Here is a 57,671-nt window from a genome sequence, read left to right as displayed (position 1 = left end):
CGCGACCCAATTGTTCGATCTTCGTAGCTTTCAGATCAAGACCTAGTTCTTCTGTGATTACTTCACCGCCAGTAAGTGTAGCGATATCTTGCAGCATCGCTTTACGACGATCACCAAAACCTGGAGCTTTAACAGCTACAGCTGTGAATGTACCACGAAGTTTGTTAACAACAAGCGTAGCTAGTGCTTCGCCTTCAACGTCTTCTGCAATGATAACAAGTGGTTTACCACTTTGTACCACTTGCTCAAGAACAGGAAGAACTTCTTGAATGTTACCGATTTTTTTATCTGTGATCAAAATGAAAGGATTGTTCAGAACCGCTTCCATTTTGTCAGTATCTGTGATCATGTATGGAGAAGCATATCCACGGTCAAATTGCATACCTTCAACCACTTCTAGCTCAGTGGAGAAACCTTTGGATTCTTCAACAGTGATAACACCGTCTTTGCCCACTTTTTCCATAGCTTCTGCGATCAGGTTGCCTACTTCTTGATCGTCAGCAGAAATAGAAGCTACTTGAGCAATAGCAGCTTTGCTCTCAACTGGCTTTGCGATAGATTGGATTTCTTGTACAGCAGCACGAACTGCTTTATCCATACCACGACGAATTACCATTGGGTTAGCACCAGCAGTAACGTTTTTCAGGCCTTCGCGAATCATCGCAGCAGCCAAAACTGTTGCAGTAGTAGTACCGTCACCAGCGATATCGTTGGTTTTTGTAGCTACTTCTTTAACTAGTTGAGCACCCATGTTTTCATAAGCGTCTTCCAGTTCGATTTCTTTTGCAATAGTTACACCATCATTTGTGATCAATGGAGCACCGAATTTTTTCTCTAGTACAACGTTGCGACCTTTTGGTCCAAGCGTTACTTTAACTGCGTTTGCAAGTGTATCAACACCGCGTAGCATAGAGCGGCGTGCATCTTCAGAGAACTTAATTTGCTTAGCCATCTTAATACTCAACCTCCAAATTTATAATATGTGTTTGTTAATCGCTATTTCAGGGGTAACTTAGCCGATAATTGCCAAGATGTCAGATTCACGAAGAACTAAATATTCTTTGTTGTCCAGCTTTACTTCTGTGCCAGCGTATTTGGAGAAAATAACTTTATCCCCTTCATTAACTTCCAGGGCGATGCGCTCGCCGTTGTCAGCAACGCGACCAGATCCTACCGCAATAATACGGCCTTCTTGTGGTTTTTCCTTCGCTGTATCAGGTAGTAAGATACCGCTAGCAGTTGTTTCTTCTTTAGAAATTGGTTCGATTACCACACGGTCACCTAATGGCTTCAACACAAAAAACACCCTCCTCAAGTTATAAGCATTGTTTATTGTTCTCGGTTAGCACTCACCTTAAAGGAGTGCTAACACCCAATTCCTATAATAAAGAATCAGAAAAAGCTTTGCAAGTATTTTCACCCATTTTTTCACATAAAAACTGCTATAACTGCTTCGCTATGCTTTCCTAATAGATTTTTGGTACTATTTTTAGTTCTATTTTTCTCTCATTCTTCTATAAATAGAATAGAGTCAATCATTTACTAGATTGCTAGGAGGAAAGCCGAATGAAAAAAAGCAGTTGGTTGGCGGGATTAGTCACAGGAAGCCTACTATTTCTTATACTTCAATCTAGCACTACCACTAACGGAGGGCTAGGTTCCCATCTTACCGCATTTCTTATACCTGTAATCGCGCCTTCCCAATATGTCTCAACCGGAATAAAATCTAACTCAGAAAAGTCCATTGTATCCATATCTACCCCTCATGCCTTGCCAACTTTGCAGGAAACAGCGCAAAACGCCTTTATGAAAACAGTCACGCCCGGACATAGCAGTACTATAATTCCACAGTCATTAAATCAGAAAGATACCACTAGTCCCATTGCTTCAAAACAACCATCCTCCACTGATACAAAAGACGAGCAGCATCCAGCCCTATTCTCTATTACTTTGCACATGAGTGAACAAGACGTATTGGACAAGCTGGGTAAGCCAGATCGCCAAGAACCTAGTCCGCTCGGGTATGTATGGTGGGTCTATCAAAAAAATGCTGATCGCTACGTGCAGGTTGGTTTCCGCGAAGGTATGGTTGTGGATGTGTTTTCTAACGGACCAAAAGCTTCTCTCACACCAGATATTAAAATCGGTACTTCCTATGACACGGTAAAACGAATGCAGGAACCGAAGAAAATCGTCTCCTTTTCCTATGAAGATACTTTTATTGAAGTTACAAACGATTTGGAAGAACGTATTTTACTCATGATGAAAGAGAGCCCTGCTATTCTCTATTTAGATAAACACAATCAACAAAAAATAACAGGAATACGCCTCATCGACAAACTAGTGCTTATTCAAGGCGGGTTCTATGAAACCAAGTGGAGCTACACAGGAAAAGATCCTAACTTCAACCCTCCTCCCCTCTCCGCTTCCGATCAATCTAAGATAAATCTTGCTATGGAACAACAAATTCTCGATCTAACAAATGTCTTTCGTTATCGTTACCAAGTACCCGCTCTGAAATGGAGCGAAGGGGCAGCCACTACGGCGCGCCAGCATAGTTATGATATGCGCACAAACAACTTTTTTGACCATGTTTCTGCTACCACTGGGCAAAATCCTTTTGATCGACTCAAAGAAAATGGTGTAAGGTACCAACGAGCCGGGGAAAATATCGCAGCTGGCTTTCCTGATGCTATTGAAGCTTATCAAAGCTGGCTCAATAGTCTTGGCCATCGCAAAAACGTTCTTGAAAAAGAATTCAAGGAGCTTGGTGTCGGGGTATCGCATGATTTTTACACGCAAAACTTCGTGACTCCCTTACAATAATGGTTGGGTGTTTTTAATCTATGCCTCTACCCTTAGAAATAAGCAACTTTTTGAGATTGGTTACGTCACTTGCAATTTCCATTAAAATGGTCTCGCTCTCTTGATTGTGCATGATGATCCAAGGTTTCCGTTTCCCTTTCATCGGCATAACCACATAAAGATAATGTATGTCTTCATTCAGTTCGTATTTTGGAAGAGTCAACTTCATTGGGGGCGAAATAGGAATTTTCACGATGAAGGATTGATCAAATGCAGGACTCATCTCCTGAACACGTCCGCTAATCGATTGAATAATACGTGCTGCCTCTTCCCGAAATTTTTTTGTATTAGAAAAGCGCGAGATTACTTTCTCCTTTTCGCTATCAAACAGCTCTACTTGTTCTTCTGACTCATTTATGGAAGAATTCTCTCCGTGCATGACCATTGTTCCTGTTGACTTATTAAATGAAAAATCACTGGACTCATATAATTGATAGCCAAATAATATAATTCCTGTACAAACAGCTACAAAAAACCATGTGATACGTGGAGACTTTCGCATCATCTTCACCCTTTCGCATTGTTGCTTGTAGTAGTATGGATATTTTCTCCAACCGCTATGCGAAGACTTGCTGGGGTTCTGTCAAAAAAGACCTCTCTCCATTTGGAAAGAAGTCTCTACCTATCGCCAATCTTATATAAATATCATTAATCGTCACTACTTAGAATACCAAGCAACTGAAGAACATAAAGTAACAGATTAATGATGCTTAAATATAAATTAAGCACAGCCATCGGAACATCTTCCTCGGCTACTCCATTTTTATATCGGGATACATCATACAGGATAAATCCACTAAATATCACAATTCCAGCAGAAGCAATAAACATCTGCATCGTTGTTCCTAGGGGAATAAACAGATTGAGAAGCTGCACCAGGATCAAACCGATTAAACCAGCAAACAAGAACCCACCTAACGAGCTAAAGCTTCTTTTGGTACGTGAAGCATATACGCTCAGACTGACAAAAATCAGGGTGGTAATAGCAAAAGCAGCGTTAACTAGGGCTACCCCATTTTTCATAGCATAGTATTGGAGAATTGGTCCTAGCGTAATCCCGTTGATGAAAACAAAGGCAAACAAAAACGCAAAACCGAGACGTACCCCTTTTCGACGAATAAACATCGTTGCGAGTAACAGCACAATCTCCAAAATCACTAGCGGCATCATGTACTGTGGTGGTATAAACAGGGTACCAAAGGCGCTTCCAATCGTGGCAACTAAGAGAGAAATGGCGAACAATCTCATAATTTTAGGGAAATTGTTATACTCCTCTACCTGGTAACCCGCCTGATGCAAATAGTGCTCATTCATGCTTCCTACCCCTCCATTGACAGCCAAAATATTCTAGTAAATATTATACACACTGGAACATTTTTACACAAATAGCAATTTACGATATATGACTACGCAAATTATATGTTTCAGATAGAAAAAAGAGACCTGTTATTGCCAGATCCCTTTCATCCATATGAGAATATCCTGATGTAGATACGAACTATCATCATATGGCAAGTTTACGTTACACTCTCTCCTGATTGCCCATACTCTCTTTCCCATGCTTCATCCTCTTTTAACTGCTTGCGATAAATCATACGTGATAGTAAAACGCTAATCTCATACAACGCAAACAAAGGAATAATCACAATAATATCGCTGATAAAATCAGGTGGTGTAATCATTACTGCAATGAATGCCAGGATAAAATATGCCACACGTCTCATTTTTGCTAGACGTTGTGGATTAATCACTCGCAGACGGGTCAGAAGAACAACCAGTATCGGCATTTGGAACAGGAACCCAAACGGTATAACCATATTAAATAAAAATGAAAAATATTGCGATAATCCCCACATCACCGGAGTCCCTAGTTCTTCATTAATGGTAACCATGAAGCCGATAATAAACGGAAACACTACAAAGTATCCAAACATTAGTCCAGCAATCAATAACAAGCAAGCTACGGGAATAAAGGCAAGTGTTACTTTCTTTTCATGCAGTTTGAGTCCCGGTACTACGAAAGCCCAGATCTGATACAGAAGTACGGGAGTCGTTACCACTACAGATACCAGAAAAGCAAATTGCATGTAAACAAATAACGCATCAGATGGCGCCAGGGAAACGAGAGAAGTAATAGAAGTTTGGGCGGTCGGCGTTTGTTGTAAATATTTGACCACAGGTCCCGCAAAGTAAAGACCAGCAATCAGACCGACAATAAACACAACGGCCACCACTAGAAGTCTATTGCGTAGCTCTCCGATATGATCCCATATGGTCATCTCTCTTTGTGTACTCATGAAATGCGCCTACCTTCTTACTCTTATTCATCGCAAAATTACGATAATTTCTGTTCGTTTTCGATCTTTTCTCTGATCTCACGCTCTATACGTTCACGCTCTATACGTTCACGAATTTCACGTTCCAATTTGGCACGATCAATGTCTTCCTTTTGTTCCGACACTGCTGCCTGTTCTGTAGAAGCAGGTAGCGCTTGATTTTGTGCTACCCGCTTGTTATCATCGTCATCATCATTTACCAAGCCTGTCGTTGCTTTCTTAAACTCGCGCAAAGTACTTCCCATTGCTCGTCCCAGCTCAGGCAATTTTTTTGGCCCAAACAGAATTACTGCCAGAACGAGCAGTAGAATAAATCCAGCTGCTCCCATTTGCATTTCTTTTCACTCCATTCACATTTTGATTAACATTTACGTAAACCACCATAGCCTAGGCAAGTCATATCTTTCTCCGTAATGCGTTCACCACACAAGATTCGAGGCAAGAACACATCGAAGGAGGTAAATGGCTCATGCATCACTGCTCCAGGAAGGCCAACGATAGGGATAACTCCTTTATAAGCAATCATCAACATAGAGCCAGGTAACATCGGGGTCCCGTAACGGACTACCTCCGCTCCTACTCCAGCAATTGCTCCAGGAGTCTTATCATCGGGATCAACTGACATTCCACCCGTTACACAGATTAGATCTACCTGTTGCTTCAAGAAGTAGTTAATTTCTTGTTGAATCAGCTCTTTGTCATCCGGGGCAAATCGTTGTTCTGTGACAACTGAGCCTAACGCTTCGATTTTGGTGGTGAGAGCAGGACCGAATTTATCAGTAATTCTGCCCTTAAAGACTTCATTTCCTGTTGTGACTATTCCCACTCTTCTAACAGGGATGTCTACAACATCGATAATCGGACCTTCGAAACTGGCAACCAACTGTTCTAATTTCTCTATATGTGCTTCTTCGATGATTAACGGAATAATTCTGGTTCCAGCCACAGATTGACCTTCCTCCACCACCTGATTAGTTAGGATGGTGGAGAAAGCAATCGCTTCTAGTTCATTAATTGCATGAACGGCACTTTCATTTATTTTGCAAAGCCCTTTTTTTCTGGCTTTTAGTGATACCTTTCCTTCATATGGCTCTGTTAGCCATACTCCAGCTCCCGCTACTGCTTTCGCAATACGTTCGCCAGCCTCTTCTTCATGAATGTAACCAGCAGGCATTTCCATGATATAAATGTGATCTTTACCAATAGAAAGGAGTGGGCCAATATCTTCTTCGCGAATCACATGCCCTTTTTTAAATAATCTTCCCTTAAATTCCCCTGGCAATATCTGCGTCATATCATGAGGGAGCATCATTCCTACCGCTTCTTGGACAGGCACAACTTTAAAGTCTGGTTTGTTTACCATCCGATGCCTCCCCAGTCCTCCGTAGCTCCATCTGTCGCCTGCAAAATATGCAAAGCATCTGGTAGCATGTCAGCAACCGCTTCAAAGCAGACTCTTACGCCTTTCGGATTTCCAGGCAGATTAATAATAAGACTGTTTCCTCGTGTACCAGCAACCGCTCTTGTCAACATGGCGCGACGGGATTCTAGTAGACCTGCACGTCTCATTTCCTCAGCTAAGCCAGGAACACGACGGTCAATCACCCACGAGGTTACTTCTGGTGTCACATCTCTAGGACTTAATCCAGTACCACCTGTAGTGATAAGAAGATCACACTTTTCTCTGTCCACTAGTTCGATCATATGTTCTTTTAATTCTTCCATATCATCCGGGACACTGCGGTACACGGTCTCCTCTGTATTTAGATATTTTTTAACAAGATCAAGTACCAATTGCACGCGATCGTCTTCTCTTTCACCTTTAGCGATTGAATCACTTGCAGTAATAATGCCTACCTTCCATTTTGGCATTGTAGTGCCTCCCTTCGTTCTTCACAAATTATACAATACCATTACAACTATAAGATAAAAAGTGATGGCAAATTCGTTTCAAATTCTGACAATTCCATCTTCCGTGACAATAGCATGAAGATGCTTATCATGTGACTCCATTGGTATCTTGTCCAATATTTGTTCGCTAAAACATACTCCAATGCGAAGTGCATGCGGAACCTTCTCAATAAATCTGTCATAATAGCCAGCCCCATACCCTAGCCGACCCATCGCTCTATCAAAAGCAATGCCAGGAACCAGAATAATCTCTATATCAGTCAAAGCCACCTTTTGACTAATGGTAGGATCAGGTTCCATAATGCCATACACCCCGCTTTTCAACTGTTCTCTCCCTTGATAATAATAAGGGATCAATTCCTTCGTGCTGCGAAATGTTAATGGCAGACATAGTTTTTTATCCAATGTAGATGCTTTTTCTATGAACGGCAAGGTATTAATCTCGCTTCCAAAGGAAGAAAAGCACATGATTGTCGTCCTTTGAATGATTTCAGAGTCTGCTAGCAAATGGTGTGCGATGCGTAAGGACTTTTCCTGTCTGATATTTGCCGGAATTGTATCTCGCATTGCCAGGACTTGTTTTCTGATATGCCCCTTCTCTTCCCTATTCACCTTTTCCCTCCGACCTCCCACTTCTAATAGTCTCCCCTTGTTCCTGTCACTATGTTTGGGTACACTTAATGAATCAGAGAACGGATTACTATTCGGGGTGAAATTATGATCTTACTACAAGCAGAACAAATTACGAAATCATATGGTGTGGAAACCATTTTACAGGATATATCTCTACAAGTACAAACAGGTGAGCGCATTGGGCTCGTTGGAATAAATGGAGCAGGTAAATCTACGCTCATGAAAATTATAGCAGGAGAATTGAGCTATGACAGCGGTGTAATACGCAAACCGAAGGAAGTAACTCTCGGTTACCTTGCCCAAAACAGTGGTTTGGAGTCAAATCGCACGATCTGGGAAGAAATGCTCACTGTTTTTGACCATCTGCAAGCAGAAGAAAAAGAACTGCGTAAAATGGAAGCACAGATGGGTGATCCATCCATTTTACAAGATGAAAAGCGTTACCAGCAAATCATGGAAACATATTCCAGAAGATCAGACACATTTCGAGAAAAAGGTGGCTACAGCTACGAAGGAAGCATACGCGGCGTTTTACATGGCCTTCATTTCGCTGATATGGATTATGCAACACCGATTCACACATTGTCAGGTGGTCAAAAAACCCGCCTCGCTTTAGCCAAGCTACTTCTTCAAGCTCCTGATCTTCTCTTATTGGACGAGCCGACCAACTATCTGGATATCGAAACGTTATCATGGCTTGAGGTATATCTACAAAATTACAAGGGTGCTATTTTGGTAGTATCCCATGACCGTTATTTTTTAGATAAACTAGTAAATCTTGTATATGAAATAGAACGGAATCAAATTCAGCGCTATGTAGGTAATTACAGCACCTATCTTGATCTGAAGGCACAGCGTATGGAACAAGAAATGCGTCGTTTTGAAAAACAGGAAGATGAGGTCGCTAAACTGGAGGATTTTATCCAGCGAAATATCGCTCGTGCCTCCACTACCAAACGTGCACAAAGCAGACGTAAAACGTTGGAAAAAATGGATCGTATGGACAGACCAATGGGAAGCAACAAATCAGCCCATTTTTCCTTCGATATTAATAAAATGAGTGGAACGATCGTTTTAAAAGTAAATAATGTAGCAATTGGATATGAAGATGCCACTCTATCCTCACAGCTTACATTTGTACTGGAACGAGAAGAGCGTGTTGCCCTTGTCGGTCCGAACGGAATCGGAAAGTCTACTTTACTAAAAACCATTGTTGGTCAACTGGTAGCAAAGCGTGGCCATATTGAGTTCGGCAGTAACGTAACAATTGGTTACTACGATCAAGAACAACAGCATCTACATCAGAACAAGACCATATTGGCGGAGTTATGGGATGATTACCCACATATGCAGGAAAAAGATGTCCGTACCGTATTAGGGAATTTCCTGTTTAGCGGCGATGATGTTTTAAAACGAATCAGTGATCTTTCTGGTGGCGAAAAAGCTCGTGTCTCTCTGGCGAAATTAATGCTACTAGAAGCTAACTTCCTAATTTTTGACGAGCCGACCAACCATTTGGACATTATCAGTAAAGAAGTATTGGAAAATGCACTATTTGATTATCCCGGCACGATTTTGTTCGTCTCGCATGACCGCTACTTCCTAAATAAAATGGCTACCCGCGTTCTTGAGCTCTCTTTGAACGGGGTAACCAATTATCTGGGTAACTACGATTATTATGTAGAGAAGAAACAGGAACTAATAGAACTGGAACAAGAAAAGCAGGCAAATGCCACTAAGGCAGCGCAGAAGAAAAATGAATCAGCCGCACAAGAGAAAAGTAGCTATGAAATGGACAAGGATGCAAAACGTAAAGAACGCCAACGCTTGCGCCGGATCGAAGAAATCGAGAACACCATTCATAGTCTAGAAGAAAAAATTGCAACGTGGGAAGAAGAATTATGTCTCCCTGAAATTTATACCGACCATGTACAAGCCAAAGTACGCAACGACTCGATCAGTGAGGCAAAAAGTGAAATGGATAACCTGTTCACTGAATGGGAGGCTCTATCAAACGAATAGTTTATCTCTTCTGTCCCATATCATTTCGTTTTACCTACCTTCGCTCTTTTCTGTGGAAGAGAGCGTCGCGTACAAGACCGGAACAACCAGGAATAGAATCGAAGTAGCGGCTGTGACAATTCCGGAATCATTTAGGAATAGCCCTGCCAGCGACCCTGCCATTACACCGCTCAATCCTCTCATGAGTGCTGGATACGATTCGTATAACCGGCGCATATACTGTTCCGGATAAAATGCCAGGATGGCAAGCACGATGAGAGAGAGGAAGAATATCTTACTCCACATGGAGAAACGAATCAGCTTCTGATTCATCGCTAGCTTTCTGGTCAGGATATGCTCTACTTCTAGCCAATTACCCGAAATTATATCATTTGCCACCTGCCCCACATGGGTAGTAGGCAAATGCCCAGTCAAATTAAAAGCAAACAACACTAGAATTCCTACTACCATGCTTCCTCCTAATACGAGGAAGCTTTTTTTATGAAATTGTACTTGTCTATAACGTAAATAAGTTACCAAATAGGCAAAGCAGATAGCTAGAAAACCACCTGCATTAGCTCCAAATCGAGGAGACACCAGGTAATAGAGTATTCCGCAGACACCTAGCAAGGTACACAAGGTAAAAAGCAACTCTCCACCATGATAGGAAAGCAATCCTTGCCTCCCCTGCACACTTTCACCATATCGCTTCTTCCATTCAAACAAGGCGGCTACCAGTAACACGCTTGCCCCAATTAGGACACCTTCATATTCATTGCCCATCCCATAAAATCGCGCTCCAATAACAGGGTCATAACCGAGAAAGGAACGTTGCATTGCCTTGGCTCCAAGAAACCCGTCTACTAATAAGCCTGCTACTGTCACACCGCTGACCAAGAGAAAGTTGGTGATGACAGTAAAGCGACTGCTCCACGCTGCAATCATCCAAGCCAACGTGGCTACCAATCCAAACAGCAAGATGGAAGGTAACGGAAGGTGAAAGAGCGGTTCTACTAAAAACAAAACAGGAAACCATAAAGATGACATAAGAAAAATCCGTCCAAGACGATATATGACTGTTTTTTTGGTTCCTGGTCGTAAACGAGCTACATACCACAAGGCTATGCCTATCATTAGTCCAGCAATCAAATAAATCACATAGCTTGTCATAACTGCAGGACGATTGGCATAGATACGATGAACTCGACCAATCTCATGTAAAAACAGATTGATTCTCGCCTCCCCCTCATGTCCTAGATAGAGAGTGGTTGGCATATCAAACGTTATTCGTTCCCAATCAGGAACTAAATTGGCTGGCTTAGAATAACTTCTCGTGATGACATGACCAATTACATGCTCGGGTAAAGGTAGTTGCAACCATCGCAATACAGTAGGCAGTAGATCAAATCCACTTATGATACCTTCTTGCCTTGTTGTAAGCGAGGAAAGTATGCCTCCCTTTTTATTCGCACCCTCCCACATGAGGAATGGAGTGAGTGGTTTTTTTTCTTTAACAGATGGAGTACTTGCTTCTGGAGACAAGACCATTACGAGCTGATCAGTATTTCTGTTTGCTACTAGCTGTCCGATCATTTTTGCCAAGTCGGATAGGATTTGTTTTTTCATCCATTCAAAATGAGCTGGTGAGGTTTCAGGCATTTGTTTATAAAGTCGTGCCAAATCTCCAAACTGAATGACTAACATGCTGGCATCCTGATTCTTTCTCACCTGTTTTATCATCCAGTCGCTATTCGTTCTGATTCCTTGTGGATAAGTATCAGCCCTCATTAGCACTTGCTTTGGTTCAACTGCCCCCTCTTCGATTACACCATTTGAATCAATTGCCAAAAAGCCTGCATGACGCTGTTTTTTATCTCCAATATCCACATTTCCGTAGAATGCGGTGCTCCCTCCCCCTTTTCTGATGGAATCACCTAGCAATCCAATACGAGCTGTAAAGGGTTGATTCACATTCTGGTATACCAATCGGTAAATACCTGGAAACAGCAACGTATCATCTTCATCTGTTGAAGACATATACGTAGGGAACCCCAGTTGCTTTATTCTTTCACCTGCATACTCTCCATTTTTCATTTTTTCATTGCGTCCATATATGGTTTCGCTTGCATCTGTATAGGTGACCCATCCGCCACTTCCCATTAACAAGTACGCGTTAGCCGCGGTTCTAGGACCTGCTGTACGAAAAGTGGCTCCAGCTATCCCAGCTTCCCCCATATGACCTGCCAACGGCTGCATCTTGATTATTTCTTTAAAGTCAGAAAACGAGAACTGGTCCACAGCAACAATAATTACCTGCTTTTTTGAAGGGTGTTGCAGGGCTGCTTCTACAACACTCTCATTGTAAGAAGTGGCAACAACTAGGATAAGGATATGTAGAATAATCATCAGGATAGTTCTCATCCTGAAACCTCCTGTTTATAACATGGGTAGTAAACAGCAAAATACGTTGTGGATTACTCATTTATACACAGATTTATAAACATGTTCACAAATAAAAAACAGGTTATTTTAGCCTAAAAAAATAACTTATCCACATTATCCACAGGTTAAGTAATAACATTGTGTATAACTTTATTCATACTTGTGGATTTTTTCTTTTTACATTACTTGCCTATTTTTTCCCTAAACTGTTTTTTTATGTGTGACCACAACCTATCCCCTAGCCCCCTTTAAGTAAAAATAACGCTCTCCCAATGAGGAAAGCGTTATTTTTATAGAAACATCTATTCAGTTAGCAGTAACCCAGGCATTCCATTCAAGTCTAGTGATGCAAAAATGCCTTTTTCGTAAAGAATAGTTCCTGCAGCTCCAATCATGGCAGCATTATCCGTACACAGGATAAGCGGTGGAACGATCAGCTTTATCCCTTCTTTTTCGCACCGGATTTCTAAAGCAGTGCGAAGTCCTTTATTGGCGGCTACTCCACCCGCTACCAATACTTGCTTTGCCTTATATTGTTTTGCTGCTCGAATTGTTTTCTCTATTAAAACCTCCACGACAGACTCCTGAAAGCTGGCTGCCAAATCTGCAGGTTTAATCTCTTCACCACGCTGCGTAGCGTTATGCAATGTATTTAAAACTGCTGATTTTAATCCACTGAAACTAAAATCATAAGAATCTGGCTCCAGCCAAGATCTAGGCAGTTTAATCTGTGCTTCTCCTTCATGAGCCAGCCTATCAATATGCGGTCCACCTGGGTATGGCAAGGAAAGCGAACGAGCTACCTTATCATATGCTTCTCCAGCTGCATCATCCCGAGTCTCCCCCAAAATTTCAAAGTGACCGTGTTCCTTCATATACACCAATTCTGTATGACCGCCAGAAACCACGAGACTGATTAATGGAAACTCCATTTCCTCAACCAAACGGTTTGCATAGATATGGCCTGCAATATGGTGAACACCAATTAATGGAATTCCTTTGGCAAATGAGATAGCTTTTGCTGCCGCAACACCTACCAATAACGCACCTACCAATCCTGGACCATACGTAACTGCGATGGCAGAAATATCATCCCAGGTTTTATCCGCTTCTTGTAGAGCTTCTTCAATCGTCAGCGTAATACTCTCCACATGACAGCGAGATGCCACCTCTGGTACAACTCCACCAAAGCGCTTATGAATCTCTGCCTGAGAGGCTATTACGTTGGACAAAATCTTTGTACCATCTTGAATAATTGCTGCCGATGTTTCATCACAGCTTGTCTCAATTCCCAGTATATACACGGGAGCGCCTGATTCTTGTTGCTTCTTATATCTGTTCCGGGCACGCTGTTCGTAGCGTGATGTCTGTTTATTCTTCACGTAAATTCACCCACATAATAATGGCATCTTCATTGTTATCGGAATAGTATCTTTTCCGACGTCCCTGCTCTTCAAACCCTAATTTTTCGTATAAATGGCGAGCCACCGTGTTAGAGGGACGCACTTCCAGCGTCATTTTCTCTCCCCCATGTAACATCGCTAGTCCCATCATTTGCTTCATGATCCTGAGTCCTATCTTTTGGCCTCTCGCATCTGGATGGACACAAATATTCGTAATGTGAACCTCATCAATAATAATCCACATTCCACAGTACCCTACAATCTCTTGATCCAGTAATGCAACCAGATATTTAGCATTAGGATTAATCTTTAGTTCGTTATAGAATGCTTCCTTTGGCCAAGGAGTTGGAAAACAAATACGTTCCAATTCCGCAACCTTCTCCACGTCATCCCAAGTCATATATTTGAACTCAATTGGTCTTGTGATGTTCTCTCCCATACTGATTCTCCCTACTTTTCCTGTTTCGCCAGCCATTTTGCTTCTGCTTCCGCAACTTGCAGATAGTCTGGGACAAGCTCGTGAGCATCTGTACCTTTTCCTTGTTTGAATTCTTGCAGGGCTAGCCAGCCGATCTGAGCAGCCCTTGGATGATAAAGAGTCGGAGCAGGAAAAATCGCCTGATTTCCTAATGTCTCTTGAATTACTGCCTGATGAATATGCAGATCTTCTCCCATAAATAGTAGTGACTCATCACCTACCGCTTCTTTTACCTCCATCAACCAGTCCGTTAGAAGCATGATTCGATCAGGAAGTTCATTCTTTACTGTGACCACTTGCTCTGAACGATACAGCCCTGTATAGACCTGACCGCGTCTTGCATCAAAAAGCGGAACAATTCCACCTGAATAACCAAGAGCATTCATCGCAACTGCCTGCAAACTAGAGAGGCCTACAACCGGAACCTGGAGTGCCCACGCCATACTTTTTGCTGTAGCCACACCAATTCGGACGCCTGTATAAGAACCAGGTCCTTTGGCTACCGCTATTCCATCCAGTTCCTCCGGTTCCACTTTACATTGATTGAGTACCATCGAAATACCATCCATCAGTGTAATGGAATGGTTCTTGTTCTGATTGCTAGTCCATTCTCCTAAAACGCGCGTCTCATCCATCACCGCCACGCTTAATACGAGATTTGAGGTATCAATCGCTAATACGCGCATGTTGTTCAATCTCCTTAGCTACCTGTTCACTACGCACCCCAACTGCTACCAGTCGACAGCTTCTGCCGTCTTCTCCTTGGTGCGATAGATATATTATGATTCTATCTTCAGGAAGTACATCTTCAATGAGTGAAGCCCACTCCACCACACAGACACCTTCGCCATAAAAATATTCATCTAGTCCCAAATCATCCACTTGGTCAGCTACCCGATACACATCCATATGATAAAGAGGGAGTCTCCCTGCATATTCCTTAATAATCGTAAAAGTAGGACTGTTAACCACACGCTTAACACCTAAACCACGTGCTAATCCTTGTGTAAATGTCGTTTTACCTGCGCCTAGATCTCCTTCTAATGCCAATAGATCACCCGGCTTAAGAAATTCGGCCAGCTTTTCAGCGAATTGTTGTGTCTCCTGCTGATTTGCAAACGTAAAAATTTTCTCCATCGCCTCGCTGTCCCTCCTTTCACTTTTACGTGCTACACTTTCATAATAACCGTCCTATTTATCCTATCCATTATAGCCCTCTATAAAAAGGCATGTAAAGGTTCGAAAGAGATCCATTACGGTGAAGGAATCTCCACTATTCGTAATTTTCCCCGACACTTGCCACAAACATAACGAGACGCATCTACTTTTTTCTTTCTGCGATATACCAAACCACAATCGTTACATATTAGTTGATAGCGAAAGGGGAGAGATCGTCTTCTTCTGCTAACCTGCTGACAGTAGCGTGACCCCCCCACTTTTTTCAACAAGTTAATAAAATCTGCATCACGATGAGCATATCCGCGTCCTTGAAGATGGAGATGATAGTGACACAGTTCATGCTTAATAATCCCAACCAGTTCTTGCATACCGTGTTCTTCCACGTGTAAAGGATTAAATTCCAGATCATGTGACCGTAGAAGATAGCGACCGCCTGTTGTCCGAAGTCGGCTGTTAAACCGTGCTTGATGTAAAAAGGGACGGTTAAAATCACGGATAGAAATTTCTTCGACCATTTTTTGCAGCTCTTTATCGTTCACAACCATCCCTCCTTACTCTCTTCGTATTTCTTATTCCCCAAAAATTCTTGAATTCTTCTTGAAGGATACGCTACACTTGTCCTTGAAAGCAAGTCACTTACTAATCTCTGACGGAGGCTAATATGCGCTACCTACTACTTAATCAAAATGAACAGCTTTTTTTTGTAGAATTGCCGGCATCTCACATGTACCAGCTGGTAGCCCTCATGAAACGGCTTTACAAGGAAATTGACAAGTTAACTGCAACCAACTCACCAGTCTTGCCAACTATTCTGGCTGAATGCAGTGAACTGGAGATTTATTCTGACGAGGTTGCCTTGCAAGACGGTTTGACATACATAAATGAGCTTGAAAACAGCTTTTCCCAGGTGGAAGAAAAAGAATACCCACTTATTTCTCTGCTTACTGAAATCCGTGCTTTACAGGCTCAGCTTGAGTCTCTAGAAGAATAAAAGAAATATCGACAGGTACCTCCGCCCACGTTCGTGCATACAATGCAACTAACAACGTACAGGAGGTACTTTTCTCATGCCTCAATGGATGCGTAAACAATTACAGCGTGCTTTCTTTGGAAAAGACATTAAGCAAATTCGCTTGTTAAACAGTTGCTGGTTTCTTTATCTAGAAAAACAAAGCAGCCGTCCAGAAAACTAGGACGACTGCTTTGTTTATTTTCCTGTATCAGAAAGCATAATCTTCGGAGCTTCTTTGAAAAGACATCGATAAAGTTTTTCTTAATGGGCTGTACCTTTCAGGTTGATCACGACTACCCCCGCAATAATCAGGAGAATTCCCATAACAGTTGATACACTCGCAGTTTCTTTCCAAATGACGATTCCAATGATGGCCGTTACCGCAGTACCCACGCCCGACCAAATGGCATAAGCTATTCCCAGAGGGATTTGTTGAAGTGATAGTGATAGTGAATAAAAAGCCACTCCAAAAGCTAAAACCGTTCCAATACTCGGATACAATTTGGTAAACCCATCAGAAGCCTTAAGCATCGATGTCCCAAAAATTTCACTCGCTATTGCAATTGCTAAAAATAAATATGCTTTCAATTTCGCTCCTCCAATTGTAAATTAGCCCATTTTTTCTTTTTATTTATATATACCTACAAGCAACATCTCCACCATTTGATCCAGGGCTCTCTCAAATGATAACTCAAGTCTTCCCGCTATTTGACTATCCATCAGGTGATATAAGGCTCCAATATATACATGAATAAATAGTTCCATGTCAATAGCACGAATATCTCCCTTCGCTATCCCCTCTTTTACCAACAAGCGAATTCGGTCCCAGCCATTGTAATCATATTCGTCGAAAGCTCTCCATTGGTCTGGGTATCTAATTTTCAACTCCTGCAATATGCGTATATCTCGGAAAGCAAATCCACTAGGTATGATTACTAATGCCTTGTGCAGCTTTTGCTTTATGGAAAGAGAACTGTCAAGCATCACTCCCATTTCCGCTTCTCTCATCTCTTCGATGGATTGCACAACTATGTGGCTTATGATTTGTTCCTTTGAATCGAAATACTGATAAATAGTCTTTGTACTTATGCCTAAACCATGCGCGATATCCCTGATGGAAAACTTCAATCCCCGGTGCATCATTTCTTTAATCGCAGCTTGAACAATTCTTTCTTTCATAACACCCATCCATCCCTCTTATCGAAATGATACAAAGCGATGAGCACGATCTATAAACCCCATAGATAGAAATAAAAGATGCTCATGAATACCCAGTAACAGAGACTCTTCCGTCTTCAATATAGAAAACAAAGAAAACATTTTGGTTTCCGTGTTTTCTACGATACAACGAATACGCAATGAAAATCAATGCTCTAAAAGAGAAAAATCCCCATCTTGATCAAAAAAAGATCAAAATAGAGATTTTCTTCTCATTAGAATGTTTAGTTGCTTGGTTCAATCATAGTTAGCCCAACACGTTGACGCTTCTCATCAATTTCTAGTACCCACACATCAACAATATCGCCGACAGCTACTACATCAAGCGGATGTTTTACAAATCCTTTTTTCAGTTGAGAAATATGAATAAGCCCATCGTTTTTTAAGCCGATATCAACAAACGCTCCGAAATCTACTACATTACGAATCGTTCCCTGCAACTTCATTCCTTTTCCAAGGTCGCTTAGTTGTAGCACATCCTGTGACAGGATTGGCTTCGGTAACTCATCGCGCGGATCACGACCTGGACGAAGCAAGCTGTCAATGATGTCTTTTAAGGTAGGTTCGCCAATATCCAGTTCTTTGGACATTTCCGTTATCGAAATACTGGAAAGCTTCTGGTTGCAGGCTTCACTTCCGATATCAACTGGCTCAATTCCAACTCTTTTTAACAGTTTGTGAGATACTTCATATGATTCTGGATGGATTGGAGTTTTATCGAGCGGGTCCTTCCCTTCCATAACTCGTAAAAACCCGATACATTGCTCATATGTTTTGGCACCTAGTCGCGGAACCTTTTTCAGCTGCGTACGACTTGTGAATTTACCTGTTTCTTCACGGAGCTTCACAATATTGGTAGCTACTTGCTTATTCACACCCGACACATATTGTAACAAGGAAGCAGATGCGGTGTTCACATCGACACCCACGTGGTTAACTGCGGAAGAAACCACGAATTCCAAGCTGTCTGCTAGTCTGCTCTGTGAAACATCATGCTGATATTGCCCAACACCAACTGATTTTGGATCAATTTTGACCAGCTCTGCAAGTGGATCTTGCAAACGTCTGGCAATCGAAATAGCACTACGCTCCGCTACATCCAATTCAGGGAATTCCTCTTTTGCCAGAGGGGAGGCCGAATAGACAGAAGCACCCGCTTCGTTCACGATGATATAAAAGACTTCCTGTTTCACTTCTTTTAACACATCAACAATAAATTGCTCCGTTTCCCTTGAAGCTGTACCGTTTCCAATTGCTACTACGTTAACCTGATACTTTTCAATCCACTCTTTCACTTTGACTGCTGCTTCCTTCACCTTGTTAACGGGAGGAGTCGGGTAAATTACGCTGACTTCTAACATTTTTCCTGTTTCATCTACAACAGCCAACTTACAGCCTGTCCGAAATGCAGGGTCAACGCCAAGAACGACTTTGCCCTTGAAAGGTGGTTGCAAGAGAAGGTTGCGCAGGTTCTCTGAAAAGATATGTATAGCTCTTTCTTCTGCTGTCTCTGTCAGTTCAGCCCGTACCTCACGTTCAATGGATGGAGCTATCAGGCGTTTGTAGCTATCTTCTATTGTGCGCACTAAAATATCATGTGCAATGGATCGTTTTGTAATGAATTGTTTCTCCATGTATCGGTATATCTCTTCAATAGGAGACTCCAGTGATACTTTTAAAATACCTTCCTTTTCTCCACGGTTTACAGCAAGAACACGGTGTGGTACCAGTTTTTTTACAGGCTCACTGTAGCTGTAATACATTTGGTATACATTTTTTCCGTCTTCTTCTTGTTCCTTCTGTTCCGTGGTAAGCACCGCTTTTTGGAAAGTGGTATGTCGAATCCATTTACGTAGGTTGGCATCATCGGAGATTTGTTCTGCGATAATATCCATCGCACCTTGAAGCGCTTCTTCCGCTGTTTCCACACCTTTTTCACTATTTATATATAGGCTCGCTTCCTTATTAATATCACCTGATTCAGGCATGCTTACCAAATAAGAGGCGAGTGGCTCCAAGCCTTTTTCCTTAGCAATGGTGGCTCGAGTTCTCCGCTTCTGTTTATAGGGTCGGTACAAGTCTTCTACCTCTTGTAGCTTGGTAGCTTGTTGAATCACCTTGCTTAGCTCGTCTGTCAATTTTCCTTGCTCATCAATCAGACGAATTACTTCTTCTTTTCGATCATGCAGGTTCCGCAAATAACGAACACGTTCCTCAATATCACGAATCTGTATTTCGTCTAGCTGACCAGTCATCTCTTTGCGATAACGGGCAATAAATGGAACAGTATTGCCCTCGTCCAGCAAGGTAATGGTCTGGGTCACTTGTTGTTGCCCTACCCCTAGTTCTTTCGCAACCATGGCAGCCATTTGTTTCATATCCATCAGCTAATCCTCCCATAACTCTGACTAGTCTCAACCATACTATTTAGTATGATATCCCCACTGGCAAGAGTTTACAAGTTCACTATGTTTGGTTGCAATGGCTACCCTCAGTTTATCCAATGCACGACGTAGAATACGGGAAACATGCATTTGAGAGATTCCCAGATAATCTCCCACTTCCTTTTGGTTCATATTTTCATAATAAATCATCGTAATTACTTCTTTTTCTCGCTCATTCAATACACCGTACAATTTCTTTATCAGTAAGGCTTGCTCGACACGTCTGTAGCCCTCTTCCGTATTTCCAATCAAATCAAGTATGGTGACTACATTCCCTTCATGGTCTGCGTCAATTTCCATTTGAACCGATAAGGATCGATAATTTTTACTTATTTCTAGCGCCTCTTTGACATTCTCAGCCTGCTGATTCAAATGTTCAGCCAATTCATCTATTTGTGGTGACCGCCCAAGAGTTACGGTCAGTTCATCTATGGCTTTATACATGCGCGAGGATAGTTCTTTTATACGACGTGGAACATGTATACTCCAGGTTTTATCACGAATATAACGTTTCATCTCACCCAATATGGTAGGGATGGCAAAGCTCTCAAATGTACAACCATATGAATAATCATATCGTTTTAATGCAGATAAAAGTCCGATTAAACCTACCTGGCATAAATCTTCCTTCATTTCTGTTCCATGATGAATTTTCGCAACTAGCCGGTCAACCAATACAATATAATGTTGGACTAATAATTGCCCAAGCTGCTTATCGTGCTGATTTTGAAAATCCCTAATCATGTTAATGATTTCATTTTTTTGTCTCTCTTTTTCCGATAGACAATTATGTGTCATATCGTTCACCTCGACTTGCTGTAGCTCCTAATAAGCCGTCATGTGTAACTAGATGCTATTATCTAAACCTGTATTAGCTAGTTGTAATTGCGTCGGATAATCATAATGGTATAGTCATCATTTATTGGTTGATCTTTTTCCTCTGTGTAGTAGTAGTGAATTTTTTCCACTAATTCCTGCATGGAGATGTTATCATTTTCAGATAAATACTTCCTGATTTTTTGTTCGATGACCTGTTGTGCTAATTCACGGCGTTCCACTACTCCATCTGTTACCAAGACAATGGCATCCCCTTTTTCTAAGGTCACAGAACAAAGTGAATAAGTGGAATTCTTTAGCACCCCAATAGCAGCACCTCTTCCCGATAACTCATACATTTCCTTTTCTTTATACCGATAAATATAACCTGGTTCATGTCCAGCATTAGCATATGAGAAGGTATGAAGCTTTCTGTCATAGATTCCATGCAACATGGTGATAAATACGCAACTAGGCAATTTTATTTCTGCTTGTTTATTAATTCTACTCAGCATTTCGGTGGGACAAATAAGTTCTTCCCCTCTAATCGCATAATGGAGCATAGGAGAATAAAGGGCAGCTGTAATACCAGAACCCATAATATCGGCAATACTAATGCTAAAACGGTCTTCATCGATCTCACTAAAGAAATAATAGTCCCCGCATAACTTTTTTAAAGGAGCCTGTTTTACACCAATATCAATATTTTCATAACTTGGAATTACGGGTAACATATCTTGTTGCAATTGTACAGCTTTATAGATATCTACCTGTATTGCCTTATAATCACATAATACTTCCTCATACTTTTGTAATAATTGTCTGTAGTTGCTTAACATAACTTGAAAGGAATACTGCATTGGGCCAAGAAGAGGCGGATAAGATTCAAGGTTTCGCATATGAATATCATCCATAGCGAAAAAATCCTCTTCACCGATTGTACTCTGAGTCGAGTTCATCGGGGGTGTTTCTGCTTCGTAATTGAGTACGTGAGAAGATAATTGAGTTACATGGCTTTGAAGGGGACTTTGGTCAGTTTGTCTTATCCATTTTCCTGTCATATGGCGCTCCTTTCTCCTTTACGATACAACTATATTCAAAAAAATAACTTTCACTCTTTAATTATAGAAAAATAAAGATGTCACGATTATTTATAGAAGTAACAAATTGTGAACATCTCGTATTAAGTGATTTTTCTCTTGTGTAAAGACTCTCATTTCCCCATAAAAAAAGCTTCGCTCATTAGAAGAGCAAAGCTTTTTCACATCTTATTGTTTTATACCCGGTTAATAAAAGTTTATATTCATCCCGTTGGAACCATTTGTTGTAAGCGCAGGTATTCATCTTCCATTTCCTTTAATAACACTTCTCCTAAATCGGTAAATTTACCATGTGTTTGGAGTACTTGTATCGCTTCCTCTATTTGTAGTAAAACCTCTGCTTTTCGCAGTCTTACTTCTTCACTTTGAATGTGAATTTCTAATCTCTCATACCATTGTGCCACTCGGATAAAAACATAAAGCCCATGCACAATACCTTTTATCGGTCGAAGATCCATACGCCATGGAGAATAGTACCTTTCCTCTTCCTCATTTAAATAAATATCATCTATTTCAAAAAGTTGGTCTAGCCTGCTATGGCTAGCTTCGTGAATAAAATTTTCTACCGTCCAAAATAGATCAGGAGCACGATGACTCAAGAAAATGCCACCTAGGAAATAAGAAGTAGTCATCCCACCTAGAGCTGTAGTTTTCAGTGGGACTAGCAACCTTATGTGACCAATTATCTCTGTATACATACTTGCCCAATACTCTTTAACTAAATCAAGCGCTTTCTCGTAGTACCATACATCTGATAACGTAATCGGGGTAAGTGGTGGGAAATCATCCTCCTTAACAGTAAGAGAATGACCTTTAATAATTTGATATAACTCATTATCAATGTGATACCGAACAATTGGGTCATCACAATCTAACTCGATTTTATTATCGGCTATTGAAATTTTTCTTTTTAATATAGGAGAATTTATGCTCTTCGTTGTGTCTAATAGATCTTCCATTGATATTGAAATGACCTCTATGCCTACCCTCAAATGGAAAGATTCATTTTCTATCCCCAGCTCTATCGATCGATTCTGATACCCTTCCCCTAAAGAAATGTAGATTGGATGACCAGGGAAACGAAGTTCTCCTCGATCATCCAGATCTATAATGATCGATTCTGGATAAAATCCCGTTTTAATAAGTGAAATGTACAAAAATCTGCCCACTTGTCTGCTTTCTTTTTCTAACACATCTAGATCTTTAGTCTGAATCGCTTTCATTAACCTGTTGTTAATCCAATAGAAAAAAATCGGATGAACGGTTTCCTTCCATACTTTCTCAACTATATCCGTCTCACTTAGCCAGGACAATCGCTCCCATTCATCAGGAACCAGCTCACGAGCTTTCTTGATGCATTGGATGAAAATATCCTGGCATTTTTTTTGGTAATAGTTATATACAAAGTCATTGCTCATGTTAGATGTTTGTGTGTACCGAAACATTTCAACCCTCTCCTCTACGCTACATATTGCTTTTCTTCATTTTTTCGAATGGAAGGATTTACCCACATCAAACCAATGAGTAAAATTCCAAACACTGCGATTGCTAAAAATATATCTCTGACGCTATATAATGCAACGAGAGATCCTGTAGCAAGAATTGCTAATGGGCGGAAGGATTCGAGTAATACACGCATCATGCTTGATGCTCTACCCAATACCTCAAGCGGAACTTTTATCATAAAGAGCGTTTGCAGCGTGACATTAGCAATAGAGCTACCTATCCCTGCTACGAATGCACAGCCTATCATTAACCAATACTGAGTCACGATGGATAATAGTCCAAAAGGTATCATGATTAATAGTAGACCTGTCACTAACGCCAAAAATAATTTCCATTTAGACATAAGTCCCACTAGTAATGAACCTAATAGAATGCCCAAGACAAGAGCAATCTCAATAGATGCCAACTGAGATATGTGTGATACATATAATGGAAACAAGATAGAAGTTGGTGCCAATATAAAATTTACTAACATCATATAGATGAGAATGTCACGTAAAATGGGTTCCCCTAAAATGGCACGAAAACCACCAGTTAATCCTTGCTTAATCTTCTGATAGTTCATTTTACCTTCATAGTTTTGGTTCAATTCTTCTCGCTTGATTAACCAGATAAAATATAACGAGATAAAGAAAGATATCCCATTAAACAAAAATACATAGGATAGATCAAAAGAAAGGAGCAATGCTCCAATTGCAGGACCAGCAATACCTACTACTGTCTGCATTCCTTGAGAAATACTTTGAGCCTGACGAATCAGTTCTTCAGGTACAATCGTTCGAACCGTAACAGCACGAGCAGGAGTGAAGTAAGCGCTAAAAGAAGATAAAATGATAGCACCAACAATTAACATCCAAGGTTGTAACCATCCCGCTAGTAATAGTCCAGCAATGGCTAATAAAATAATGCCTCGTCCAACATCAGCTATCATCATGATACGACGCTTATTTCCCATATCTACTACTACGCCTGCAAAAATACCCAATAGAATCAATGGAATGATCTCAGCCGCTAACAAAATAGACATTTGAATGGAACTATTGGTGAGTAATTTCATCAACCAGATTAAACCAATTGCATAAACGCCGTCTCCCAGATTGGATATTAACTGAGCTGCTATAAGATTACGATAGTCTCGTATAGCGAATAATCTTTTAAAGTTTGATGGTACTTTTTCTTCAGGTTTCTCCAATGCCGACATGTCTTCCATAAATACCTCCCTTCTTATATTTGGGGTCCTGGGAACAACGATAATGCCATTGTGTACCATTCACTTTCCTCGTGATCTACATCCTTTATTTCTTGATCAAATTCTTCTTCCAAAGCTTTAAGTCGCTCTAAGTAGTTTTTAATTTTAGATGGATGGATTTTTACATGTACCATTCCAAGATGAACTGACTTATCCTGACTAAATCCTTTAATGAGATTCTCTTTCATTAAATCTAAAATATACAGAATAGTCTTCATCTTTTCGGTATGACTTTCATTTCCACTTGAATGCAATTGAAATGTTTCCGTGTTTGCTGCATAAAATTTCTCAATACTGTTTCCGTTCACTTTCTCCATATGTAAACTAATTAGATTTTCTTTGAGTAAGTGATCTATTACATAATTAATTTTAGCTCGTGATTGGCCCAGTCTTACTGAGAGTTCACTTGCAGAATGCGGAGCCTCCAGCAAACAGAGAAACACTTCAATTCCACGATCTTGAAGCAAATTTTCCTTGGCAGTACTTGAATTGTCTCGTAACGGATTCTCGACGTTGTTCGATTGATTTATCATCTCCATGTTCCTCCCTATAGTAAAATAGACAATTCATCCGAGCTTGCTCCCAATGCTGATAAGGCCATTCTGTCGTCAATAAACATACTTTTTGCCAGATTTTTGATATCATCGCAACTAACCGTGCGTATCTCGTACAATTCCAGATCAATGAAAAAATCCTTATGTAAAAGAGAATAGCGACCGGTTATTTGCAAGTGTTTACTTGTGTTACCGAATAATTGCAACATGTTCGTAACACGTGCAGCTTTTACTCTTTGTAATTCCTCTTCACTTACTCCATTTGCTTTAATATCTTCTAAAATACTGATGATACAGCGGTACACCTCATCCATTTTGTTCTTTTGGCAATTAACATTTATAGCAATATAGCCACTTAAAGAGTAGCTCTGGGCATAAGAAAATACCGTATAGGCCAACTCCCGTTTTTCTCGCAACTCAGTGAACAATCTCGATTTTAACCCGTTACCAAGAATATCTGATAATAAGTACATAGCATGTCGTTCCCTGGAATGGAATGAAGCTCCTACAAAAGAAACCGTAAAATCAACTCGATCCGATTTTCCAATTCCTACTATGCTCGGTTCGATTTCAACAAACACATCTCGATTATAATCAAGGTAATTTGTAAAGCGTTTAGATGCTTTGATGATTAAATCCATTACTTGATCAGTTTCCACATTACCTTGAATGATCAAGTGCGTATTTTTCGGAGTGTAAAATTTTGTAAATCTTTCTTGGATTTGATTCTCTGTAAATGATGCGATATTATTTCGATTTCCAATTACAAAGAGCCCTAACGAACGGTTCCCCCATAGAGCTTGTTCAACTAATTCTTCTTTCACACGTCCTGAAGAAAAATAAGTGTCTGCCTCTTGCATTATTATGGCTCGCTCATGCTCTACAACTTCTCTATTCACATTACACTCGGTAATAATACTACATAGTGTATCTATCATCTCCGGTAAGCATTGCTCTTGGGCTGAGAGTGTACATCTAGTCATTTCCTTTCCTGTAAATGCTTCGTACAATGCACCCTTATCCATTAGCTGTCCTAATTTTTTTCTCGTATCCTCATAAAGATTATTGTAATTGAATGATAAATGCTCAATAAAATGAGAAATTCCATTTATGGAACTATCCTCGTCTTTTACTCCATGATTAATAAAAAGCCCAATGTTTAATGTCCGAGCAGTAGTATTGGGGCTAATCGTCACCTGAAGGCAATTCTCTAGTACTATTTTTGTAATTGATTCAAGATACATGTCACTCACCCCACATTAAGAAATGGAATATCGTCCTCTCCCCATTAATATAGAAGAGAGGACATTTTTCATGATGTAAAGAAAAAGTTAAACTTTATGTTAGATAGAAACCGAAACACTTACCGTAACTCCTTGTTCACCTACAGCAGCTTCTTCAGAACTATTTACTAGTGCTTCTCTTACTTGCTCACTTACAATAACAACTTCACCATTTTCATTTACATGGAATGCATCTGGAGACAGGATAAGCTTTTTTTTCTCAGACATGTTCAATCCTCCTTTTTTTATAAAACCAGTAATACACTCGTCAATCCTAAGTAGTTTGTCACCCCCCTTCTAATAACTATCAGTTTTTCTAGATGAGAACTTCTTTTTTAGCTGAATTTTCCGATAATAATAACAGACGCTCTAGTCCATTCTTACTCGGCATATAGTTCCCGAGTGGTATTGCTAGGCTCACATAAACGTCCGCTTCTGTAACCATCCATTGCCGCTGCACAAAGGAATCTAACATCGCACGAACTTCTTCTTCCGTAATGGAAATGCCCTGATCCTTAATATTTCCCCATATCGATTTAAAGGAACGTAAGCGATCACACTCTTGATAAATATGTTTTTCTATACCTTGTAAAGTAGTTACATTTTGATTGCCGGCAATTGGTCGTAAGTCCACCATCACAAGGTGCTCTCCCGTTACGGTATAGAAGAATTCACTTTCATCATGTGATTGTTGCCATGAACGTAATCCCTGAATCAATTCTTGTACATATGAATTAGGTTCTTGGCCACTTACATAGTCAAAATCAAAGTGATAGGCCATTTTCATTAGTGCTTCACGAGATTGGTCTTGATAGATGAGGGGGTAGCATGCCATGGGTCGAATATTAGTCATGCCATGTTTCTCTGTGTTATTAAAGTAGGGGCTGAAACGATCTAAACGAATAGGGCCATATGCTCCAGGAGGATCAAGATGGTAGAGAGCAGGAAATATTTTGAAAATATGTTGGTATTCAGATTCCTGTTCACCAGGAAACCCGTAAAGGAAATTCCATAGTGGTTTTACACCAAATTCTTTTGTCCACTTTAATAGTTGAATGTTTTGTAACATGCTGACTCCTTTATTCATTAATCGGAGCACTGAGGTTATCATACTTTCAATACCTGGTTGAATATAATGAAACCCTGCTTCTTTAAAAAGATTGACCTGTTCTTTTGTTAAATTAGCTTTGGTCTCGTAAAACATATCTAAATCTATCTTTTTCTCACTAATCATCGGTAAAAAACTTTTAAAATACTGCATATCAATGATGTTATCAACCGCTGAAGCCTTATTCGTATACTTGCTGTATCGTTCATAGAGACTAAGCAACTCATCTAATGCTCGCTCAGCTGTTTTACTTCGAAAAGTCATGTTTGAACCGTTTAAGCCACAAAAAAGACAATGTTGTTTTGCTCCCCACCAACAACCACGTGATGACTCAAATAAGAATCTAGGTGGTACAGTCTGCTGAAGTAATTCATATTTTTCCATTTGTTCAAAATATTCATCGTAATTGGGGTATGGCAAGTCATCCATCTTATGGACTGAATCGGAGTATTCAACAACTGATGTAATTCCTCGTTTTCGTCGCTTAGTCTGGGTTACAATGCCTTTTATATCACAATCATCCCAATTTCCTGTCAGCCTCAACTTTTCCATAAAATCAACAAACGAATAGTCGCCTTCTCCAGAACAAACAGCATCAATAAAAGGGAATTCATCTAAAATGCCTTGCCCCATCTCGCCTTCCGCATTTGCGCCACCAATTATGATCCGTAAGTGAGGCCAACGCTCTTTCATTCTCTTAGCTAGACTTAAAGAGGCTACATTTTGCTCAAATACAGAGGTAAATCCAATGATATCGTATGAAGCCCAATCGAATTCATTCAATACCCTTTCAAGAAACGGTTCAACATGTGAGCGTATCTCTTTTATGGTTTCAAATAGAGATTCTTTCTCTTCCATTGATTTCTTTTTCCAATAATTATCAAAGAAGTATGTCTGAAACTCAGAGATATTATTTTTTTTATAAAGTGATTCAGAGAAAATCCATTCTCCACAAAGTGAATTAATGGGAATAATTGAACTCTCTGTGATATAATCGTAGGTTTCTGGGCTAATCATAGAGGAAAAAATTAAGTTGAGGTAATACGTATTACAGGAAAAATCGCGATTTTTGAGAGCGGCTTGCAAGAGGGAAATTCCAATTGAGGGTCGATATAAAGAACCAAATGGCATGTTAAGCAGAGCAATTTTCAATCATTACCACCTTCGTTCGTGTTATTATTTTACAATAATTATATAATATCCCAAAATATAAATCACCTATTTTTTAAAAAAATAATTTTTTTTTTAACCTTTATTGATAGTCAAGAGATATATATACAACTAATCAAAAAATAATTCCATTCCTGTTTATATTTTTTTTTGTTACTAATAGTAACATTGACACCATCATATTTTACTGCTCACATATCTCATTTATACCGTCGCCACACAAAAAACCGAGATCTCTAAACCAACTAATAGCTGGCTTAGAGATCTCGGTTAAAGTTGAACGAAACAGGATACTACTTCTTCAACCTAGTTATAAATTAAAAATCTATTAATCCGAGACTAATCTGAATTGCTTCATCAACACGGTCCATCATCTCATCATTTAGATGTGTGATCTTGTCTGTTAGTCTTTGCTTATCAATGGTCCTTATTTGTTCCAATAGGATAACGGAATCCCGATCAAATCCATATGTTATCGCATCGATCTCAACATGGGTAGGCAATTTCGCCTTTTGTATCTGAGCAGTGATCGCAGCGACGATAACCGTCGGACTAAAGCGATTTCCAATATCGTTTTGAATAACTAATACCGGTCTGACTCCACCTTGTTCCGAGCCAACTACAGGGGAAAGGTCCGCGAAAAATACATCGCCACGTTTGACATTCACGCTCTACACCCCGCTAACTAAGCGGTCTACAGTATGATCAGCTTCCTCTTCTGCATTAAATGCTTCTGATGCCATATTAAGATTGATCTTGGCCATTTCCATGTAACCACGTTGCATGGTTTCACGTATAAAGCGTTTTTTGCGTTCTTTCAGATAAAGACTCATTGCTTGTCGTACCAATTCGCTTCTGTTGGAATTCTCTTTCTGAACGACACCATCGACCTCTTGCAGCAAATGTTGCGGCAAACTAATCATGATCCGTTTCGTTTCTCTTTTAGACAAGACAATCCACCTCCAGCCATGACCGTAACCTATTTCCTAATTCGTTACTATAATTCCATACGTATCAGTACCATTATGTCGAACCGTATTTAAAAATATACCTATTTTCATTTCTTTTGCCGGATCTTACCTTATAAAAAACATTTCTTACATCTTATTCGATCTATTCTGCTAAATTCCTGCCTTTTTTCTACTTTCCTGTAAGAAGTTATTGGCAATTCCGTGACAAATTCCGACATACTGACCATTTCGTACGTACACACGTGGAATTCGATAGTTAAGCATGCAGGAAATTTCGTAGTTTATTGTCCCGAGCAGGGTAGCGATCTCATCTAAGGAAATCTCTTCCTGACCTTGTCGGCCATATAAAACAACCTCATCCCCTACATTCGCCGTTCCTTCTGGAATGCTCAGCATGATTTGATCCATGCATACTCTGCCAACAATAGGCACACGTTTACCAGACCAAATAGCTGAACCACGATTGGAAAGCTGGCGGGAAAAACCGTCACCATATCCAATGGGCACAGTTGCAATCTGCTCATTGCTATCTGCATAATACGTAGCACCATAGCTGATGCTTGCCTTTTGCGGTAACGTTTTTATATGGGCAATTCTCGACTTCAAACTAAGGGCAGGAGTTAGAGTAACGCGTCCTTGCTGTTTTACATAAAGTGAAGGATATAATCCGTATAAGCCTATGCCTAAACGGATCAGATCATAACCCCATTCTGGAAATAGAATGGCGGCAGCTGTATTGTTGCAGTGGACAAGAGGCAACATATTACCTGCTTCTTTTAACACGGTTAATAATTGCTGAAAGCGTACGTGCTGCTCAGTGACATGGGTGGTGTCTTCTTCATCAGCACAGGCGAAATGTGTGAAAATTCCTGCCCATTCGATACCGGCCGAGGAATTAATTCGCTCAACCAGTTTCAACACTTCTTCTTCTTCCCGCACGCCAATTCTTCCCATGCCTGTATCCACTTTCACATGCAGAGCCAAATGACCGCCTTCTGCCTGCAGCAAGCGCGCTGCTTCCTCTACCCAATCTACGTGATAAACCGTAAGTTCGATGTTTTCGTGAATCGCGTTTGTAATAGCTTCAATTGGAGTATATCCCAGTACTAGAATTGGAGCTGTGATCCCTGCTCGTCTCAGGACAAGCGCTTCATCTAAAGCCGCTACGGCAAGACGTGATGCACCGTTTGACAATGCTTCTTTTGCTATAGTAGTAGATCCGTGTCCATATCCGTCAGCCTTAACTACAGCCATGATCTGAGTATGAGAAGGAATGTGTCGACGTAATGCTTGAACATTGGAAGCAATTGCATCCAAGTCAATCTCTATCCAGGTATCACGAGCAAATGGCTTCATAAACCTACCGCCTCTTGTTCTTCTTTTGAATAAGTTGAATTTGTTGATTTAATTCTGTAAGGAATTTGCGATTAATCATTAAAGAAGCGCGTTTTCCATTTAACCTGTACAGATGGCGTCCTTCCAAGATAGGCTCTACCTGTGTTAAATGAAAGGCTGTTTCTACACCTCTTATCGTAATGATTAAATGTGTTTTCGTTAAGGTATAGTGGGGATTAAGCACCGCTTTATAGATAATCGGAGTGAGCCCCAATAATACAACTGCACTTCCTACTGCTACTACCTTAAACAACGCTGAATTACGATCTTCAAAGAGAAGTGAAAGTAAAATAATTGCAACGATAAATACAATTGTTTCTAAAATACGCATTCTAGGATTCTTGCGTAGAAACAAGTCGGAATATGTTGCTTTATCGCTTACTATAACTTCCCCGTATTGTGTCTTCATCTAAGCTGGGTCACCTCTTCCGTCCATATAACTCGTAACGTATCTTACCCTTTTTTTAGTATTCCTGTCAATAAAGTGGGTGATAAAATTCAGAAAAATTTGTCTATTGTTGTCATTTTCCTTCTTCATATTTATCTATTTTATCCTACTATTAGAGAAGCTGAAAACGATGTATTCGCTGAAAGAATTGCTAGGTTTCTCTTCCTTCTCCCGATGAACAACACCCTATATGAAGTCCATTAGAAAAAGCTATTTCTTCATTAGAAGATGTATCAGGAAATTCCTCTACATTTGTTTTACATTCTGATGCAGGAAAAAAGACGAAGCATTGCTTCGTCTTTTCCTTACTTATTTTCCGCCTACTCCATACGTAGATTGTGCGACCTTGATCATTTCTTCTTCAGGCAGGTCACCAGCTAATTTAAACTCTACGCCATCTAACTCCCATTTGAGGACTCGCTTATTATCGGCTGTATGTGAGATGGCTCCGATTGTAAACATGAGATCTACTGGTTCAGATTCTTCCATCCACACAGAAGTAGCTGATGGCCTGTTTTCAATTAAGGAGTAATTAAAATTACCTTGGTATTTTAGAACTACTGCTCTTTCCTCTTTATAAGTAACTGGCCCCACACTTTCTAATTTTACTCCTGCTGGAAGATAAGTAGGTTCAATCGTACCAAAATCACTTGTGAGATCCTCCGTGCCAGGTTGACTCATCGCTGGAACAGCTTGTATGCCACTCGTCATATTTTTGTCTTTATTAAAATCATCTTTTGTAAATTCTGGATTAAACACGAATTCAGTAAATTGAATATCTACCAGTTTATTCGAGTTATTATCCATAATCTCTGCTTTCTTTGGTATAAGCTCATCCGTTAGCCAAATTTTTTGTTTGCTGAAGGAACGATTTCCACTATAGTTGGCTTTTACTTCGAACATATACTCCTTGTCATCCATTTTCACCTTGCGAGTTGTGTCATCAATGATACTGTGAACTAACGTCTCATATAAATAGAGAGGTCCATTATTTTCCGGCCAACCACTTTGGAAGCGGAAGCTTTTTTTCAAATGGGGCGTTAGAACAAATACTCCTTCATCATTGCGTAAAATAATCTGTGTAATATTACGTTGTTTTGAAGTAAGTGCTACCCGATAGTTGGTGGGCTTTGAAAACCACACCTCCACATCATATTGCTGCGGTGTTGTTCCAGTCTGCAATGTCAGAATAGCGTTCGTCTTGTACCCTGTTATCTTTTCCAGTTTCCCTCCCAAATCATTAACTACATCTTCTGGTGTCTTCGTTCCGAAGCATCCAGTTACAACCAATGCGAGCAACAGCACCATCACCAAACCAAATGCCCTACGCTTCATTTTTTCAACTCCCCTTGTCTAATTTCGACAAAGGAGGGTCTGACTGTCTATTTCCTAGGAAATTTGTCAGAGGTGAACAAGCTCCAAGACAACTTGTCAATACTTGTTGAAAAGCCTTTATCTTCAACAAGTATTTCTCAACTTATGTTGAGATAGTTAGCTGTCTTTCTTGCTTGCTCCAGCTTGGTGCTCATTGCTCATCTGCCATGATTCCTTTTGCTTACAGGTCATTAGTAGATCTGTAAAGCTAACAGTTTTTTCCCTCCTGCTCTATGCGTTATATATCTATGTGCATTCTCGTCCCAATATGCAGACAAGTTGGAGTTGTCTTATTCAATTATTGAAACTCAAAATTAAGAGCCTTCACCATAATGGTGAAGGCCCACTGTTAACCTGTTATTCCGTAGCGTTATTTTGTTGAGAAGCGCGAGAAGCAGAAGCTTGGTTTTGGTTGCGTACTTGAGCTACGTTTGTCTCACTTGCAAACTCAGTCGCTGTGTTTTGTTGTTGAGAAGCGCGAGAAGCAGAAGCCTGGTTTTGTTTGCGTACTTGAGTTGCGTTTGTCTCACTTGCAAACTCAGTCGCTGTGTTTTGTTGTTGAGAAGCGCGAGAAGCAGAAGCCTGGTTTTGTTTGCGTACTTGAGTTGCGTTTGTCTCACTTGCAAACTCAGTCGCTGTGTTTTGTTGTTGAGAAGCGCGAGAAGCAGAAGCCTGGTTTTGTTTGCGTACTTGAGTTGCGTTTGTCTCACTTGCAAACTCAGTCGCTGTGTTTTGTTGTTGAGCAGCTCTTGCAGCTCTATTCGCAGCAGCATTTGTACCTTGTGTCTTGTTGTTTTCCATGTTGTCTCACCTCCTCAATTCACAATAATAATGTGTGCTTGAGAGATGAGATGTATCCTAACCTTTTTTTGGTATGATCATCCATAAAATGACAATATTAACTACTAAGACTCACTCTTTGTTGCTTGTCGACTAACGGTTTCAAATCTGGTAAATGCTCTAGAATAGATGGGATGAGCTTATTCGAGTCTGTGTTAAGGGAATAAAAAACCCATGCTCCGCGTCGTTCTTCCTTTACTAAGCCTTGGCTCTTCATCTTAGCTAAATGCTGAGAAACGGAAGGCTGAGATGCCTGCAGTATCTCCACTAGATCCCGTACACATAATGCTTGCACTTGTAATAGAGCTAAGATCGTTAACCTGGTCTTGTCTCCCATTATCTTAAAGAAATCCGCATATAACATTATTTGAACTATTTCTGTGGAATCCATTATCTCCCCACCTTTTATGAATCTTAATTAAATTCAGTATACTATATGCTCGCTATGGTGGGAATCTATGAATTTGCACGGATAGAGTACTGAACACTGTTCTTCCCTTGATACAGACAAAACTTACCTGCACCTAAAAAAAAGAACGACTTATTAGCCGCTCTTTTATCCAAACCGTCCTGAAATATAGTCCTGAAGCCGTTTATCTTGAGGATTTTCAAAGATCTCTGTTGTATCGTTGTATTCAATATTCTCTCCTTGTAGGAAGAAGGCAGTTCGATCAGAAATACGTGCTGCTTGCTGCATATTGTGGGTAACCATTACCAGAGTGTAATTTTCCTTCAACTCGGCTAAAAGTTCCTCAATTTTAGCAGTGGCAATCGGGTCCAATGCAGAAGTTGGTTCATCCAGCAAAATAACTTCCGGCTCAACAGCAAGTGCTCGAGCAATACATAATCGTTGTTGCTGTCCACCTGACAAGCCTGTAGCAGGCTTGTTTAGAACATCCTTTACTTCATCCCACAAAGCTGCTTTTTTTAGACTGGAAACAACAATTTCCTCCAAAGTAGCTCGATCTGTAACCCCATGAAGTTTTGGACCATAGGTAATGTTTTCATAAATGCTTTTTGGAAACGGGGTAGGCTTTTGAAAAACCATTCCAACACGTTTCCGTAATTGTTCTATATCCCACGAAGGATCGTATATATTTTTATCACTTATTTTAATACTACCTTTAATCTTTATTTGGGGAATCATATCGTTCATTCGGTTAAGTGTGCGTAAAAATGTTGACTTTCCGCATCCTGATGGACCAATCAATGCAGTAATTGTTTTTTCCTGCATATGCATGTTTATATCTTTGATCGCATGGGTAAGGCCATAATATACATGAAGTTGCTCCACAGTAATCATGCTAGAGCTTCAACTCCTCTCATCGCTTCTAGAGCAACTTTACCTCATACACATGAAGATGATGTATGGATAATGTAAAGTTTTCTTTAAGTCATACTTTATTGCATTACATTTCTGGCTACTGATCGCAGGCGGACGTAACTCAATAGATTTGCACTTTATCTTATACGTGATTACAACATAAAAGCGGTGAGCTTTAAGCCCACCGCTTTCTAATACCTGTCAGGTTTCTTACTAAGATTCACGAGTTATGGGATTGGTAAAAGATACATGTCCCATGAGAGACTCTGTCGGTTTCCCATCTACAAGAATATTAATCTCTTTTACTTCCGAGAATTGGAACATTGTTTGTTTGAGAGCATCAATGGCAAATGCTTCGCCACTTGAACCAAGATTGTACTGGTTCGTGCTCTTACAATCGATAGTCAATGTACCATTGTTAAATGTAATAGAGTGATATTGAAAATTTTTCCAAAGCGGAAAATTGGTTTCCTTCTTTGGTTTTTCTAATAACTCCATTGCTTTTGCATATTTGTCTTCATCTTTTTTTGGCTTTACAATCTCTTGTTGCTCTTCAATCAGCTGGGTTAGATCGCCATCGGCATAATAAACCTTCAATGGTAATGTAACTTCTTTATCAGTGACTGGCTGCTCGGTTTGTGCACCATTATTAGACGGTACCTCCACTCCCGGTGGTACCTCTGGCGTAGTTGTTTCTGGCGCATTACCACGTCCACATGCCACTGCGAAAATGGTTAAGAGTGCGCACATGAGAATCGCTACACGTTTCATGGCGAATCTGCCTCCCTTTACTAATAGGTCTGATAGTATTCGACGATAGCATCAGCAAGTGCTTTGGCTACTTTATCCTGAAATTGCGGCGACATTAACTTTGAATTTTCATAGGAGTTGCTGAGGAAGCCTGTCTCTGTCAAGACCGCCGGCATCTTGGTATTCTTAATGACGTAAAATCCGCTTTGTTTTACTTTGCGATCCGGGAAGCCTGTTGCATTCACCAAATGCTTATGAACAACTTTGGCAAGATCTGAACTATTTTGATTATAATAGTATGTTTCAGTACCCTGAGTTGTTGGACTAAAAGAGTTGGCATGGATAGAGATGAACATATCAGCTCCAGCATTGTTTGCAATCTCAACTCGTTTTTGCAAGGATGGATATACATCGGTAGTTCGAGTAGCAATTACCTCAAAGTCTTTGTGCTTTTTCAGGTAGTCTATCAAGTAATTCGACACAGCAAGAGTGAAGTCCTTTTCATAATTTCCTTGTGTCCCTATTGCACCGACGTCCGATCCCCCGTGACCAGCATCAACCACGATAGTGAACTTCCCTTTTGCTGGCTTTTCTTTCACTTTCAGCGTGAAGCCTTCATTTGTGTTTACGATATCATAATCACCTGCACGGCTCAATTCTACAACAACTCGAACAACATGCGGATTAGATTGATATTGACTGTACCGGACTGTACGAATAAGTGGTTCCTTACTCTCACCTGTTTCATTCCATAAATCATACGTGTAATCGTCTGTCATAGGTACCTTCACTTCTTTTATATCCCCGGTAGACAGTCCTTCACGCAAAGAAGACGATAATTCTGTTGATGGTAAATCCAAAACAATTCGATACGGGTCTTGTAAAACACTTGCTTTAGGAACGACGGGAGAAGAAGTTGCTACATGAATATCTGTTTTTTCCACATATACATCCTGTAATTTGTTAACCTTCTGGATAATAACTTGGTTACGGTCCTTGTCCCATTTGACAACATCCAACTTAAGACTTGACTCTATATCCTCCAGAGAAACAACAGGTGTGTTAGAATCGATATTCTTTTTGAACGTAGCTTTATTCCAAATATCTTCCTGTTTTACTCCAAGCTTGTCCGCAACTGCCTTAACGGGAAGTAACACTTTGTCATCCCAGCGATATAATTGCTCACTTGCAGGCAATGCTTCTCCATTAACCACAGCCACAATCGGCTCATTAGCCAGAACAGTACGAGTGTCGTTATCCCAACCAATATTTGTACCTAAAGCCTCACCAACAAACCGTAATGGTAGCAACATACGGTTATTTACCAACTCGGGAACAGCATCCAGGTTGTGCAATTTACCGTCTATGTAGGCTTTTTTACTTTTTGTTTGCAAAACAATTGTTCTGCCATCCTTGGTAATGGTCGCTTTCCTTTCTTTTTGATTCCAATCGACATCTGCTCCTAAACCTTCAGCGACAACACGAACTGGTACAAGCGTCCGACCATTAGACATACTTGGTGGCACTTCTGTTTGAACTACCTTACCTTCAATCCGTAGATTGATGTCATTGGCAACAGCCGCTTGCGCCACGGCATCTGTACCCTGTGGTCCCAACCATAAAAAACTTCCTAGGGCAAGTACGCCTAACACAAACTTTTTCAACTTTTTTCCTCCCTTTACCTAGCTGTTCATCTTATAGACGTGACTTGTCGAAAAAAAGTTTATAGGATTTTAGTCCTACTTAACCATTTTTTTGGCAACAATTTCATTTTACCAAAATAAAATGACAAAATAAGCCTTTATAGGATTATTTTACTTTTCTGAATTAACAAGAAAAAGCTGATTGTCTCCTTACATAAGAATTACAATCAGCTTCTTCCTTGTTTTCTTTTATTTTTTTTTCGACTGCGTTGCTTTTCCATCTGCTTCTTTTGTCATACCACCAATTAGTTGCTGCATCATTCCTGTTACAGCTGGATTGGATAACAATTGCATCGTATCCTTCAAATTTATGTTTTTCATCTGTGGCATTACAGACGTAAGCTGGGGCATCATGGAACCAAGCTGGGGTAGTAGTGGTAGCATTTGTTCCAAATTAATTGCTGGCTTAGGCTTTGGAGCTTCTTCGACTATGATTGTGGGTTCCGGACGACGTCTTCTAGGGAAAAGAAGCCTGGTTATTGGATTTTGAAATTGTGGCTCAGATTGTTGGTGGGAAGCAGCGCGAAGGCGACTAAGCATGCTTTTTAGTTCCATGATTTCCTGACGAATTTGCGCCATCTCCTTTTGGACATAGGCTTGCTGATCTTGCTGCATCGTCGTAATCATTCGTCCCAATTCTTGAGATTCGGTTGGACTGCGCCTTTTTGGAGCAAGTTTTCTGGTTATGGGAAGTCCCTCCCTACTTTTTCAGATTTCTACGAATTGTATCCAGATCGTTTTTATCAAACCCTTTACGTTTTAATTGATCTAACATGCCACCAATGTCTTTTTGCTTCATTACCTTTTTTACCTGGGCCACGTAATTATCTAGGTCCTTTCTTGTCATTTCTTTGCCTGTTTTCCTTGCTAGATCTTTAATAACATCTCGAATACCTTCATCCGATTTCAACTTCTCCTTATTAACGCCTTGGGCTAGCCTCAACAATTTTGCTAAGTCCATGGTCAGCCTCCCTCCAATTGATCGTTCCCTTTACTCTATGTCCGAGATGACGGAGGGGTTTGGTCATATGTCCTATATGTAACGAAAAAAAAGGCTGACATGTGCGATGTCAGCCTGTTACAGTCAAAATCTTATTCCATTACAGCCCATTTGAAGTCAATGTTACCAAGTGGGTCTACAATTACATTTTTCAGGTTTTTATCTTGTAACCACAAGTTAGAGTCAAAATAGATTGGTACGATTGGCATTTCATCAACCAAAATTCTTTCTGCCTCAGTCATGTACTCACTACGTTTTGCCAGATCTGTTTCAGCAGACGCTTTGTCTAACAGTTCTTTGTACTTAGCATTTTCCCATTTGGTATCGTTGTTACCACCAGTTTTGTCTTTATAAATATCAAGGAAGCTGATTGGATCGTTATAGTCTGCGTTCCAACCCATACGTCCTACTTGGTAATTACCACTGTGCATATCTTCAACATATACTTTCCACTCTTTATTAACCAATGTTACATTAGCACCAAGAACTTTTTTCCATTGGTCTTGAATGGTTTCTGCAATTTTTTTATGTTTTTCAGCTGTATTGAAAGATAGTTCGATTGGAGGTAGTTTCGTTAATCCCTCTTCTTTCATACCTTCTTCCAACAATTTTTTCGCTGTTTCAGCATCGTAGTCTTTAAATAGTCCGCCTTTATTTAACTCCATTGTTGGAGGCAATACACTCATAGCTGGGATTTGTCCAGATTGAGTAATGTTATCTACAATTGTTTGACGATCGATTGCATAGGCAAACGCTTTACGAATTTTTGCATTGTTAAATGGTGCTTTTTCTGTATTGAACTTGTACCAGTAGATACCCGCTTTTGCTTGCGTATTCGCTTCACCTGAATCCATCTTAGGTTTAATCGCATCAGTAGGAATCATACTTGTTGGTTGACCAGCCCAATTAAGTTCGCCTTGTTCAAACATAGACAACTCAGTGCTCTCATCGTCGATCATGTTCATGTTGATCTTGTTTACTTTTACATTTTCTGCATCCCAGTAGTTTTCATTTTTCTCAAGGATGATACTACTTTTATGTTTCCATTCAGTCATTTTGAATGGTCCGTTACCTACATGTGTTGCTGCTTCATTAGCCCATTCCTTATTAGAGGAAACTAATTTTTCATTAACAGGGAATAGTGTGTAGAAAGCTGTTAACTCAAGGAAGAATGGAGTTGGATTTTCCAAAGTTACTTCTAAAGTATGCTCGTCTAGTGCTTTAACACCTACATCTTCTACTTTAGCTTGTCCTTTGTTATAAGCTTCTGCATTTTTCAAATAATATAATTGATAGGCATAACTTGCACCCAATTTAGGTGTCAAAACACGTTTCCATGCATATTCGAAATCTTTAGCCGTTACTGGTTCACCATTAGACCATTTGCTCTCACGTAGAGTGAAGGTATAAGTTTTTCCATCTTCAGACATTTTATAATCTTTTGCTACAGAATTGGCTAGCTTGCCATCTAAGCCTGGACGCATTAAGCCATCAAATGTAGCACGTAGAATTGTAGAAGAAGCACTGTCGTCTGCTAATCCCGGGTCAGCAGTTGGTGGTTCTGATTTTAAGTTGATGCTAATTTCTTGTGCTAGTTCTCCTGAACCTGCGCTGTCACCAGATCCTCCGCCACAACCTGCTAGTACAGTTCCTGATACCAGCACAGTGCTTAGGACTACAAATAAACTCTTGTTCATTTTCATTGATGTGCCCCCCAAAGTTTACATATAATGAATATATAGCATTTAATATACCCTGTTTATAATGGGAATGTGCACATTTATAACAAAAATTAATTATCTTTTATTTATTTACTTTTAATAATGATTTATAAAGCCTTTATCACATTACCATATATTAAAAAAAAGAAGCGCAACATGTGCGCTTCTTTTTAGATCCGAGCTTATTATTTTGTAATGTCTGCCCATTTCCAGTCGATATTACCAAGAGAGTCAAGTATAACTCCAGTAAATTTAGGGTTTTGTACCCAAGTGTCAGTGCTGTAATAGATAGGAGCTAGAGGCATTTCATCCATGAAGATTTCTTCTGCTTTTTTCAACATATCAGCACGTTTTGCAATGTCTGTTTCTTTGTTAGCATCATTAACAAGCTGTTTGTACTCTGCGTTTTCCCAGTTTGTATCGTTGTTTCCGCCTTTTTTATCTTTGAACATTTCGATGTAGTTGATTGGATCGTTAAAGTCTGCATTCCATCCCATACGTCCTACTTGGTAGTTACCTTCATGCAGTTTGTCTAGGTATACTTTCCACTCAGCGTTTTCAAGTTTAACATCTACACCTAGATTTTTCTTCCATTGGTCTTGAATTGCTTCAGCAATTTTCTTGTGAGACTCAGCAGTATTGAAAGATAGAGTTACTGGAGGAAGTTTACTCCAGCCCATTTCTTTCATACCTTCTTCTAGCAATTTCTTAGCAGTTTCAGCATCGCCATCTTTGAAGAATCCTTCTTTCTTGTATGCCATGGATGGAGGAAGCATACCCAATGCAGGAAGCTGACCAGCTTGTGTTACATTATCAACGACCTCTTGACGATTGATTGCATAAGCAAAAGCTTTACGGATTTTTGCATTGTTAAATGGTTCTTTATCTGTATTAAATTTGTACCAATAGATGGATGCTTTCGGATTTACTTTTAGTTCATTAGAATCTTTTAGTGGTTTAATCGCATCTAGTGGTATCATACCGGTCGGGTGACCTGCCCAATCCAATTCACCATTTTGGAACATTGCTAGTTCAGAGTTCTCATCTTCTACCATTGCGAACTCAAGTTTATCCAGTTTTACTGTATCTTTATCCCAATAGTGTTCGTTCTTTTCAAGAACTAGTTTGCTCTTATGTTGCCACTCAGTCATTTTGAAAGGACCGTTACTTACGATTGTTGCTGCTTCATTAGCCCAGGTTTTGTTAGACTCAACCAATTTTTTGTTAACTGGGAAATACGTATAGAAAGAAGTTAGCTCCAAGAAGAATGGAGTAGGGTTTTCCAGCTCAACTACAAGAGTTTTGTCATCAGTAGCTTTGATACCTACTTGATCAGCTGGTACTTCACCTTTGTTATATTTTTCACCGTTTTTGATATAGTACAATTGGTATGCATAGTTAGAAGCTAATTCTTTGCTCAAAGCACGCTTCCATGCGAATTCGAAGTCATGAGCAGTTACAGGTTCACCATTGCTCCACTTGGAATCTCTCAAAGTAAATGTGTATGTTTTTTTATCATCTGATATTTTAATATCTTGAGCAACGGAGTTTTGTGGTTTAGCTTCTGCGTCAGTACGAGTCAAACCATCATAGGTTGCACGAATTACTGCACCGGAAGTGGCATCCTCTGCTAGACCTGGGTCAGCTGTTGGAGGTTCAGAGTGAAGATTTATCTTCACTACTTTAGGATCTCCTTTTGGAGCTTCTGCTGCTTTACCAGGCTCAGTTGGAGCTGGAGCCGTACTATTTCCACCGCAACCTGCTAGAGCTGCACCAAGAACCAATACAGAACTCATTAGAACAAATATATTCTTTTTCATGTGAATCCCCCTTAATCTTTCTGATATACATAACTATAACTGTTTTTGTAAAATTATAAAATAATTTTCTTTCACATTTAATTATTTTTTATTAATTATCAAGATAAATAAATAAAAATAAACACACAGTTATAAAAAAATAGGCTGTCGAGGAAATCGACAGCCTATCCGTCCTAATTTTATTAATTCATTTGACCTACAAACAGGAAATCACCTTTATATTTCTCTTCAATAAACTTCTGAACTTCTGGTGAAGTAATTGCTTTTGCCAGTTTTTGAATTGCTTCGCTATCCTTGTTATCTGGACGAGCAACTAATACGTTAACATATGGATTATCTTTTCCTTCTTCTAGGAAAATCGCATCTTTGGTTGGATTCAAGCCAGCCTGTACGGCAAAGTTAGAATTAATTAACGCTAAATCTACAGCATTGTCATCGATAGAACGAGGCAGCATCGCTGGCTCCAACTCTACTAGTTCAATCTTTTTCTCAACAATATCAGCAACTGAACCGTTCATGCCTACGCCATCTTTCAATTTCAGAAGACCAGCTTTTTCTAGCAGTGCTAGAACACGACCATGTTCTGTCTGTGCACTAGTAATAGCAACTTTTGCATTTGCTGGCAAAGAATTCAAATCTTTATATGCCTTAGATTTGTTAGAGTAAATACCCATTGGTTCAATGTGTACGCCAGCTACTTCAACTAGATCAAGCCCTTTTTCCTTTTTGGTATTCTCTAACCAAGGAGTGTGTTGGAAAAAGTTAGCATCGATTTGTTTTTCTGCCAACTGCGTATTTGGAAGAACAAAATCTTGGAACAAGACGACTTCCATCTCTACATTTTCTTTTGCCAGAATCGGTTTTACTACTTCATTTAGAATTTCTGCATGTGGAACTGCTGTAGCTCCAACTTTAATTTTGTTTGAACCGCCCTCTTGTGGTGAACCAGCATTTTCACCAGTTCCGCTACCGCATGCTGTAAGACCAACTGCAAGCAACCCTACTAGTAGTGCAGAAACAATCTTTTTCATTTTTGGCTTCCCCCTCTATTTTTCTTTCCAACTTATATCAACGATGATCTAACTTACGCGCAATTACGTCTCCAATCATCTGAATGACCTGAACCATAACGATAAGCAACACAGTCGTAACAATCATAATATCTGTTTTAAACCCATTAAAACCGTAATTATAAGCCATCGCACCTAATCCACCTGCTCCGACAACCCCTGCCATCGCACTGAATCCAACTAGACTGATTGCAGTAACGGTAACACCAGATATGATTCCAGGTAATGATTCCGGCAGCAAAATCTTATAGATGATCTGCCAGGTGGTCGCACCCATTGATTGAGATGCCTCAATTACACCCTTATCTACTTCTCGAATAGAGGTTTCAACCAGACGTGCCACAAATGGTGCCGCCCCCACAACAAGACTGAGTATCGCTGCATTCGGTCCAATGGATGTATTAATCAAGACACGCGTTACTGGAATAAGGATGATAATAAGTACAATGTATGGAATAGAGCGGAAAATATTAACAATTATACTAAGCACTTGATACAAAGCTGGCATTGGTTTTAGGTGACCTTTACTCGTGATAACCAACAAAACCCCTAACGGAATTCCAACCAAAGCAGACAGCACCAGTGAAAGGGATACCATGTATCCTGTTTCCCAAATCGCTTTTACAATATAATCCCAGAACGTTACAACATTGGGCAGATAGGTATTTATAAATTCCATAATCAGTTACTACCTCCTTCTGCACCACGAACTACATTAACAATGACACCGTTCTTTTTCAGATAGGCAACTGCTTTTGCCTCAGCGTCCACATCACCTTGAATCTGTACATATAGTGTGCCGAATGCCACTTCTTTCAATCGCTTAATCTGTCCCTGTAGTATATTAACCTGTACACCCAGATCTGTAATCATTCTGCTAATCACCGTTTGACCGGCTGATCCCCCAAGGAATGTACAACGAAGAACGGCTCCTTCTCCTAAACCGCTCAAAAATTCGTCAGATATTTGTTCTGTACCCGATACTTGGTTCAAGAACTCCTTCGTCGTCGTTGTTTTCGGATGAGAGAATACTTCAACTACTTCGCCCGCTTCAATCACACGACCGCTCTCCATAACTGCTACCTTGTCACAGATTTTCTCTATGACATGCATCTCATGGGTTATCAGAACAATGGTAAGTCCCAACTTCGAATTAATATCCTTTAATAGGTCCAGAATGGAGTCCGTCGTCTTTGGATCGAGAGCTGATGTCGCCTCGTCACAAAGCAATACATCAGGATTATTGGCAAGGGCACGCGCAATCCCAATACGCTGCTTTTGACCGCCTGATAATTGGGACGGATACATATCGGCCTTATCAGTTAGACCAACCAGATCTAACAGTTGATTGACCCGTTCCTTATGTTCAGATTTTGGAACACCAGCTATTTCTAGAGGTAAGGCTACATTTTCTAAGACGGTGCGAGACCACAGTAAATTAAAATGTTGAAAGACCATTCCAATCTTACGTCTAGCTTTTCGCAAATCCCGTGCTGTTAATTTGTGCAAATGGGTATCGCCAACAAGCACTTCTCCTGATGTTGGAGTTTCCAACAAGTTAATCATGCGCACCAATGTAGATTTACCTGCACCGCTATATCCAATAATTCCGTAAATATCACCTTTTTGAATGTCTAAATCTACCCCGTTCAGGGCAGTAAAGGTCCCAAATCGATTTTTAAACTCTTTCACGATATTCGTTAATTTAATCATGTGAGTAAAACCGCCCCCTTTGCCATTTATATAAAATGTCAGAATTCCTACAAAATTACTAGGTATTAAATAATCAACTTTAAGAATAAGGGAAGTAGCTAGTCTCTGTCAACGGAAAAATGAGAGAAAAGATGGCTTGTTGCAGCCATCTTTTCCACATGTTATGACGATTACGATACTCGTTGATTGCCTACATCGTTATAAGACGTGCTGTTAGTAGTATTAGCATCATTCTGGTCCTTCTCATTCGGCTTATCTTCTAGATGTTCACGCACATACCGCTGCACGGCTTCTACATCTGGAACCAGGGATGCCCCTATACCACCAGGCAAATTCTTTTCCTGGAACATGTTCATCGGCGGTAACTGATGCCCTTCACCATTTGCTTGTAATGAAATCCCCAGAGAACCCAATTTAATCATATCCATGGATGACATATTGGTTTGAATGTATGGTTGAATGCTGTCTAAAATCTTTGGAATTTGAAAGATGGTTGTCGTTGATTTCAACTCACTCGCAACAGCACCAATTAGCTTTCGCTGCCGTTCAGTACGTGTATAGTCTGACATTACATCATAACGGAAGCGAACATATTGCAGAGCTTTCTCCCCATCTAGCTGCTGCACGCCTTTTTTCAGGTCGATGCTATATTTCCCATTCGCCACTGGATCGTAGTATTTCATGTTTTTCTCAACATCAATCTCCACTCCGCCTATGGCGTCAATCAGTTTTTTAAATCCTTCAAAATCAGTTATTACATAATAATGAACAGGTTGTCCAATATATTCACTGACTGTCTTCATTGCCAGCTCTGGTCCGCCTAACGCTAAGGCATTGTTAATCTTTTGTTTACCGTGTTCCGGAATCTTAACATACGTATCTCTCATTACCGAAAACAAATCATACGTTTTATTTTCAGGATTAATACTAACCATCATCATGCTGTCAGAACGAGGTGTTTCCTCTGGTGCTACATCTCGCTGATCAATCCCCATCAGCAATATGTTAACTCTCTCGGTACCAGTCCAGACAGGTGGTGGCTCTTTTGCTTTTGCTGTGCCATTGTTAGTTGTAAATTTAGGCTTTTGTATTTCTGTCATAAAACCAGAAATTTTGAATGCATAGTAAGCAGCCATTACAACTAAAAGTAGTAGAACCACGTAAATGACACGTTTTAATCGAATATTCAAGCAGACTTCACCATCCTTGTCAATACCTGTCAAAATTTGTAGTGTGTTTCTCCCTGTATCAGTATACATGATTTACATGAAATGCAAGTAGCGATTCTTTTCCATTAGGAGTTACCTTACTTACTTCGTTAGTATACACGAAAAGGAGTCGACCAACCCGAATGGCCAACTCCTTACTTACCGTCTTATCCATACAGCTACGGGGTGTTAACACGGGACGCTTGTTCTTTTGGGACCATAATCTTGTAGATGTTTACCCATGACTCCCCATCACGAATCATTCTGTTTTTGACCCAATAATGAATGTTTTGTTCATCTAAATGCTTGCACCATTGATGAAATTCACCTTCGTCACTTGTTCTAAGCAGTTGAATCCAACACCGCTTTTCTAGCAAATAAACCAGGAAAGAACAAGCCAGAGCCATTAAAAGATACAAAATATCCATGGCATCCCCTCCTGTCATATCCTATGCAAAAGAGGATTGAAGAGAGCCCCTTACTTTAAAGATAAAGCTGACTTTGGTTGTTTGGACCTAAGAACTCCTCCCATTCCTGCCACAAAGGTAGGAATACCTGCTGCTACAAAGATTAACGCCCAGTCGCGTAATGAAAGAGCCGTTGTCTTGAAAATTGGTTGCATAACATCCCAATAGATTACTCCAAGCATAAGGAGTAGCGAGGATAAAACAGCCCACACCAAAAATTTGTTCTCAAATGGGTTACGATGAAACACCGAGTACTCACTTCTGCAATCAAACACATGGATAAGCTGGGCTAATACCAAGGTGGCAAAAGCGACGGTTTGAGCATGAGTCAGGTCATTGGGGTTTTCCTCATAGGCAATGAGAAAAGCACCTAGGGTCATAAGACCAATCAAGAATCCTCTGCTAATTATTTTCCACCCTAGACCTCTGCCAAAGATGTTTTCGTTTCTCTTGCGAGGTTTCTGCTGCATTGTATCTCCTTCAGCAGAATCAACTCCCAAGGCCATAGCTGGCAAGCCATCTGTCACCAGATTTACCCACAAAATTTGAATAGGCAATAACGGAAGAGGAAGCCCCATCAGCATCGCAAAAAACATAACCAAGATTTCCCCCACGTTTGATGCTAGAAGATAACGAATGAATTTGCGAATGTTATCATAAATGTTTCGCCCTTCTTCTACAGCAGAAACGATGGTTGTAAAGTTATCATCTCGAAGTACCAGTGAAGCCGCTTCCTTGGTAACATCCGTGCCTGTGATTCCCATAGCAATCCCGATATCTGATGCCTTGATGGCAGGAGCATCGTTTACACCATCTCCTGTCATCGCCACGATATGTCCGTTTTCCTGTAATGCTTTTATTATTTTCAATTTATGTTCTGGAGAAACGCGCGCATAGACGGAAACCTTTTCCACAGCGCGAGTAAGCTCACTATCACTCATTTCATTGATAGTTGCTCCCTCTAGTACCTGATTATTTGCTCCATAAATCAGCCCGACTTGTCTGCCAATTGCTTCTGCGGTAATTTTATGGTCTCCTGTAATCATGATGGTCTTGATTCCTGCCTGACGACACATCTGAATCGCGGGTTTGACCTGAGCTCTCGGTGGATCAATCATTCCCACCATTCCGACGAAAATCAGATCTTTTTCCAGTCCATCCGAATTACTCTCCCGTTTATAGGCAGACAAGGGCTTATATGCGAATCCAAGTACACGAAGTGCCTTGGCAGCCATTCCTTCTGTTTCTTCTGCCACTTTTTTACGATAAGCATTCGTAAGAGGTACGATCTCTCCATTCCAATAGATGTGGCTAGCCCGTTTTAATAAAGCTTCTACTGCCCCTTTTGTTAAAAGCTTAGCTTCACCAGCAGTGCTCTCTTCAACAACCGACATCATTTTCCGATCGGAATCAAATGGTAGCTCATCAATCCTACTTCCTGTTTCTTCAATCGTTTCTACTTCTTTACGAGCTTTGTATGCCATCGTCAGAAGTGCACCTTCTGTGGGATCACCAATCACTTGCCAGCTACTTAGCTGGGTAGCTACCTTCAGCTTAGAATTACTATTTTGCTTGTGACCAATTAACTTCGCATTGTTGCACCGTTCTGCAATCTCACAGATGTGTTGCAGTCCTTTGTCCAGGTTAGCCTTAACTGGTCTTCCTTGAGCCTTGATTTCGCCTTGTGGGTCATAACCATTTCCAGTAACCTGAAAAGTTTTACCACTGTGCCACATCTCTGTTACTGTCATCTTATTTTCCGTAAGAGTTCCAGTTTTATCTGAGCAAATAACGGATGCACAACCCAATGTTTCTACAGAAGGAAGCTTGCGTACAATAGCATTTCGCCTAATCATCCGTTGTACACCAAGAGCCAGTGCAATCGTAACAATTGCTGGCAAACCTTCCGGAATAGCTGCTACAGCCAGACTAACACCAGCCAGAAACATGGTCATAATTTCTTGTCCATGCCAAATTCCTGCCAAAATAACAACAAAAGTTAGAACTAATGCAATCCAAACAAGCGATTTGCCCATTTGTTCCAATTTGTGTTGGAGCGGAGTTGTCACGGAAGGCGCTTCATTGATAAGGTGGGCTATCTTTCCAATCTCTGTTTTCATACCTGTCTCGATTACAAGTCCTCTACCAGTCCCACCTGTAATCATAGTTCCCATGAATGCTAAATTTTTCTGGTCGCCCAGTGGAATAGATTGCTTAGCTTGTAATGGTTTGTCAGTCTTCGTTACTGGTAACGATTCGCCTGTTAATGCAGATTCTTCCACTTCCAGCCGATTTGTAATGACAAGGCGAAGGTCGGCTGGTACACGATCACCCGCTTCCAGAAGAACGAGATCACCAGGTACCAGTACAGCCGCCGGAACCATGTCCATTTTTCCTTCACGGATGATTCTTGCCATAGGGGAAGCCATCTGTTTTAAGGCTTGTAGCGATTTCTCTGCTCGTGCTTCCTGAATAAAGCCAAGCACTCCATTTATAAAGATAATCGCGATAATGGTGATAGCATCCAGATATTCGCCGAGAAAAAAAGAAAGGATAGTGGCAATTACCAAAATACCCACCATAAAATCCTTGAACTGATTCATAAAAACCACATATAGCGGTATTTTTTTCGCTTCCGCAAGCTGATTGAGTCCATATTCCATTTTTCTTGCAGCCGCTTCATCCTGCGACAATCCCTCTTTCAGATCGCTGCTCATTACTTGTGTCAATTCCGTCAGTGATACTTGGTACCATGGTTTGCTCGGCTTCACTCCGATCCTCCTCCAATGCTCATCATCAACTTAGTACCATGTTTATGCAGACGAGCCATTCGGTATGAGGAGAATATATATCTGATGTTTTATACTTTTTAAACTTTTTTGTTTACAAAGTATAAACAATGGTATATTCTTACGACACGAACTTATTTTAGGAGGTGCACCCATGACTTGGTTTTCTCGTTATCCTAAGGAAGCATATGCCTTTATTGCTGCCAACATGGTGAATTCTATAGGGGGCGCCATGATGTGGCCACTTACTACCCTATATGTCAAACTTGTAATGGGACATAGTTATGCTGATGCCGGATTGGTTCTGCTTTTGCAATCATTAGCCGGAATAATCGGTCAATTTTGTAGTGGATTTCTTTATTTTCGATTAGGGGTCAGACGATTATTAGTCCTTGTTTTACTCGTCGATGCTCTCATCCTTCTTGGCATTATTTTAATAAAAATTTGGTGGGTGTACGTTCTCCTCATGTTTTTGTTTGGATTCGCAAATGCTTTATTCTTTCCAGCCATTCAATCATTTATCGGCTTCCGTTGGCGTGAGCAAAGCAGAGAACTATTTAATGTCATTTATGTGAGTAACAATGTGGGTATGGCAATCGGGAGCAGCCTAGGTGGATTGTTAGCAGCCATATCTTTCAACCTTTCATACGGTATTACCTTTATCACGACGCTATTTTTCGCTTTCTTTCTTTCCTGGTTCTTACGTCGAGTAGGCGAGCAGCAATCCTTCGATGAATTGACAGTGGATGCCAGATCGTCCCTTTCTCGAAAAGAAACCTTCTCTTTATTGAAAAACATTCGATTGTATCTGTTTCTAGGACTCGGCTCTATGATGTTATGGTTAGGGCTATCCGTCTGGAGTATGGGGATTGCCCCTTATCTAAATGATCAAGGGATGAGTCCTGCGGCTTACAGTCTCCTCTGGACACTGAATGGGATTATTATCTTAGTCGGTCAGCCCGTTACCTATTTGATAAAAAAGTATCTAGCGCCATCCCTCACCTCGCAAATGATTGCGAGCGGGCTGTTTTATTCCATTGCCATGCTACTTATGCTCCTGTGGCACAACTATACGCTGATCGTCATATCTATGGCAATTGCTACTTTTGGAGAAATGTTAAAAGCTCCTGCTGTTCCCTCCTTCATTACGGAAAATGCTCGAGAGAATGCTCCGTTCTATTTAGGCATTGTTGGCTCCATTGCCAGCGTGGGTCGTCTATTAGGCCCCTTAATTATGGGTAATACATATGATCATGGCGGAATTGAACCAGTTCAGCTCATTGGAGTAATAGGTGCTGTCATAGCCACCCTACTGCTTACCGTCCATGCCAGCCTGCAGCGCAGATCAGATGATAATTTTAGAAGTCAGCAAGCCTCTTCTAGTCTGTAAAAGAATAAACGGATGTTTGTCATAGTAATGCTCGCACGTAAAAAGATAAGCTCCTGCCCAGCATATCAGGACAGAGAGCCTATCTTTTCATCGTTTATTTGCCCATCTTAAATAAGCCAATTCCAATTAACAAAAGGGGTGGCAAATAAGATAATCGCTGTATCCACCCTACTGATGCAAAGCGACTCCCTAAGGTAATCCCTACCCAAAGAGTCAGTATACTAGCTAACGCAACTGCACAAGAGGTTAGTAATGGATTAAAACCTAGTAACGTAAGACTGATACCTGAACCAAAAGCATCCAAGGATAATGCCAATCCGAGTACAACTGCTTCCAGTCCAACAATATGACCTGATTTGTCTGCATCTGCACGCTGCGGGTCACGCAAGATGTGTATGATTAACCCAAACAGGTGTATTGTCCATTGAAAAGCTTCTTTTTTTCCACTCCCCTGTTTATCTACCCCTTTATTCAGTTCAAACTGTTCTTTACGTTGACCTACCATTTTCCAGATCGTAAGCCCACCAATGATAATAAGGACAGCAGCTCCGATTTTCGAACTATAATTCGGTGGAACCCATGCTTGTAACCAGCTTCCTATGCTCATGGAGAAAAAAATCACGAGAAACGAACAGCCCCCGATTACCAAAAATGAAAAGAACGGTAATTTCATTCTGCGTAATCCGTAGGAAAGCCCAACTCCAAAGCCATCCAGACTGATGGCTAGTGAAACAAGCAACAGCGGTATCCAGCTCATTATCTCTTTTCACCTCCGCTCCCCCCATCATATGACTAGGGTGAGGGAAGAGGTTCCTTGTTGTGATTCTAAATTGCTGAGCTGTACATACCTTACAAGATTGTCTTCTACCTACTGTCGTGGAGAAAACCAGCTTCTCTTTTCACTCTTCGCTAGGGTCTACGCCCTGCAAGGAGTTGAACTGTCCGCTCCACACTATTCACCCTAGGAAGCTAAAAACGAAGTATTCACTGTAAGACTTGCTTTCTTCTGCATTTCTACAATTGTAGATATGCATTTCCTACTTACAATGACAAAACCCCCTCGCCAACAACGTGGCAAGGGGGCTTTGAACTACTTATTTGCAGTTTTGATCGTAAGCATCTGTCAACAATTTCGCAATTGCTTCCAAGTCGCTACCTTCGATTTGATAACGTTCAACCATTGATACCAGCTTGCCATCTTTTAAAAGTGCATAAGATGGAGAGGATGGTGGATAGCCTTCGAAATACTCACGAGCTTTTACAGTTGCTTCTTTATCCTGGCCCGCAAACACGGTATAGATATTGTCTGGTTTCACCTCATGACGCAATGAGTAAATTGCTGCCGGACGAGCAAGACCTGCTGCACAGCCACATACAGAGTTAACTACAACCAAAGCTGTACCTTTCATGTTATCAAAGGTTTCGGTAACCTCTTCTGGTGTACGTAATTCCTGAAAACCGACGCTGGTTAATTCATTGCGCATCGGTTGAATAACCTGATTCATATATGCTTCATATGACATCATACTGTTCAACTCTCCTTTAAAACCATTTCTTCTATTATACCTATTCTCCTTGGCAGAGAATACCTTTTCAAATACTTGTAGTGCATGTAAGTGCAGGAAAAATGTGCTACACTTCCATGACGATTGTTAAAATCATTGGATTTCGGCCTGTTTTTTCAAAAATAAATGGCTTTAACACCTGATTAATCTGCGATTTCAATTCAGACCACTCACGTACTTTCCGGTCAAGTGTTTCCAACAATTTTTGTTTTACCAGGACTGTCGCCTCCTGAATCAGCGACTCTGAACCACGTACATAGACAAATCCACGGCTTACGATGTCAGGACCTGTTAACAGTTTAAACTGTTTCATGTCGATGCTAACTACGACGACCATTAATCCGTCTTCTGCCAAATGCTTACGATCACGCAGCACAATATTCCCTACATCACCAATTCCACTTCCGTCAATTAGTACAACGCCAGCCTGTACTTTTTCCGTTACACGAGCACCCTCTCGCGTACAGGAAATAACTTCACCATTATCTACAATAAAAATATTCTCCGGCTCTACTCCTACCTGCTCAGCCAGCAAGCCATGACGCTTCAGCATCCGATATTCTCCGTGTATAGGGATAAAGTTTTTTGGCTGAATAAAGCTAAGCATGAGACGTAATTCCTCACTGCTGCCATGTCCGGAAGCATGAATGTCAAATACAGAGCTTTGTACCACATTTGCCCCCGCCCGATACAACTTATCTATAATGCGACTCACATTAACAGCATTACCTGGTATAGGTGAAGCAGAAATAATGACAGTGTCTTCCGGATATATTTGCACAGATCGATGCGATCCGGAGGCAATTCTGGTCAATGCAGCCATCGGTTCCCCTTGACTACCTGTACAGATAATAAGGACTTGATTATCTGTATAATTATCAATCGTTTTGATATCAATCAGTACACCTTCAGGAACCTGAATATAACCCAATTCCTGACCGATTAAAAAAGCTTTTTCCATACTTCTTCCAATTACTGCTATTTTACGATTGTCTATTACCGCTGCATCAACCACCTGTTGCAAACGATGCACATTAGAGGCAAAGGTAGCTAGTATGATTCTTCCCTTTGCTTTCCCTACTACTTCTGCGATGCTCTCCCCTACAGTTCGTTCTGACATGGTGAAGCCAGGACGCTCACTGTTTGTACTGTCGGATAGCAAAGCAAGTACACCTTTTTGACCTAATTCTGCTATTTTTGCAAAATCCGTTGGGTGACCTACTGGTGTTAAATCAAATTTGAAATCACCTGTATGAACAACGGTTCCTTCCGGTGTCTCAATTGCAATTCCGAATGAATCAGGTATGCTGTGGTTCGTACGGAAGAATGAGACAGACATATGATCAAATGAAAGAACACTTTCATCCGAGATTGGTTCCATTTTTACATCGTTGTGCATGCGATGTTCTTCCAATTTTGCCTTAACAAGGCCGAGAGTCAAACGTCCACCATAAATGGTTGTTTTGATTTGTTTCATGACATACGGGATGGCACCTATATGATCCTCATGCCCATGGGTTAACACCATTGCTTTGATTTTATTCTGATTCTCAACGAGGTAGGATACATCAGGAATAACCAAATCTATTCCGAACATTTCAGTCTCCGGGAATTTGACACCGCAATCAATGATGATAATTTCATCTTCGTATTCCACACAGTACATGTTCTTGCCGATTTCTCCAAGACCACCCAGTCCATATATTTTTACTTCACTCAAAAGAATACCTCCTATTCAATCCGCTATAATCCGCTCCATCTCTCTCACGCTATATCTTAACATAATTTTCATGTAGATTGTTGGTTTGTCTGGCTGTTTCACAATTGCTAGTCACTATTCCCTCTAACAAGTAAGTATGCTCATTTTTTATATATAGCAGACATCAACTGATTAAACCAATCAAATAAGCTTTCTTCATCTATTTGATGTATATGAGCTTAATCGAATTGAGGCAAAGGTCGAACCCGAGAATGTCAACTCAAAGATGGTTCTAAATAAGCTCTCCTTTATTCACGAGGGACTGCTACGAGAACACCAAAAATCCAAAGGAAAGTATGTTGATTCACACATATTTTCGTTACTGAAAAAAGAGTATCTTGAAAAGGAATAAAAGATTTCTATTCAGATAGGGCATATAGAAAGTATCCTGAATAATTAATATGATCCCCTTTAAGTAACCAGGAAGAGAAGTACCTTCCTGTTACTTAAAGGGGAATTTTTTATGGGGAGAAGAGATTAAAATGAGAAAGGGCGACCCCAATAGGTCGCCATAAAACATGTTAGCTTTATTAGTTTTCCGTAAGCGTAATCTTTCCAGTAGATGCTTTTCCTTTGAAATCATACAAATCTTCATCTTCATCGGTATCAGTAATGGTACCTGTAATGTCTGCATCTTCAAAGGTAGAATCTTTCCATACCATCTTACAAATTTTTGTTATAAAATCTTCGAGGTCATCCTCATCTAGATCATCGTAAAGGTCTCCGTCCTCGTCTCTATCGAACTCAATCGTGATCTCGATATCATCTTCATCACCGTATAAGGTAATATCCCAGTCAATATCTTCCCAGTCTCCATATTTTTTCTGGATATCATATTCAAGATCGTCTAAATCGTCGCTATTGCTATTCTTTTTGCTTTTTTTATCCAATTCATCTTGAGCATCCCGTAATTCTCTTTCCAAATCAGCAATTTTAGCGTCTTTGGTAGCTATTTGAGATTTCAATGAAGAGAAGGTTGGGTCATCACGATCTGTTACAGATACGGTGTAAGTTGCTTGATCCCAATCAACATTTTTGTTGAACACATCTGCCATCATACGAATTGGAATGTAAGTTGTACCATTCACAATAAATGGTTCGGTAGGGGTTGAAATCTCATAGCCATTATGCTTTACCTTCACATTATTGTACGTAGCTTGCACATTTTTTTTCATAACCGCTGCATCAGTTGTCGCAGGTAGTGCTCCAATTAATAGGGCAGAGGATAATACTAGAATTGCCTTCTTTTTAAACATCAGGACCCCTCCAAGTTATCGTTCTTTCTAATGCTGAATTTTTGTCTTTTTACCAAAGCAAGAAGTCTGTCTTAAGAACAGAAAAACGCTGGAAATCCTTTCCTGTTCTCGCAATTTAGAATTTCAACTCCTTGGCTAACCTCTGTCATTTTACAAAAGAAAGAAGTCATGTAGATGTCAAAAAGAAATGTTTTTTAGGAAATGTATGCCAATTACCTATTTCGGATCGAAGCGATCATTTATTTGTATGTGAATTTGGGCTACCCTCTTTATTTAATCAATTACCGCGTTAATTTGTTATAATATTAGTAATCATACAGTAAGGGACGGATAAAAAATGCTCTCTTCAAATAATGAAAAACAAATATCTTACGAATTCATATGTATAGAAGATTTAGTCCCGCAAGACCATTTACTTCAAAAAATCAATCACTATATTGATTTCTCTTTTATAACAGAAAAAGTTCGTCCTTTTTATTGCGAGACCAACAGTCGTCCTTCTATTGACCCGATTGTGCTTTTTAAAATGATGTTTATCGGGTATCTATTTGGTATTCGTTCAGAGAGACAATTAGAAAAAGAAATTCAAACAAACATTGCCTATCGCTGGTTTCTTGGATTGAACTTAAGTGAAAGGGTACCTGATCATACAACAATTAGTTGGAATCGACGAACTCGATTTGCTAACACCACGGTTTTTCAGGACATCTTCGATGAAATCGTTTTGCTGGCGATTAAACATCGGATGGTAGGGGGGTGTGTGTTGATGACTGACTCCACTCACTTGAAAGCCAATGCAAACAAAAAGAAGTACATAAAACAGATGGTTAAAGTAAGCACGAGAGCATATGAAGAAGAACTGAATCAAGCTATTCAAGAAGAGCGTAGAGCCAAAGGGAAAAAAGCTCTGAAACCTAAAAAGGATGTGGTAGAAGAAAAAGAAATCAAGAAAAGTACAACTGATCCAGAAAGTGGTTACATGTATCGTGAAAATAAGCCGGAAGGATTTTTTTACCTCGATCATCGAACAACTGATCTAAAATATAACATCATCACCGATGTACATGTTACACCCGGTAATGTTCATGACTCTAGTCCATATGTGGCTCGTTTAGATCGTCAAATCGAACGATTTAAGTTTAATGTGGAAGCAGTGGCTTTAGATTCGGGTTATTTGACAGCACCGATTTGTAAGTCTTTGCATGATCGGAAGATATTTGGAGTCATTGCTCATCGTAGATTTGCTCCCGTGAAAGGATTGTTTGCAAAATGGAAGTTCGACTATATTGAGGATACAGATGTGTATATTTGTCCAAATAAACAAATTTTACAATATAGTACAACAGATCGTGATGGGTACCGTCATTACAAATCTAATCCAGAAGTCTGTAAGACCTGTCCGTATTTATCTCAGTGTACGAGATCTAAGAAAAAACAAAAAGTCATTACACGGCATATATGGGAAAAATACAAGGAATAGGTTCGAAAGAACCGACTCAGCCCATCGGGAAAACTTCTTTATAAAAAACGTAGTCAAACTATAGAGCGAAGCTTCGCGGATTCAAAAGAACTCCAAGGGCTTCGCTACTGCCGTATGAGGGGGCTTCGAAATGTACAGGAACAAGCCCTAATGACTGCAGCCTGCCAAAACCTCAAGATGGTTGGGGGAAGTCTTTTGATATGTATAATGGTTTTATTTTGACCTTCGATCAAGAAAATAATAAAAAAGAGTGCAAAGAAACACTAGGTTTCTCTACACTCTGGGAGAACAAAGTTCTCTCCTTCTTATTCAACTAATGGAGCAGTATAGTTGAACTAATTATAATTTAGCAAAATATCGGGGAGACTAACCAAAAGTTATTGTAAGAGGTGTATTAAGAGACAATTTATTTTGGCTATATTCCTTATCTCTTTTTTTACTATGTATCCCACTCAAGCAAATGCAATTACTATGCCTTGTAGTATGGTTTTGGAACCAGTTGATAAAAATATGAAAAATGCAAAAGGAACAGCGTTAATTTATAAAGTACAACTAAATCCACCGAACTTCGCCCGTACAAATGTAAGTATTCTTGCTGTCCGCCTTCCAGAACCATCTACCTATGGAAATTACGATAGTTATGAAGGCTATGCATTCATACAAGATGAAATAAGTTGGCGTTTTAGGCTTTATCTACTCCAGAAGAGTATAGTCCAACTTGGGCTGGAAGAATTGATTTAATCACAGCAAAAATGGAAAATGTAAACGTGCAGGTTAGACTCTCTAATTCGAAAAATGGAAAATTAGGACCGAGTATTTTAACAAACAATATAAAGTACTGTAAGTAGCTTGTTAATCTACGGGTGCGTTAATTGAATAACTGGAGTTAGTATAGTTTCATGGACACATCTTGGTTAAGT

The 57,671-nt window shown here is 40.2% G+C and carries 55 protein-coding genes and 2 pseudogenes (1 of these 57 running past the window's edge); 7 read left to right on the top strand and 50 right to left on the bottom strand.

Features of this window, described 5'->3' with window-relative positions:
* Window positions 1–952, bottom strand: the 5' portion of a protein-coding gene (gene groL, locus LM917_RS22460; protein ID WP_232699944.1) for a chaperonin GroEL. 683 nt of this gene lie to the left of the window's left edge; only the first 952 of its 1,635 coding nucleotides appear in the window; the start codon lies at window positions 950–952; its stop codon lies beyond the left edge, outside the window.
* A 60-nt stretch (window positions 953–1,012) separates the two neighbouring features.
* A complete protein-coding gene (gene groES, locus LM917_RS22455; RefSeq protein ID WP_232699943.1) occupies window positions 1,013–1,297 on the bottom strand; it encodes a co-chaperone GroES in 285 nt (94 codons plus the stop codon).
* Between the two features lie 269 nt (window positions 1,298–1,566).
* Between groES and LM917_RS22450 the strand changes: the two genes are divergently transcribed.
* Window positions 1,567–2,826, top strand: coding sequence for a CAP domain-containing protein (locus tag LM917_RS22450; protein WP_232699942.1), 1,260 nt, complete (start codon window positions 1,567–1,569; stop codon window positions 2,824–2,826).
* Between the two features lie 13 nt (window positions 2,827–2,839).
* Here the strand turns inward: LM917_RS22450 and LM917_RS22445 are convergent, their stop codons facing one another.
* The 7 genes from LM917_RS22445 to LM917_RS22415 all read right to left on the bottom strand — a co-directional run bounded on the left by LM917_RS22445 (window position 2,840) and on the right by LM917_RS22415 (window position 7,724).
* Complete coding sequence (locus tag LM917_RS22445; RefSeq protein ID WP_232699941.1) at window positions 2,840–3,370, bottom strand: hypothetical protein; 531 nt, start codon at window positions 3,368–3,370, stop codon at window positions 2,840–2,842.
* A 143-nt stretch (window positions 3,371–3,513) separates the two neighbouring features.
* Window positions 3,514–4,179: a Bax inhibitor-1/YccA family protein gene (locus tag LM917_RS22440; RefSeq protein WP_232699940.1), complete on the bottom strand. Its 666-nt coding sequence runs from the start codon at window positions 4,177–4,179 to the stop codon at window positions 3,514–3,516.
* 203 nt (window positions 4,180–4,382) lie between these two features.
* The gene (gene tatC / locus LM917_RS22435; RefSeq protein ID WP_232699939.1) at window positions 4,383–5,162 is read right to left on the bottom strand and encodes a twin-arginine translocase subunit TatC; all 780 of its coding nucleotides are present in this window, start codon (window positions 5,160–5,162) and stop codon (window positions 4,383–4,385) included.
* A gap of 38 nt (window positions 5,163–5,200) precedes the next feature.
* Window positions 5,201–5,536, bottom strand: a complete 336-nt coding sequence (locus LM917_RS22430; protein ID WP_232699938.1) for a twin-arginine translocase TatA/TatE family subunit — start codon at window positions 5,534–5,536, stop codon at window positions 5,201–5,203.
* 26 nt (window positions 5,537–5,562) lie between these two features.
* A complete protein-coding gene (locus tag LM917_RS22425; protein ID WP_232699937.1) occupies window positions 5,563–6,564 on the bottom strand; it encodes a molybdopterin-binding protein in 1,002 nt (333 codons plus the stop codon).
* The gene (locus LM917_RS22420) at window positions 6,558–7,073 is read right to left on the bottom strand and encodes a MogA/MoaB family molybdenum cofactor biosynthesis protein (RefSeq protein WP_232699936.1); all 516 of its coding nucleotides are present in this window, start codon (window positions 7,071–7,073) and stop codon (window positions 6,558–6,560) included. The genes LM917_RS22425 and LM917_RS22420 overlap by 7 nt, the downstream gene beginning before the upstream one ends.
* A 78-nt stretch (window positions 7,074–7,151) precedes the next feature.
* Entirely contained in the window at window positions 7,152–7,724 is a 573-nt protein-coding gene (locus tag LM917_RS22415; protein WP_232699935.1) for a 5-formyltetrahydrofolate cyclo-ligase, read from the bottom strand.
* Window positions 7,725–7,829: 105 nt separating this feature from the next.
* Here LM917_RS22415 and LM917_RS22410 point away from each other — a divergent pair, with 105 nt between their 5' ends.
* Window positions 7,830–9,767, top strand: coding sequence for an ABC transporter ATP-binding protein (locus tag LM917_RS22410; RefSeq protein WP_232699934.1), 1,938 nt, complete (start codon window positions 7,830–7,832; stop codon window positions 9,765–9,767).
* A gap of 30 nt (window positions 9,768–9,797) precedes the next feature.
* Here the strand turns inward: LM917_RS22410 and LM917_RS22405 are convergent, their stop codons facing one another.
* The 6 genes from LM917_RS22405 to LM917_RS22380 form a co-directional block, all read right to left on the bottom strand.
* A complete protein-coding gene (locus LM917_RS22405; RefSeq protein ID WP_232699933.1) occupies window positions 9,798–12,167 on the bottom strand; it encodes a hypothetical protein in 2,370 nt (789 codons plus the stop codon).
* A gap of 323 nt (window positions 12,168–12,490) precedes the next feature.
* On the bottom strand, window positions 12,491–13,570 hold the full coding sequence (tsaD, locus tag LM917_RS22400) for a tRNA (adenosine(37)-N6)-threonylcarbamoyltransferase complex transferase subunit TsaD (RefSeq protein WP_232699932.1): 1,080 nt from the start codon (window positions 13,568–13,570) through the stop codon (window positions 12,491–12,493).
* Window positions 13,560–14,030, bottom strand: coding sequence for a ribosomal protein S18-alanine N-acetyltransferase (gene rimI / locus LM917_RS22395; protein ID WP_232699931.1), 471 nt, complete (start codon window positions 14,028–14,030; stop codon window positions 13,560–13,562). Before rimI ends, tsaD begins: the two co-directional genes overlap by 11 nt.
* Window positions 14,031–14,041: 11 nt before the next feature.
* Window positions 14,042–14,755 (bottom strand): tRNA (adenosine(37)-N6)-threonylcarbamoyltransferase complex dimerization subunit type 1 TsaB, encoded by a 714-nt coding sequence (tsaB, locus tag LM917_RS22390; RefSeq protein ID WP_232699930.1) that lies wholly within the window; start codon window positions 14,753–14,755, stop codon window positions 14,042–14,044.
* On the bottom strand, window positions 14,736–15,206 hold the full coding sequence (tsaE, locus tag LM917_RS22385) for a tRNA (adenosine(37)-N6)-threonylcarbamoyltransferase complex ATPase subunit type 1 TsaE (protein WP_232699929.1): 471 nt from the start codon (window positions 15,204–15,206) through the stop codon (window positions 14,736–14,738). The genes tsaB and tsaE overlap by 20 nt, the downstream gene beginning before the upstream one ends.
* 116 nt (window positions 15,207–15,322) lie before the next feature.
* Window positions 15,323–15,787, bottom strand: a complete 465-nt coding sequence (locus LM917_RS22380; RefSeq protein ID WP_232699928.1) for a SprT family protein — start codon at window positions 15,785–15,787, stop codon at window positions 15,323–15,325.
* Window positions 15,788–15,909: 122 nt separating this feature from the next.
* Between LM917_RS22380 and LM917_RS22375 the strand changes: the two genes are divergently transcribed.
* On the top strand, window positions 15,910–16,239 hold the full coding sequence (locus tag LM917_RS22375; protein ID WP_232699927.1) for a hydrolase/acyltransferase: 330 nt from the start codon (window positions 15,910–15,912) through the stop codon (window positions 16,237–16,239).
* 76 nt (window positions 16,240–16,315) lie between these two features.
* Entirely contained in the window at window positions 16,316–16,441 is a 126-nt protein-coding gene (gene cmpA / locus LM917_RS22370) for a cortex morphogenetic protein CmpA (protein WP_232699926.1), read from the top strand.
* 80 nt (window positions 16,442–16,521) lie between these two features.
* On the opposite strand, the gene LM917_RS22365 is transcribed toward cmpA, so the two are convergent.
* The 31 genes from LM917_RS22365 to LM917_RS22215 form a co-directional block, all read right to left on the bottom strand.
* Complete coding sequence (locus LM917_RS22365) at window positions 16,522–16,848, bottom strand: DMT family transporter (protein ID WP_255668520.1); 327 nt, start codon at window positions 16,846–16,848, stop codon at window positions 16,522–16,524.
* Between the two features lie 39 nt (window positions 16,849–16,887).
* A complete protein-coding gene (locus LM917_RS22360) occupies window positions 16,888–17,439 on the bottom strand; it encodes a TetR/AcrR family transcriptional regulator (protein ID WP_232699925.1) in 552 nt (183 codons plus the stop codon).
* Between the two features lie 263 nt (window positions 17,440–17,702).
* On the bottom strand, window positions 17,703–19,862 hold the full coding sequence (locus LM917_RS22355) for a Tex family protein (protein ID WP_232699924.1): 2,160 nt from the start codon (window positions 19,860–19,862) through the stop codon (window positions 17,703–17,705).
* Between the two features lie 39 nt (window positions 19,863–19,901).
* Window positions 19,902–20,720 carry a SigB/SigF/SigG family RNA polymerase sigma factor gene (locus tag LM917_RS22350; protein ID WP_232699923.1) on the bottom strand — a complete coding sequence of 273 codons (819 nt, stop codon included), beginning with the start codon at window positions 20,718–20,720 and terminating at the stop codon, window positions 19,902–19,904.
* A 77-nt stretch (window positions 20,721–20,797) separates the two neighbouring features.
* On the bottom strand, window positions 20,798–21,799 hold the full coding sequence (locus LM917_RS22345) for a PP2C family protein-serine/threonine phosphatase (protein ID WP_232699922.1): 1,002 nt from the start codon (window positions 21,797–21,799) through the stop codon (window positions 20,798–20,800).
* Window positions 21,800–22,041: 242 nt separating this feature from the next.
* On the bottom strand, window positions 22,042–23,283 hold the full coding sequence (locus LM917_RS22340) for an aKG-HExxH-type peptide beta-hydroxylase (protein ID WP_232699921.1): 1,242 nt from the start codon (window positions 23,281–23,283) through the stop codon (window positions 22,042–22,044).
* Window positions 23,284–23,297: 14 nt separating this feature from the next.
* The gene (locus LM917_RS22335; protein WP_232699920.1) at window positions 23,298–24,554 is read right to left on the bottom strand and encodes an MFS transporter; all 1,257 of its coding nucleotides are present in this window, start codon (window positions 24,552–24,554) and stop codon (window positions 23,298–23,300) included.
* A 14-nt stretch (window positions 24,555–24,568) separates the two neighbouring features.
* A complete protein-coding gene (locus LM917_RS22330) occupies window positions 24,569–25,126 on the bottom strand; it encodes a hypothetical protein (protein ID WP_232699919.1) in 558 nt (185 codons plus the stop codon).
* 14 nt (window positions 25,127–25,140) lie between these two features.
* The gene (locus LM917_RS22325) at window positions 25,141–26,391 is read right to left on the bottom strand and encodes a M16 family metallopeptidase (RefSeq protein ID WP_232699918.1); all 1,251 of its coding nucleotides are present in this window, start codon (window positions 26,389–26,391) and stop codon (window positions 25,141–25,143) included.
* A 99-nt stretch (window positions 26,392–26,490) separates the two neighbouring features.
* Entirely contained in the window at window positions 26,491–26,658 is a 168-nt protein-coding gene (locus LM917_RS22320; RefSeq protein WP_232699917.1) for a hypothetical protein, read from the bottom strand.
* 88 nt (window positions 26,659–26,746) lie between these two features.
* Window positions 26,747–28,690, bottom strand: coding sequence for a RiPP maturation radical SAM C-methyltransferase (locus LM917_RS22315; RefSeq protein WP_232699916.1), 1,944 nt, complete (start codon window positions 28,688–28,690; stop codon window positions 26,747–26,749).
* A 335-nt stretch (window positions 28,691–29,025) separates the two neighbouring features.
* Window positions 29,026–29,376, bottom strand: coding sequence for a type II toxin-antitoxin system PemK/MazF family toxin (locus LM917_RS22310; RefSeq protein ID WP_232699915.1), 351 nt, complete (start codon window positions 29,374–29,376; stop codon window positions 29,026–29,028).
* A 3-nt stretch (window positions 29,377–29,379) separates the two neighbouring features.
* Window positions 29,380–29,631 (bottom strand): CopG family ribbon-helix-helix protein, encoded by a 252-nt coding sequence (locus LM917_RS22305; protein ID WP_232699948.1) that lies wholly within the window; start codon window positions 29,629–29,631, stop codon window positions 29,380–29,382.
* Window positions 29,632–29,829: 198 nt separating this feature from the next.
* Entirely contained in the window at window positions 29,830–31,035 is a 1,206-nt protein-coding gene (alr, locus tag LM917_RS22300) for an alanine racemase (protein WP_232699914.1), read from the bottom strand.
* Between the two features lie 4 nt (window positions 31,036–31,039).
* Window positions 31,040–31,483: a hypothetical protein gene (locus LM917_RS22295; protein ID WP_232699913.1), complete on the bottom strand. Its 444-nt coding sequence runs from the start codon at window positions 31,481–31,483 to the stop codon at window positions 31,040–31,042.
* Between the two features lie 348 nt (window positions 31,484–31,831).
* Window positions 31,832–32,857 (bottom strand): outer membrane lipoprotein-sorting protein, encoded by a 1,026-nt coding sequence (locus LM917_RS22290; RefSeq protein ID WP_232699912.1) that lies wholly within the window; start codon window positions 32,855–32,857, stop codon window positions 31,832–31,834.
* A gap of 396 nt (window positions 32,858–33,253) precedes the next feature.
* Window positions 33,254–33,697, bottom strand: coding sequence for a gamma-type small acid-soluble spore protein (locus tag LM917_RS22285; RefSeq protein ID WP_255668519.1), 444 nt, complete (start codon window positions 33,695–33,697; stop codon window positions 33,254–33,256).
* A gap of 97 nt (window positions 33,698–33,794) precedes the next feature.
* Window positions 33,795–34,127, bottom strand: coding sequence for an ArsR/SmtB family transcription factor (locus LM917_RS22280; protein WP_232699911.1), 333 nt, complete (start codon window positions 34,125–34,127; stop codon window positions 33,795–33,797).
* 165 nt (window positions 34,128–34,292) lie between these two features.
* Window positions 34,293–35,039, bottom strand: coding sequence for a phosphate ABC transporter ATP-binding protein PstB (gene pstB / locus LM917_RS22275; protein WP_232699910.1), 747 nt, complete (start codon window positions 35,037–35,039; stop codon window positions 34,293–34,295).
* 234 nt (window positions 35,040–35,273) lie between these two features.
* Entirely contained in the window at window positions 35,274–35,831 is a 558-nt protein-coding gene (locus LM917_RS22270) for a GerMN domain-containing protein (RefSeq protein WP_232699909.1), read from the bottom strand.
* A gap of 20 nt (window positions 35,832–35,851) precedes the next feature.
* On the bottom strand, window positions 35,852–37,474 hold the full coding sequence (locus tag LM917_RS22265) for an N-acetylmuramoyl-L-alanine amidase family protein (protein ID WP_232699908.1): 1,623 nt from the start codon (window positions 37,472–37,474) through the stop codon (window positions 35,852–35,854).
* Between the two features lie 228 nt (window positions 37,475–37,702).
* Window positions 37,703–38,140: a hypothetical protein gene (locus LM917_RS22260; protein ID WP_232699907.1), complete on the bottom strand. Its 438-nt coding sequence runs from the start codon at window positions 38,138–38,140 to the stop codon at window positions 37,703–37,705.
* 73 nt (window positions 38,141–38,213) lie between these two features.
* Window positions 38,214–38,474, bottom strand: a complete 261-nt coding sequence (locus LM917_RS22255; protein WP_232699906.1) for a stage VI sporulation protein F — start codon at window positions 38,472–38,474, stop codon at window positions 38,214–38,216.
* Window positions 38,475–38,605: 131 nt separating this feature from the next.
* Window positions 38,606–40,210: a peptide ABC transporter substrate-binding protein gene (locus LM917_RS22250; protein WP_232699947.1), complete on the bottom strand. Its 1,605-nt coding sequence runs from the start codon at window positions 40,208–40,210 to the stop codon at window positions 38,606–38,608.
* Between the two features lie 209 nt (window positions 40,211–40,419).
* A complete protein-coding gene (locus LM917_RS22245) occupies window positions 40,420–42,054 on the bottom strand; it encodes a peptide ABC transporter substrate-binding protein (RefSeq protein WP_232699905.1) in 1,635 nt (544 codons plus the stop codon).
* A 182-nt stretch (window positions 42,055–42,236) separates the two neighbouring features.
* Complete coding sequence (locus tag LM917_RS22240) at window positions 42,237–43,085, bottom strand: MetQ/NlpA family ABC transporter substrate-binding protein (RefSeq protein ID WP_232699904.1); 849 nt, start codon at window positions 43,083–43,085, stop codon at window positions 42,237–42,239.
* Between the two features lie 37 nt (window positions 43,086–43,122).
* Window positions 43,123–43,803, bottom strand: a complete 681-nt coding sequence (locus tag LM917_RS22235) for a methionine ABC transporter permease (protein WP_232699903.1) — start codon at window positions 43,801–43,803, stop codon at window positions 43,123–43,125.
* Between the two features lie 2 nt (window positions 43,804–43,805).
* Window positions 43,806–44,837 carry a methionine ABC transporter ATP-binding protein gene (locus LM917_RS22230; protein ID WP_232699902.1) on the bottom strand — a complete coding sequence of 344 codons (1,032 nt, stop codon included), beginning with the start codon at window positions 44,835–44,837 and terminating at the stop codon, window positions 43,806–43,808.
* Window positions 44,838–45,007: 170 nt separating this feature from the next.
* On the bottom strand, window positions 45,008–46,027 hold the full coding sequence (locus tag LM917_RS22225; protein WP_232699901.1) for an LCP family protein: 1,020 nt from the start codon (window positions 46,025–46,027) through the stop codon (window positions 45,008–45,010).
* 197 nt (window positions 46,028–46,224) lie between these two features.
* A complete protein-coding gene (locus LM917_RS22220; protein ID WP_232699900.1) occupies window positions 46,225–46,473 on the bottom strand; it encodes a hypothetical protein in 249 nt (82 codons plus the stop codon).
* A 50-nt stretch (window positions 46,474–46,523) separates the two neighbouring features.
* On the bottom strand, window positions 46,524–49,289 hold the full coding sequence (locus LM917_RS22215; protein ID WP_232699946.1) for a calcium-translocating P-type ATPase, SERCA-type: 2,766 nt from the start codon (window positions 49,287–49,289) through the stop codon (window positions 46,524–46,526).
* 166 nt (window positions 49,290–49,455) lie between these two features.
* Between LM917_RS22215 and LM917_RS22210 the strand changes: the two genes are divergently transcribed.
* Window positions 49,456–50,691, top strand: a complete 1,236-nt coding sequence (locus LM917_RS22210) for an MFS transporter (protein WP_232699899.1) — start codon at window positions 49,456–49,458, stop codon at window positions 50,689–50,691.
* Window positions 50,692–50,785: 94 nt separating this feature from the next.
* Here LM917_RS22210 and ytaF read toward each other — a convergent pair whose 3' ends face one another.
* The 4 genes from ytaF to LM917_RS22190 all read right to left on the bottom strand — a co-directional run bounded on the left by ytaF (window position 50,786) and on the right by LM917_RS22190 (window position 55,271).
* Window positions 50,786–51,448 carry a sporulation membrane protein YtaF gene (gene ytaF / locus LM917_RS22205; protein ID WP_232699898.1) on the bottom strand — a complete coding sequence of 221 codons (663 nt, stop codon included), beginning with the start codon at window positions 51,446–51,448 and terminating at the stop codon, window positions 50,786–50,788.
* A gap of 337 nt (window positions 51,449–51,785) precedes the next feature.
* Entirely contained in the window at window positions 51,786–52,217 is a 432-nt protein-coding gene (locus LM917_RS22200) for a BrxA/BrxB family bacilliredoxin (protein ID WP_232699897.1), read from the bottom strand.
* A 106-nt stretch (window positions 52,218–52,323) separates the two neighbouring features.
* On the bottom strand, window positions 52,324–53,976 hold the full coding sequence (gene rnjA, locus LM917_RS22195) for a ribonuclease J1 (protein WP_255668518.1): 1,653 nt from the start codon (window positions 53,974–53,976) through the stop codon (window positions 52,324–52,326).
* 569 nt (window positions 53,977–54,545) lie between these two features.
* Complete coding sequence (locus tag LM917_RS22190) at window positions 54,546–55,271, bottom strand: copper amine oxidase N-terminal domain-containing protein (RefSeq protein ID WP_232699896.1); 726 nt, start codon at window positions 55,269–55,271, stop codon at window positions 54,546–54,548.
* 337 nt (window positions 55,272–55,608) lie between these two features.
* On the opposite strand from LM917_RS22190, the pseudogene LM917_RS22185 reads away from it, so the two are divergent.
* Together LM917_RS22185 and LM917_RS22180 are read left to right on the top strand one after the other, a co-directional pair.
* Window positions 55,609–56,973: pseudogene (locus LM917_RS22185) on the top strand (IS1182 family transposase).
* 219 nt (window positions 56,974–57,192) lie between these two features.
* A pseudogene (locus LM917_RS22180) lies at window positions 57,193–57,599 on the top strand (YoqH family protein).
* Window positions 57,600–57,671 lie beyond the last annotated feature (72 nt).

Origin of the sequence: Brevibacillus daliensis, assembly GCF_021245735.1 — a bacterium.
Classification (GTDB): domain Bacteria; phylum Bacillota; class Bacilli; order Brevibacillales; family Brevibacillaceae; genus Brevibacillus_B; species Brevibacillus_B daliensis.
This window is presented reverse-complemented; position numbering and strand designations above follow the sequence as displayed.

Coding starts and splice junctions, on each gene's coding strand:
- LM917_RS22295 (WP_232699913.1), bottom strand. CDS start 31,483: ATGAAGACACAATACGGGGAAGTTATAGTAAGCGATAAAGCAACATAT.
- tsaB (WP_232699930.1), bottom strand. CDS start 14,755: ATGCGCGTATTAGCGATTGATACCTCAAATCTCGTATTAAGCGTGGCG.
- LM917_RS22335 (WP_232699920.1), bottom strand. CDS start 24,554: ATGGAAGACATGTCGGCATTGGAGAAACCTGAAGAAAAAGTACCATCA.
- LM917_RS22260 (WP_232699907.1), bottom strand. CDS start 38,140: ATGATTACGACGATGCAGCAAGATCAGCAAGCCTATGTCCAAAAGGAG.
- LM917_RS22450 (WP_232699942.1), top strand. CDS start 1,567: ATGAAAAAAAGCAGTTGGTTGGCGGGATTAGTCACAGGAAGCCTACTA.
- LM917_RS22210 (WP_232699899.1), top strand. CDS start 49,456: ATGACTTGGTTTTCTCGTTATCCTAAGGAAGCATATGCCTTTATTGCT.
- LM917_RS22345 (WP_232699922.1), bottom strand. CDS start 21,799: ATGACAGGAAAATGGATAAGACAAACTGACCAAAGTCCCCTTCAAAGC.
- LM917_RS22375 (WP_232699927.1), top strand. CDS start 15,910: ATGCGCTACCTACTACTTAATCAAAATGAACAGCTTTTTTTTGTAGAA.
- LM917_RS22285 (WP_255668519.1), bottom strand. CDS start 33,697: ATGGAAAACAACAAGACACAAGGTACAAATGCTGCTGCGAATAGAGCT.
- LM917_RS22255 (WP_232699906.1), bottom strand. CDS start 38,474: ATGGACTTAGCAAAATTGTTGAGGCTAGCCCAAGGCGTTAATAAGGAG.
- cmpA (WP_232699926.1), top strand. CDS start 16,316: ATGCCTCAATGGATGCGTAAACAATTACAGCGTGCTTTCTTTGGAAAA.
- LM917_RS22340 (WP_232699921.1), bottom strand. CDS start 23,283: ATGTTTCGGTACACACAAACATCTAACATGAGCAATGACTTTGTATAT.
- tsaE (WP_232699929.1), bottom strand. CDS start 15,206: ATGGAGAAAATTTTTACGTTTGCAAATCAGCAGGAGACACAACAATTC.
- LM917_RS22430 (WP_232699938.1), bottom strand. CDS start 5,536: ATGCAAATGGGAGCAGCTGGATTTATTCTACTGCTCGTTCTGGCAGTA.
- LM917_RS22330 (WP_232699919.1), bottom strand. CDS start 25,126: ATGATAAATCAATCGAACAACGTCGAGAATCCGTTACGAGACAATTCA.
- LM917_RS22320 (WP_232699917.1), bottom strand. CDS start 26,658: ATGTCTGAGAAAAAAAAGCTTATCCTGTCTCCAGATGCATTCCATGTA.
- LM917_RS22405 (WP_232699933.1), bottom strand. CDS start 12,167: ATGAGAACTATCCTGATGATTATTCTACATATCCTTATCCTAGTTGTT.
- alr (WP_232699914.1), bottom strand. CDS start 31,035: ATGAAGCCATTTGCTCGTGATACCTGGATAGAGATTGACTTGGATGCA.
- LM917_RS22445 (WP_232699941.1), bottom strand. CDS start 3,370: ATGATGCGAAAGTCTCCACGTATCACATGGTTTTTTGTAGCTGTTTGT.
- LM917_RS22230 (WP_232699902.1), bottom strand. CDS start 44,837: ATGATTAAATTAACGAATATCGTGAAAGAGTTTAAAAATCGATTTGGG.
- tatC (WP_232699939.1), bottom strand. CDS start 5,162: ATGAGTACACAAAGAGAGATGACCATATGGGATCATATCGGAGAGCTA.
- LM917_RS22355 (WP_232699924.1), bottom strand. CDS start 19,862: ATGGATATGAAACAAATGGCTGCCATGGTTGCGAAAGAACTAGGGGTA.
- LM917_RS22425 (WP_232699937.1), bottom strand. CDS start 6,564: ATGGTAAACAAACCAGACTTTAAAGTTGTGCCTGTCCAAGAAGCGGTA.
- LM917_RS22440 (WP_232699940.1), bottom strand. CDS start 4,179: ATGAATGAGCACTATTTGCATCAGGCGGGTTACCAGGTAGAGGAGTAT.
- LM917_RS22200 (WP_232699897.1), bottom strand. CDS start 52,217: ATGATGTCATATGAAGCATATATGAATCAGGTTATTCAACCGATGCGC.
- LM917_RS22280 (WP_232699911.1), bottom strand. CDS start 34,127: ATGGATTCCACAGAAATAGTTCAAATAATGTTATATGCGGATTTCTTT.
- LM917_RS22245 (WP_232699905.1), bottom strand. CDS start 42,054: ATGAAAAAGAATATATTTGTTCTAATGAGTTCTGTATTGGTTCTTGGT.
- LM917_RS22410 (WP_232699934.1), top strand. CDS start 7,830: ATGATCTTACTACAAGCAGAACAAATTACGAAATCATATGGTGTGGAA.
- LM917_RS22420 (WP_232699936.1), bottom strand. CDS start 7,073: ATGCCAAAATGGAAGGTAGGCATTATTACTGCAAGTGATTCAATCGCT.
- LM917_RS22360 (WP_232699925.1), bottom strand. CDS start 17,439: ATGAAAGAAAGAATTGTTCAAGCTGCGATTAAAGAAATGATGCACCGG.
- LM917_RS22305 (WP_232699948.1), bottom strand. CDS start 29,631: ATGATTAGTTTGCCGCAACATTTGCTGCAAGAGGTCGATGGTGTCGTT.
- LM917_RS22290 (WP_232699912.1), bottom strand. CDS start 32,857: ATGAAGCGTAGGGCATTTGGTTTGGTGATGGTGCTGTTGCTCGCATTG.
- LM917_RS22270 (WP_232699909.1), bottom strand. CDS start 35,831: ATGAAACGTGTAGCGATTCTCATGTGCGCACTCTTAACCATTTTCGCA.
- LM917_RS22235 (WP_232699903.1), bottom strand. CDS start 43,803: ATGGAATTTATAAATACCTATCTGCCCAATGTTGTAACGTTCTGGGAT.
- LM917_RS22190 (WP_232699896.1), bottom strand. CDS start 55,271: ATGTTTAAAAAGAAGGCAATTCTAGTATTATCCTCTGCCCTATTAATT.
- LM917_RS22220 (WP_232699900.1), bottom strand. CDS start 46,473: ATGGATATTTTGTATCTTTTAATGGCTCTGGCTTGTTCTTTCCTGGTT.
- ytaF (WP_232699898.1), bottom strand. CDS start 51,448: ATGAGCTGGATACCGCTGTTGCTTGTTTCACTAGCCATCAGTCTGGAT.
- LM917_RS22325 (WP_232699918.1), bottom strand. CDS start 26,391: ATGTATCTTGAATCAATTACAAAAATAGTACTAGAGAATTGCCTTCAG.
- LM917_RS22250 (WP_232699947.1), bottom strand. CDS start 40,210: ATGAACAAGAGTTTATTTGTAGTCCTAAGCACTGTGCTGGTATCAGGA.
- rimI (WP_232699931.1), bottom strand. CDS start 14,030: ATGGGAGAGAACATCACAAGACCAATTGAGTTCAAATATATGACTTGG.
- LM917_RS22350 (WP_232699923.1), bottom strand. CDS start 20,720: ATGACACATAATTGTCTATCGGAAAAAGAGAGACAAAAAAATGAAATC.
- LM917_RS22240 (WP_232699904.1), bottom strand. CDS start 43,085: ATGAAAAAGATTGTTTCTGCACTACTAGTAGGGTTGCTTGCAGTTGGT.
- pstB (WP_232699910.1), bottom strand. CDS start 35,039: ATGATTACTGTGGAGCAACTTCATGTATATTATGGCCTTACCCATGCG.